The sequence below is a fragment of the Acinetobacter sp. CY17 genome, from assembly GCF_059515825.1.
Genome location: NZ_JCAKMX010000018.1, coordinates 1 through 57671, shown reverse-complemented (window position 1 = coordinate 57671; position 57671 = coordinate 1). Strand labels below are relative to the sequence as shown.

Genomic DNA, 57671 nt, shown 5'->3' with positions numbered 1-57671 from the left:
CTACGATAGGACAATGCTTCTGTAACATGTTGACTTTCAATGTGATCGACCAAGGCTAAATCAGCAATACTACGTGCTACACGTAACACCCGATGATAGCCCCGTGCAGATAAATGAAGGCGCTGCTGAGCGAGGGCTAACATCTGCTCGGCTTGTGGGTTTAAAGCAGCGTAGTGTTCAAGTTGCTTTGGACTTAAGCTGGCATTGAGGCAATTTTGTCGGTGTATTTGCGTGTCATAGGCCTGAATGACACGTGCGCGTACTGTACTTGAATCTTCTGCAGGAGCTGTACTTTGTAACTCACTTGCCGGTAAGGGCGGTACATCAATATGTAAATCGATACGATCCAACAAAGGTCCAGAAATACGATTTTGATAACGCTGAATAGCAATTGCTGAACATTGGCAACGCTGATCTTGATGAAATGCATAACCACATGGACAAGGATTCATGGCAGCAATCAATTGGAAGTTGGCGGGAAAGCTCATTTGTCTAGAGGCGCGTGAGATCACAATTTCTTTGGACTCGAGTGGCTGACGCAACACCTCTAACACTTTTCGATCAAACTCGGGTAATTCATCTAAAAATAATACACCTAAATGAGCCAGAGTAATTTCACCTGGTTTAGGCTGTGAGCCACCACCCACCAATGCAATGGCTGAAGCGGTATGATGTGGGGCACGGAAAGGCCGTTCACCAAACTGATGGTTAAGATTAGCAACCGAATAAATCCGCGCAACTTGCAGGTTCTCTTCTAAACTCAAAGGCGGCAAAATACCCGCTAAACGTGAGGCCAGTAAAGTTTTACCCGTACCCGGTGGGCCTTTAAATAATAATGAATGCCCACCTGCCGCAGCAATTTCTAAAGCGCGCCGTGCTCTGAGTTGCCCTTTAACATCGGCTAAGTCCAGCTTAGGGGTAAGCTGAGTATCTTTTTGCTGATATTGGTAGGCAGCCAAAGGTTGCTGACCCGATAAATGTGCACAAACTTGAGTTAAACGTGTGGCTGCAAAGACCTGAAAATCGTTTAACTTGGCAGCATCATGAGCATTGTCATGGGGTAAGATCAATTGATGTCCCGCTTGCTGACAAGCAATTGCAATGCTTAATGTGCCTGTGGTAGGGCGTAATTGGCCGTCCAAAGCCAATTCGCCAATAAATTCGAGTTGTTCAGTTGCATGTTCAGGGAGTTGTCCTGATGCAATTAGAATCCCCAATGCAATGGCTAAATCGAGGCGTGCACCATCTTTAGGCAAATCTGCAGGTGCTAAGTTAATGGTTAAGCGTTTCGTGGGAAAACTAAAGCCACTGTTAATAATGGCAGAGCGGACCCGATCTTTGCTTTCGCGTACCGCAGCTTCAGCTAAGCCCACCATAGTTAAGGAAGGCAAGCCTTGACTAATATGAACTTCAACTTCAATGAGTGGTGCGTCTAAACCGAGTACACCACGGGTGTAGATTTTTGCAAACGACATCTAGATTGCTCCTTATTGGTGCAGAGGATCTGGACTGTTTTGCTTAAAAAACGCACAAAATGAGTGCTTATTTCTCTTTAAGCTGCTGTTCGAGTGCTTCAACGTGTTGCATAAGTTTGTCTAAACGTAAATTCGCCTGTACTAAGGCTTGGCGTTGACGCTCAATTTCTTCTTGCGACACTAAATCCATCTTGCTGACTGCTTCTTGTAATAAGGCTCTAAGGTTATGTTCTAAGTCTTTTTTAGGTTGTTCAACTTGCTGCAAAATGGCTTGAATCAAAGTTTCGAACATAGATAGGTCCAATGAATAACAAAGTCTATTCAGTGTAGCATTGCTGGCTGTTTGACCCTAGTCGTGATAGAAAAATATCCCTCGCTTCAATAAGCTTAATCGTTATTTTCTGAGTAAATATGTATTTTTTTTAAGATTCTCACTACGTGCGAATGGTCAAAATAATGTATAAATAGAGGCACGTGAAAAGCCTTAACATCCCCCAACCTTAAGGCTTTGGCACGGAAATTGAACATAAAACCTTACTGGTGCAAGAAACCGAAGGAATATAAACATGAAACTCGTAACTGCAATTGTTAAACCATTCAAACTTGATGACGTACGTGAAGCTTTATCTGAAATTGGCGTACAAGGCATCACGGTGACTGAAGTGAAAGGCTTTGGTCGTCAAAAGGGTCATACTGAACTGTATCGTGGCGCTGAATATGTTGTTGATTTTCTACCAAAAGTGAAAATTGAAATCGCAATTAGTGACGATATGGTGGACGCTGTCATCGAATCTATCACGCGTGTTGCTAGCACTGGCAAAATTGGTGATGGCAAAATTTTTGTGACGAACTTAGAGCAAGTTATTCGTATCCGTACCGGTGAAACAGGTGCTGACGCAGTTTAAGGTTGGCATGAAGTTTGCTCAATAGGGCATAACTTACAAAAACACGGTTGGGGGAAACGAATGAAAAAAGCGCTGCTTGCGTTTGGTTTATCCAGCGCATTATTAGGTGGTTCTGCTGTATGGGCTCAAGAAGCGACTGCAGTAGAAACGCCTAGTCAAAATATTACAGTGGTCACAACACAAACTACAGACTCCGCAGCAGCAATTGATGCAGTAGAGGTCGTGCCTGTTGTCCAAGAAGCTGAGCCAGAAGCAACTTTAGATACAGGTGATACCGCCTGGATTTTGATTTCGACTGCACTGGTGCTACTCATGACCATTCCGGGTCTAGCACTATTTTATGCGGGCATGGTACGTAAAAAAAACGTATTAAGTACCATGGCACATAGTTTTGTGGCTGCAGCTGTAGTCAGTATTACATGGGTTGCCGTGGGTTATTCACTGGCCTTTGGTGAAGGCAATGCCTTTATTGGTAATCTAGATAAAGTCATGCTGTCTGGTATTGGCACTGACGCCTTAAGTGGTTCCATTCCCGAAATTCTATTTGTTATTTTCCAAATGACCTTTGCGATTATTACAGTTGCCATTATTAGTGGCTCGATTGCAGAGCGTATGAAATTTGGTGCTTTTGTGGCATTCATCGCGATTTGGTCGATTGTGGTTTATGCACCAATTACCCACTGGGTATGGGGTGGCGGCTGGCTGGGTAACGATGGCGCGCTCGACTTTGCGGGTGGTACAGTGGTACACATCAACTCAGGTGTTGCTGGCTTAATTGCAGCGTATATGTTGGGTAAACGTATGGGACTTGGACGTGAATCAATGGCACCACATAACCTTACTTTAACTGTACTGGGTGCAAGTTTACTGTGGGTAGGTTGGTTTGGCTTTAACGGCGGTTCAGCTTTAGGTGCTAATGGTTCAGCAGGTTATGCTTTAGTGGTGACGCAAGTCGCAGCAGCGGCAGCAACCCTCTCTTGGTTAATTACTGAAAAATTAGTACGTGGTAAAGCATCCGTGTTGGGCGGTGCCTCAGGTGCGGTGGCAGGTTTGGTGGTCATTACCCCTGCAGCAGGTTTTGTCACTGTAGGTGGTGCTTTAGCTATGGGCTTAATTGGTGGCGTGGTATGTTTCTGGGGTATTACCGCATTAAAACGTTTACTTAAAGCCGACGACTCACTTGATGCCTTTGGTTTACATGGTGTAGGTGGTATTGTGGGTGCAATCTTAACTGCATTCTTTGCGAGTGAATTTATTATGGGTGACGCAGTGCCTGCCAATTTAATGAGCCAACTTTGGGTTCAAATTGAAGGTGTACTGGCAACTGTAGCTTATTCAGCAATACTCACGTTTATTATCTTAAAAGTTCTCGATATGACCATTGGTATTCGTGTGGCTTCTGACGATGAACGTATGGGCCTAGATTTAAGTCAACATGGTGAACGTGTCGATTAATTAAATCCTATATATAGTATTAAACAGCCCGAAAGGGCTGTTTTTTTTCCATATCTAGCGTAAAGCGCTACATTTTGCTACACTTCGAATTCATTTTTTGGGTTCAATTTTACCGCTATGCATTGTCCATTTTGCAACGCTGCAGATAGTAAAGTAATTGATTCACGCTTGGCAGCTGAGGGATGTCAAATTCGTCGTCGTCGTGAATGTATTAGTTGCGGTGAGCGTTTTACCACTTTTGAAAGTTATGAAGTGGTGATGCCACGGGTAATTAAATCCGATGGTAAAAATGAACCTTTTGATGAAGCCAAATTACGTCGCTCTTTAATGCACGCACTACAAAAACGTCCTGTTACCCAAGAACAAATAGAAGCAGTATTGAGCGATATTCAGCTTAAAATTCGTCGTTTGGGCGAACGTGATGTCAAATCACGCACCATTGGTGAAATTGTCATGCAAGCTTTATTTGCTATGGATCATGTGGCCTACGTGCGTTTTGCCTCAGTTTATCAAGACTTCCAAGATGTAGAAGCATTTCGTCGTCAGATTGAACAAATGCAGCAACGCGATCAAGAGAGCGAATAAATGCAAAACTCAGATCAAATCTGGATGCAACGTGCGATAGCATTGGCGCGTGCAGGGCAATACACAACCAAACCCAATCCGAATGTTGGTTGTGTCATTGTTAAAGATGGTAATTTAGTGGGTGAGGGCTTTCATCCTAAAGCCGGTCAGCCACATGCAGAAGTGTTTGCCTTAGGTGCCGCAGGTCAGCAAGCCCAAGGTGCGACTGCTTATGTGACCTTAGAACCTTGCGCGCATTATGGACGCACACCGCCGTGTGCCAAAGGCCTAGTCGAGGCGGGTGTCGCAAAAGTGGTGGTGGCTTGTCCTGACCCAAATCCTTTGGTGGCAGGTAAGGGTGTACACATCTTACGTAATGCAGGTATTGAGGTTGAGGTGGGGCTATGTCAAGACCAAGCGCATCAGCTCAATTTAGGCTTTTTAAAGGCCATGGCAACAGGTCTACCTTATGTACGCCTGAAAGTAGCCTCTAGTCTAGATGGGCGTACAGCGATGGCATCAGGTGAATCGAAATGGATTACTGGTGCTGAGGCTCGTTTAGATGTACAGCACTGGCGCGCGATTTCAGGTGCAGTCATTACAGGGATTGAAACTGTACTTGCCGATGACTGCCAGTTGAATGTTCGTGAGCTAAAAGGGTTTGATGTAGCACAAGTGTTTCAACCCAAAAGGATTATTTTAGACCGTCAAGGACGTTTAGCTTTAACAGCGAAAATTTTAGCTCAGCCTGAACAGGTGATGGTGATGGGGCCATATCGCCAAGATTTAGCCGATTTAGGGGTGGAACAACTTGAGATCCAAAGTCTAGAAGATTTACTCAGAACACTCAAAGATAAACAAATATACGATGTATTGGTGGAGGCCGGTGCCACACTTTCGACCGCATTTTTACAAGCCAATTTGGTCGATGAAGTGCTCAGTTATGTTGCCCCAACTTTTTTAGGCAGCAGTGCACGCGCCATGTTTAGCGCTGAATTTAGCCGTATGGCAGAGCAACAACGTTTTAAACTCATCGACCTTGCGCAAGTGGGCAACGATGTGCGTTTAAGACTGATTCCAATGCAAGAGACACTATGAGTTCAGAGTCATCTACGGTTTATCATAAACGTCGTCATGCTGCGCGCACGACTGATGAATACCTTTTCCATCAATTGGTGCCGTATTTAGGCAATAAGCGTCGTTTATTGCATCTTATTTTAGAAGCCCTAGAAACCACCGGCACTTTAAAACGTGATGATGGTCGCTCGCCAATTTTTGCTGATTTCTTTGCAGGTTCAGGTGTGGTATCACGCTTAGCACGGCAAAATGGTTATCGCGTGATTGCCAATGACTGGGAACCGTATAGTCATGCGCTGAACAGCGCCATTTTATCTTGCACCGAAGCACCTGCCTTTAAAGAATTGGGTGGCTATCAAAAAGCCATTGATTATTTAAATCGCTTGCCCGAAGTCAAAGGCTGGGTCACGCATAATCTTTGTCCGCGTAATGATGAGATTTATGACCCAAGTCGCGACCGTTTATTCTTTAAACGTCGTAACGGTATGCGCATTGACGCGATTCGGCAGCAAATTGCCACTTGGCAAGCCCAAGGTGCAATTGATGATGTGGAAATGAGTGCATTACTGGCACCGCTGTTATATTCAGCCAGTTTTGTCAGTAATACCTCTGGAGTATTTAAAAGTTTTCATCATGGTTGGGGCGGTAAAACCCAAACCGCATTAGAGCGAATTGAATCGTTACTGTGGCTTACGCCAAGCCGTTTTTGCGATGTTGGCGCCAGCCAACAACCTGCGGCGGAAGTTTGGTGTGTGGATGCCCAGCATTTGGCTAATCAAATGAGCAGCTTTGAAGTGGATATTGCCTATTTAGATCCCCCTTATAATCAGCATGCTTATAGTAGTAATTACCATGTGCTCAATGCCTTAACCCTTTGGGATCAGGTCGATTTACCAACCCCAGACACCAAAGGCTTTAAAAGCGGCATTGACCGTGCATGGCGTAAAGAGCGTCCGAGTCCGTATAATTCATCGCGACATGCTAAAGAAGCTTATGAGAAATTAGTAGAAACCATTAATGCGCGTTATATTCTGACCAGTTATTCAACCGATGGTAATATCGACGCAGCAGACTTACTGCAAGCCAATTTAAAACGTGGTCGAGTGACGTTATTGACCCAAGATGTGCCACGTTACCGAGTGAGTAAGCAACGTCAGTCCGAGCGGGCAAGGGTATTAGAATTTATTGTGATTACCGATACACACGCGAAATCTGGGCCACCACTACGTCAGTTGCTGACCCAATTGCATCACTATGCAGAATTGGGTGGGGTAGATACCAGTAGTGTGACCACGCAATTGGCGTTATGGTAAATAAAAAATAGAGATTAGAGAGCCGCTTATGTTTACAGGCATTGTTGAAAGTTTAGGGAAAGTAGAGAGCTTACAAAGCGTAGGCGGTGACGTACGGGTACGTATTCAAACTGATTTAGATATGTCTGATGTGCATTTGGGCGATTCGATTGCCACCAATGGCATTTGCTTAACCGTGATTGCATGGGGCGACAATTGGTATGCTGCTGATGTATCACGCGAAAGCTTAAGTCGTACCACACTGGGCACTTGGCAAGTGGGTCAAGCGGTCAATGTTGAAAAAGCCATGCTACCGACCACACGCTTTGGTGGACACATTGTCTCAGGTCATGTGGATGCTGTTGGTGAAATTACACTTGTACGTCAAGATGCACGTTCTTTGTATTTTGAAGTGACGGCACCACGTGAAATTGCCAAGTATTTAGCGGAAAAAGGCTCGATCACTGTAGATGGAGTTAGCCTCACGATTAACCATTTGCGTGGCAATATTTTAAGTTTAAATTTAATTCCGCATACTGCAGAACGTACTAACATTTCTACATGGAAAATGGGCAGTAAAGTCAATTTAGAAGTTGATGTTTTGGCACGTTATATTGAGCGCTTATTGCTCGGTGATCAGGCCGCTGAACAGCCGCAAGCATCAAAAATTAGTATGGATTTTCTTGCAGAAAATGGTTTCTTGAAGTAAAACTATCAGTTCCTATAGACAGTCTAGTTGAAAAATTAGACTGTTTTTTTATGGTACAACCAGATTTTTTACTGAAATAGCAAGCACTTGCAGGAGAATACACACTATGGAATTACAACCATGATGGATGTTTTACTGCACTTAGAACAGTGGCTGCCCATGCTACTTGAGCAATATGGTATCTGGATTTACGCCATTTTGTTTGCAGTGATTTTAGCTGAAACGGGCTCGGTATTTATGTTCTTTTTGCCAGGTGATAGTTTGCTGATCGCGGTAGGTGCATTGTGCTCGACCAGTAGTGATGTACATTTGCAATATATGGGCATCTTGCTGTTTATTGCTGCAGCTTTAGGCTATGTCATTAATTACTATACCGGTCAAATTTTGGGCATTAAGTATTTTAATCAACATTCACGTTTTTTTAAGCCTGAGTATATGCAAAAGACCAATGCCTATTTTTGTAAGCATGGTGCCTTAACCATCTTAATTGCACGTTTTGTACCTTTTGTTCGTTCTTTTGCACCTTTTGCTGCCGGCTCAGCGCGCATGAATGTAGCGAGCTTTATGTTATATAACATTTTAGGCAGTGCCTTATGGATAGGGGTGTTGCTATCTATTGGTTATGGATTAGGTAATATTCTTGGTTTCTTTAAAGACCTGATTATATAAAAAAAGCCCATTTTAAAATGAGCTTTTTATCCAGAATATTTTAATGTTTCGTCACAGTCAGTGCGCTATGACCTAGCCATGCAGAGATTTGTTTGGCTAAATCAACAGAGAAGTCTCCTTCTACGGCTTCACGGCTTAAATAGACAGATAAGGACTGAAAATCAGCACGGCTCATCCATAATTGTTCGGCAGTTATGACCCATTGATCACCGCTTTGTAAAGCCGCGATCTTTGCTGACACTTGATTTAAAATATCCATAGTGACCCCATCACTGTTGTTATTTATTACCCTCAAATGCTCAGATTCTGAGAATCTTTACATTTATTTGATTATCTTGTGACAAAGATATGTCAGTTTGATGACAAAAACAGCAGTGTGAGGTGTTAAAGACTTAAGTCTTATAAGGTGATTTGTTCATCATTTACGGCAATTTTTTCTTGTTGCGCAAAGGCACTATGTTTTAAAGCTAAAGCAATTTCTTCTTTGGCAGCCGCTTGTAAGACACGGCGCAATTCTGCCACTTTAGCTTCAATAACACTTTCAGCTTCGAGTTCCAAACGTAAGCGTACACTTTCAAGTTCGGATAACATACTGGTGTCTGGCACTCTAAAGGCTTTATTAAAATGCGGGTAATGCTGCTCAGGATTTTTCTGATAACGTGCGATATATGTGGTTAGGGCTTGAGCTTGTTGTTGGCGTAAGACGCTGAGTAATTGATTTTGTGCATGTTGCTTACGCTGTTCTTCTGCTGCAAGTTCAGCTTCTTTTTGTTTCGCTAAAGTACGTTTTTGCGCCAATTGGGCTTCAAGGGCTAAGCGTTCACGTAAGCGTTTAGCCGCCAATAATTCAGCTTGATAATCTAAATAGCCTTGTTTAATACGCGCTTCAGATTCAATAATGGCACGTTGATCCTGCTCCAACCATTTATGGCTATCCATTTCAGGCTGTAATAAATCACAAATCCGGGCGAGGTCATCTAAATACACCTGACGTACAGCTAAGGGTGTTGCTAACCAACGCTGTTTAAAATCTTGACCGACGTTTAATGTCACCACGGATCTCCTTAATTACAGTTTGAACGTACGCGGTTCAATCCCAAGACGGCGATATTGTTTAAATTTTTCTCGGCCCAAAGCTTTGGCTTCCGAGTGATTTTCGATAATTTCAATAATGTGGCTAAAAGCCTGATATTGTTCAAGTGCATGCTTGTTAAAATTAAACACAATCCATTCACTTGAATTGGGTAATTCGGCTGAAATACAAATACTGGCGTGAGGCTCATCAATGCCATGCGTTAAAAAACTACTGGCATCAAAGCTCCACAGCGCCTCATCTAACTGCTGTTGCAGTTCAGAGTCTGCAGTATACAGCCAGATTTTCTCTGGCTGCTTTAAAATCTTGCGGCATAAGCGGCAAGTGATTGCCACTTGCCGTTCGTCGCTTTGTTCAAATAGATAAAAGCTGACTTTAGCCATGCTGTACACGGTTCGCTAAAATTTGCATAAGCAGTGGTACTGGACGACCTGTTGCACCTTTATTGGCACCTGAAGCCCATGCTGTACCCGCAATATCTAAGTGCGCCCAACGATAGTCACGGGTAAAGCGTTGTAAGAAACATGCTGCGGTCACAGAACCGGCTTTAGGCCCACCAATGTTGGCAATATCGGCAAATGGAGAATCCAATTGTTCTTGATAGTCATCAATCACCGGCATACGCCAGACACGGTCAAATGATTGTTGGCCTGCTGTTTCAATTTCTTGTGCCAGTTCGTCATCTGGGCTAAACATACCTGTGAGTACCGAACCCAGTGCCACTACACATGCGCCAGTTAAAGTCGCAATATCAATCACAATTGCAGGATTAAAGCGTTTGACATAGGTGAGCGTGTCGCAAAGGACTAAACGACCTTCGGCATCGGTATTTAAGATTTCTACAGTTTGACCGCTCATGGTGGTGACAATATCACCCGGACGTGTTGCACCGCCTGATGGCATATTTTCAGCCGCAGCAATGGTGCCCACCACATGAATAGGCAATTTTGCTTCACATAAGGCACGCATAGTACCCAGTACAGAGGCTGAACCACACATATCGTATTTCATTTCATCCATGCCTGCGCCTGGTTTTAATGAAATACCGCCTGTATCAAAGGTAATGCCTTTACCTACCAATACCACAGGTGCTTCTGAGCGCTCAGCTTGGTATTCAAGGGTAATAATACGACCCGGACGATCCGAACCTTTGCTGACTGCTAAAAACGCACCCATGCCTAAATCAGCAATTTGCTGTTCATCCAGTACCGTAACTTTTAATAGATCAGGGAACTCTGCGGCTAAAGCTTGCGCTTGTTCGGCCAAATATTCAGGGAAGCAAATATTACCCGGACGGTTGCCTAAGTCACGTGCGTAGTTTTGACCACGTTCTACCGCTTCAACTAAACGTAATTGTTCTGTAGTGAGTGTGCTATTGCTTGCAATTAAATGAATTTCATTTAAAACAAATTCGTTTTTCTTGGATTTAAATTCATCAAAGCCGTAGGCTGCTTGAGTGAGGCTTAAGGCAAATAAATAATGCTGTTCTTGAGGCAAAGCTGAAATATCAATGCTAATGCTTTGGAATTTTTTTTGTGTTGCTTTGATAATGGTTTGCGCAATTTTTGCTAATTTATTTGCAGTAATATCTGCCGCTTTACCTAAGCCAACTAAAGTGGCATTGGGCGCATCTTTAATTTGTGCGATTAAGCTTAAAGTTTCGCTTGGGCTGGCTTTAAATTGTGTAGCTTGTGTTAATTGCGCCAAGTCATTGATCGAATAAGTGGTTGCCGCCTGTTGTACTTGTTCAGAATCAACTAAAATCAACAAAGACTGGCTAGACGTATTCTGAGTGAATGACGTATTCATATTAAGTTTCATATACGGTATTCAGGCCTTTTTAAAGTTTTATGATCCATTAAACCACTGAAACTCGTGGATGTGTAGAGTTTCAACAAGCAGGTTTTATATTTTCAACATTCGGGTAAACTAATGCGAGTTTATTCGGGCATTTTTTGGAAGAATTAATTTGATTATTCGGCGTTATCTGGTCAAGCAAGTCGTGTCGACCTCCTTGGTGGTGATTGCTTTACTGACCTTAATTATGATGGGCGGTCGACTGATCAAATACTTTGGTGTGGCAGCGCAAGGGCGTTTGGATGCCAGTATTTTGTTTAGCATTATCGGCTACCGTTTACCTGAGTTTTTAACCTTAATTCTTCCACTGGGCTTTTTTATTGGCTTAATGTTGGTGTTTGGGCGCTTATACGTTGACCATGAGATGGCGGTCTTAAATGGCAGTGGCATGAGCCGTAACCGTTTATCACGTCTACTTATTCCAATGACAGTAGTGTTTTTGGCGGTGCAAGCCGCGTTAATGCTATGGATTGCGCCGTGGGGTATCCGTCAGTTTGAACAACTCACCAGTACGCAAGCGGTACGTACTGGTTTTGACTTAGTTCGTCCTAAAGAGTTTATTTCATCGGGGCAATACACCATTTATGCCGGTGACTTATCTGAAGATCGTAAAAATTTAAAAGATATTTTCTTCTATCAGCGTGCAGCCAAAGAGGGCAAGCCTGATGTGATGATTTTGGCCAAAGAAGCCACCCGAGTTGAGATTGAAAATGACAATGCCAATGTGGTGGATTTGACTGCAGGGCGTCGTTACGAGATTTATCCAGGTACAGCTAAATATAGCCAAGCTGAATTTGAAAACTATCGTTTACGTTTAGAAAGCGATAAAGAAGCCAAATTTGAAAGCACCGAAGTTGAAGCATTAAGAACCGCTGAGCTTTGGCAGAATCGTCAAGATCCCGTGGTCGCGAGTGAGCTTGGTTGGCGTGTCTTTGTCCCCTTTGCCATTGTGATAGCCTTGATTTTGGCAACTGCGCTCTCTGAAGTCAGCCCGCGCCAAGGACGTTATTTAAAACTCTTTCCAGCCTTACTGATTTTTGCCAGCTTAATTGTGGCCTTAATGGCGGTAAAAACCCGAATCAGTAAAGAAGAAATGGGCATGTGGGCCTATCCGTTGGTGCTATTGGTTTATGGCGCAGCGGGTATGCTGTTTTCACGTAAGCAAAGCCTTGCACCTAAAATTCGTAAAAAGTTAGCTAAGTGAGGTCATAAAAATGCTTGCACGTCGTATTGTTGCTAAACATGTGACCCAAACTACAGCTTTAGCGATGTTGGGTGCCACCGCAGTCTTGTCGGGCTTACAAATTCTATTTACCTATTTAGGTGAATTAGGTGAACTCAAAGACGGTTATGGCGCATGGCAGGCGTTGTTGTATGTGCTCTGGGGTGCACCGAGTGCTCTATATGAGATTTTACCTATTTCCGCCTTAATTGGTGCGGTCTTGGGTTTAGGTACCTTAGCATCAAATAGCGAATTGATCGTCATGCGTGCCGCTGGTGTGAGTCTGTGGCGCATTGTCGGTTGGGTGATTCGCTCAGCCTTATTGTTGGTGATTTTATCTTTTGCTTTAAGTGAATGGGTAATTCCATATAGTTCAGAACAAGCCAAAAGTGTCAAAAGTCACCGTGCCGTGGCAGAACTCGGTGAAGTTAAAGGCTATTGGAGCCGTGAAGGGCAGCGCTTTATCTATATTGACTATGCCAACTCGCAAGGTGAATTACGTAACGTGCAAGTCACAGATTTTGATGCCGATTATCGCTTGCGCGGCACCTTAATGGCCGATCAAGGTAGCTTTGTCAAAGATGGCCAGTGGCGCTTACAAAACACCCAAGAAATGAATGTATTAGCGGCAGGCAATGCCAGTTTAAATAAAGCAGCCAATACAGATTTAGCCTTGGCCTTGCAACCAAAATACGTGCATATGGTGACCATTGACCCTGAAGATTTATCGCCAAGTCAATTGGTGAGTTTTATGGGCTATATGCATGAATACAGCCAAGTGCCTAAAACCTATCAATTGGCCTTTTGGCAAAAAGTGGCCGCGCCCTTTGCTTTAATTGCCTTGGTGGTGATTGCTTGCTCATTTATCTTTGGCCCGCTGCGTCAGCAATCGATGGGCTTTCGTTTGGTGATTGCCTTGTTTGTGGGCTTAACCTTCTTCTATTTACAAGATTTCTTGGGCTATGCAAGTTTAGTGTATTCACCATCACCTGCATGGTTTGTATTTATCCCAATTCTATTTATGTTTATGGTCGGCGGTTATTTATTACATCGCGCCCGTTAAACATGGAATAAAACAATTTAAGGCTCAGGTTTTCTCCATGAGCCAAACATAGAGTCTGACCCAAAAATTGGGTAAGATAGAGCTTAATTTGTAGACACAAGAGTATTGGTTATGACGGATGCAACTGCTGGCAAAATCCCGCACGTATTAGTGATTATGGATGGTGTGGGTCACCGCGAAGCAATTGAAGATAATGCGTTTTTAGCGGCTGCACGCCCAAATTTGAAGGCAATGCAGCAAAAGCATCCGCATGGTTTAATCTCAGGTTCTGGTGAAGACGTGGGTTTACCTGATGGTCAAATGGGTAACTCAGAAGTGGGTCATATGAACCTTGGCGCTGGCCGTGTGTTATATCAAGACTTTACCCGTATTACCAAAGACATTCGTACAGGTGACTTCTTTAAGCATGAAGTGCTGATTGATGCAGTTGAACAAGCCAAAGGGAAAAATGGCGCTGTGCACATTATGGGCTTATTGTCTGAAGGTGGTGTACATTCACATGAAGACCATATTGTGGCCATGGCAGAGCTTGCGCTAAAACGCGGTGCAAAAGTTTACTTACATGCGTTCTTAGATGGTCGTGATACACCACCACGTAGTGCTGAGCCATCTTTACAAAAATTGGATGCTTTATTTGCCCAATATCCAGGTCAAGGTCGCATTGCCAGCATGATTGGTCGTTACTTTGCTATGGACCGTGACAATCGTTGGGATCGTGTAGAACAGGCTTACCGTTTATTGACTGAAGGTGAGGCGGTACGTACGGCAGCAACTGCGGTTGAAGGCTTAGCGTTAGCTTATGCCGCTGAAGAAAACGATGAATTTGTTAAAGCGACGCGCATTGGCGATGTTGCAGCGATTCAAGACAACGATAGCGTGGTATTTATGAATTTCCGTGCCGACCGTGCACGTGAAATTACCAAAGCATTTGTAGAAAAAGACTTTGCCGGTTTTGAACGTAAAGTAGTGCCTGCTTTAGCAAAGTTTGTGATGTTAACGCGTTATCAAGCCAGCATTGATGCACCTGTAGCTTATATGCCAGAAGACTTAGTTAACTCGATTGGTGAATATCTATCTAACTTAGGTAAAACTCAATTACGTATTGCTGAAACTGAAAAGTATGCGCATGTGACGTTCTTCTTTAGTGGTGGTCGTGAAGATGAATACCCAGGTGAAAAACGTATTTTAATTCCATCACCAAATGTTGCGACTTATGACTTAAAACCAGAAATGAGCGCAATTGAAGTTACTGATGAATTGGTTGCAGCTATTCAATCGGGTGAGTTTGATCTACTGGTGGTGAACTATGCCAATGGTGATATGGTCGGTCATACTGGTGTCTTTGATGCGGCAGTTAAAGCGGTAGAAGCAGTCGATACATGCTTGGGCCGTGTGTATGATGCTGTGATGGCCAAAGGCGGTCATATGCTCATCACTGCCGATCATGGTAACGTGGAACAAATGCAAGATTACCAAAGCGGTCAGGTACATACCCAACATACCACTGAGTTAGTGCCATTTATCTACGTGGGCCCAACCCAAGCAGAGATCGCTGAAGGTGGTGTATTAGCCGATGTTGCACCGACGCTGCTCAGCTTAATGCAGTTACCGATCCCTGCCGAAATGCAAGGTCGTAACTTGATTACTTTAAAATAAAAGGAGTGGTCATGACCCACTGGAAATATGGAGCGCTTGCTTTAGCGATGTTTACTAGTTTGGGTCATGGCGCAGTAGATTCAGGTGCGCCAGCACCTGAATTTGACTCATCTTACTTAGAAGTACCTGTTGAGTCGATTCAAGAATTTGTACAAATTTATGGCATTGTGAAAGATAATTATGTCGATGCCAAAGCAGATCAGGCTTTATTCCAATTGGCCATTCAGGGCATGGTTTCAGGTTTAGATCGTTATTCACGTTATCTAAGCCCAGAAGACTATAAACAACTGATTCAATATACTGAAGGTGAGATTGCCACGGTAGATTTTGAACTTGAATATAATCAACAACATCAACAATGGGTGATTGCTGGTTTACAAGCCCACGCTGATTCTGCCAAGCAAGGCTTAAGAAATGGCGTGACCGTCTTTAAGATTGATGGGCAAGAAATCAAAAATTTGAATCATGATCAAGTCAATTCTTTGCTTACAGGCGCAATTGCTTCGAGTCTGACGTTACAATTGGCAGCTAATAGCCAAGAAATGCATGTGGTACGTAATAAAAAAATTGATACCGCAATTCAGGCACAAATGCTAAGTAATAAAGTGCTTTTAATTAAGGTAAAGGTTTTTCAGCAAGACACCGCCAATGAAATTAAAGCCATTATTGAACAGTATGATAGTGAGCGTCCTAAAGCAGTGCTAATCGACCTACGTAATAACCCTGGAGGTTTATTATCCGCTGCAGTGGAAACCGCTGATTTATTTTTAAATCAGGGGTTAATTGTAGTCACCAAAAGTCGAGCTGAGGGCGAGCAGCAATTTCAAGCTTTGCCGAGCAATGAGCTAAATGATGTGAAATTAGGTGTATTGATTAATCATGGTTCGGCATCGGCAGCAGAAGTGTTTACTGTAGCCATGAAAGTGCATAAGCGCGCTTGGGTGATGGGCGAGAAAAGTTATGGCAAAGGCGTGGTACAAAAACTTTTTCCTCTGTCTAATGGTGCAGCCTTACAAATGACGGTGGCGCATTACTACACTCCCAATGGACAAATGATTGAAGGGCTGGGGATTCAGCCCAATCAAAGCTATGCCATGCAATTGGGCATGAGTGAACAAAATTATTTAGAACGTATTGCTGAGATGCTTTTGGCGCGCTAACAATTATTCATCTTCGGTATCTAGACCAAATTTCTTTAAGCGATAACGTAAGGAACGAAAGGACATTCCCAGTTTTTTAGCTGCTAAAGTCCGATTCCAATGAGTGATATTGAGCGCATCTAATAAAATCTGCTTTTCTATATTTTCTAAATGTTGTTCCAAACCTTCTTGGGGCAGACCCGGTCTGCTTAGCGCCTGTACATCCAGTGCGACGTTTTGGACTGGAGTCATCGGTTTAGCCAGCGGAATAGTCAAACTACGCGTATTTGAGCCTTGTAGGTGCTCAATGTCGATTTTTTCGCTGTCACATAAGGTCAGCGCACGTTCCATGATGTTGCGTAACTCGCGTACATTGCCAGGAAAGTTTTGCTGTAATAAGAAATTTTGTGCAGCAGGGCTAAGTAATTTGGCTGAAATGTGCCATTCTTGACTAATTTTTTCAATAAAATGCTTGGCCAACAATAAAATATCATCACCACGTTCACGTAAGGGCGGCAAATATAAATCCATGACATGAATACGGAAAAATAGATCTTGTCTAAATTGACCTTGTTGGACTAATTGTTCTAAATTTTGATGAGTAGCACTAATGATACGGAAATCGACGTCTATTTCTTGATCAGAACCAATTGGACGAATCTTCTTTTCTTGTACGGCACGCAGTAATTTAACCTGCATGGTCAGTGGTAATTCTGCCAATTCATCTAAAAATAAGCTGCCCCCATGAGCGGCTTGAATCAGACCTTGTTTATCTTGATTGGCACCAGTAAAGCTGCCTTTTTTATGCCCAAATAATTCGCTTTCCATCAATTCAGTTGGAATCGCACCACAGTTAATGGCCACAAAAGGGCCTTGGCTCCGGTTGCTGAGTTTATGAACTAAATTGGCCACCACTTCTTTGCCTGTACCCGATTCACCATGAATAAACACAGGTGCTTGCGAGCGAGCAATTTTTTGAATTGTTTGACGTAAACTTTGAATCGCAGCCGAATGCCCAATCAGCATTTGTTCTTCAATCAGTTGTTGTTTAGGCAAATCTGCAGCTTGAGGGGGCTGATTGAGCGCTTGATTGAGCAATTGTTGTAATTGAACCTGATTGACAGGCTTACTGACAAAATCAAAGGCACCCGCCTTAAGCGCTGCAATGGCAATATCCATATTGCCATAGGCACTCAGTACCGCCACAGGTAGCTGTGGATAATGCTTAGAAATATAGGAAACTAACTCTAAACCAGAACCATCTGGCATATTTAAATCGGTTAAGCAGGCATCATAGGGCTGCTGTTGTAACATGTGACGTGCTTGGTTAACACCATGTGCAATATGACAGTCAATTCCCATACGATTTAAGCTCATTTGCATCAGCATGCAAAGATCTTCTTCATCATCAACAAATAAAATAAGTGGTTTTACATCCACTGTGATACCCCAATTCAATTAAGTGTGATTGACGCGTAAGCATTCAATACGAAAGCATGCCCCTTGTTGTTGTTCTACATAGTACAGCTTAGCCTGATTGGCCTCACAAAAACTATGGGATAGATATAGTCCTAAGCCAGTTCCATTAATTTCTGTACTAAAAAATGGCTGAAATAGGGAGGCAATATCACTGCTTGCTACGCCTACACCAAAGTCGCGAACTTCAATGCGTACGTGATTATGCTGAGTATAGACTTCCAATTCAATGTTATTGTGGCTTGATTGATTATGATGTAAGGCATTACGCACTAAGTTGATTAAAACTTGACGAAATTGGTCTTCATTGAAATATATGGTGACCGATTTCTCAATATTGTAGCTAATTTTTGTGACTGAGTTAGCAAAATTCTCATTTAAGCAAATGGGGATAAACTCTTCTAAAGCGATCACAACAGCTTTGGTGTCACGGTTACGCACCATACTTAAGGTATCTTCAATAATCCGATTAATACGCTGAGCTTGTTTATGAATTAAAGTGCTGAGCATGGCTTGTTGTGTAGCATCACTCTCACGACTGAGTTCATTGGCTTGTACAATGGCTGCCAAAGGATTGCGAATCTCATGCGCGATACTGGCAGATAATTGACCGAGTGCTGCGAGTTTTAACTGTTGTACACGTTGGTTAATGGTACGAGCATCTTCAAGCACCAATAAAGTTAAAGTTTGATTGGGAATACGCAGTTTTTGAACCCGAATCTGGAGTTGATACAAACTTTGTTTGGCTTCAAATTGAAACTTCTCACCTTCGACCAAGCACTCCAAATGTAGAACATCAAATAATTCTGGTTGTACACTGTATAAGGGGTGCTTTTCAAAGGCATGTATGGGTGAAATACCTAAAAAATCACAGGCCGCAGGGGTGGTGAGTACCACATGGTAGTTTTCATCGACCACCAAATAACCGTGTTCAATTTGGTCCAAAATATAGCTACTGATGTCTTGTAAGCGACGTAATTCTTGTGCCTGACTTAAATTCACATTTTCTAAAACTTCAAAGCGTCGAATGGCAAACTGACCTAAGGCATAAACACAAAAAAATAAGATCGCTAATAAGGCGCTATTACTAATATTATTAATTGAAGTGCTTAAATCAAACAATGAACCAATAAAGTGCTGATAGACCACACAAATTACTGCTACCAACGTGACAGTTAGCGCCTTATGCCGTTCGAGTAGCAACGATGCAGTAAAAATGGTCATGACAAACATCATACTGACTTGCAAATTAGCGCCCTCACTGGCAAAGCTTAAGCTGGTGAGAATAGCAATATCAACAATAAATAAGGCCAACAGCTGATAGCTGGCAGCAATATGCGCATGGCGCAACATGAGCCATTGCCCAGCACTCAATAAAAAGTATAGAAATAAAATAAACAGATGTGAGTTGGCATACGACACTGACATCGCATCGCTATAATGACCCAGCGAGGCAATTAACAGCAAACTAAAGGCAATAAGAAAGCGATAGGACGCATACCAGCGTCCTAAGTGATAGCGATTAAGTTGTTTACCGTTGGCCATTAAGGTTTGATTAGACCATAACGAATCGCGAGATGCGTGAGCTTGACATCACTGTCTAAGCCGAGTTTCTCAAAAATACGGTAGCGATAAGTATTGACCGTTTTAACGCTAACAAACAATTTGTCTGCAATTTCTTGGGCACTAATACAATTGACCACCATCATCGCCACTTGCATTTCACGTTCTGATAACGCATCAAAAGGTGATTGCTGGTTGTCTGATAAATACGAGCTCGCCAATTGCTCAGCAATATCAGCACTAAAGTATTTACCGCCTTGCATAACTTTTTTAATGGCGCGAACCATCTCAGACACAGGTGCACCTTTGGTGATATAACCCTTAGCACCTGCTTTAAGCAGTAAAGATGGGTAAGGCTCTTCTGCTAAACCACTGACAGCCAATACTTTTGTGTCAGGTGCACTTTGCAATAGGCGGCGTGTGGTTTCGACACCACCAATGCCTGGCATATTCACATCTAACAACACCACATTGGGGTGATGTTGACGGACTAAGTTGATCGCCTCTTCACCAGATTCTGCCTGCCCAATCACTTGTACATCAAGATGGTCTTCGAGCATGCGGCAGATGCCGGTGCGAACTAACTCATGATCATCTACTACAAGAACTGTGATCACTGGCTTCTCCCTCTGAATGATTTTTCATCTTTTTTGTTACATAACGCAAAATAAGCTTGCAATGAAACGACAAAATTAGCAATCCTATCCGCATTCAAGACCCAAGTGATAGGCAGAATGTGACAGTCTAATGATTGTACGTTTTGTAGGTTGCTGTAAATGTAAGGCATATTTGAGGTAATACGCAAATGTATCTTACCTCCCTGAGACGAGTAAGTGATTGTGAAAAAATTTAACAAATCGTTAATACATGTGTTGAGCCTGTCTGTGCTGCTTGGCATGAGTTCGACCAGTTTTGCAGAACTGATCTTAAACTCCTCCTCGGGGAGCACACCACCACAAGCCAGCTTAGCGTGGTCATCAGAACAAGCCAGTCAATTATTAAATGATGATGAGCCATCGCCACAAGGTTCAGTAACAGCAACCACCACGTTACGTGCACCTGTTGAAACGGCCAAAGCTACAGTCACCACTACTGTACGGACGGTCGATGGTGTCGTCACGGCAGCGGAAAATAAAAAGACGGTCCAAATTTTAGATACCAACCGTTATAGCAATCAACCTTCAGTCAATGCACGTGCTGCCTTGGTCATGGATGCCAATACCGGTGAAGTGCTATACAGTAAAAATACCAATGCGGCTTTACCGATTGCCTCAGTCACTAAACTAATGACTGCAGTCGTAACAGCAGATGCTCGCTTAAATATGAATGAAACCATTACTCTGCAATCAATTGATTTTGCAGGCGCGGGTGGTAAAAACTCAAGTTCAACCTTACGTGTCGGCGATAAAATGAATCGTGCCGAAGCGTTGTTGTTTGCTTTAATGAAATCAGAGAACCCTGCTGCTGCCGCTTTAGCGCGTACTTATCCGGGGGGTAAGACAGCATTTGTGGCAGCCATGAATACTAAAGCCAAAGAATTAGGAATGCACAATAGCCATTTTGTGGAATCAACTGGTTTACATCCTGCTAACGTGGCATCTGCACGTGATTTAGGTGTGTTGGTCAGCACAGCCTCACAATATGGTTTAATTCGTCAATTTTCCACTACACCAAGCTATGACTTTAATTTAGGTTATCGTGTGCTTAAATCCAATAATACCAACGGTTTAGTACGTAATGGTGGCTATAACATTAATTTATCTAAAACAGGCTTTATTAATGAAGCAGGCCGCTGTGTGGTGATGCACACAACACTTAATAATCGTCCTGTGGCGGTGGTAATTTTAGGTGCTAGCAACACCCAAGCACGTAATAACGATGCTATTCGTCTAATGAACTGGACCAGTAGCTTACCTAAAGCGATCTAAGCTTAGTTTTCGTCTAGGCATAAAAAAAGCCCTGCAAATGCAGGGCTTTTATTTTCAACTATGCATTACATATTTGAAAGAATTGAATCGCGAACTTGATCTAAAGTTGCGTCAATTGACAGCATTACTGCATCAGAACATTGTTTGATGGCTGTGTCAGGGTCTTTGAGACCGTTACCTGTTACGGTACATACAATCACAGAACCTTCAGCAATTTTACCGGCTTTAATGTCACGGATTGCACCGCCAATTGAAGCTGCAGAAGCAGGCTCAACAAAGACACCTTCGTACATTGAAAGTAGGCGCTGAGCTTCTAAAATTTCAGCATCAGTCAGTTCATCAAACCAACCTTTAGAGTCACGTACTACCGCTTTGGCGTGGTTCCAGCTTTGTGGATTACCAATACGGATTGCAGTTGCAACAGTTTCAGGATTTTCAACTGGTGCGCCGCGTAAGAATGGGGCTGCGCCTGAAGCTTGGTAACCGACCATTACAGGTAAACCTTCAGGTTTTGGACCTGTGAACGCATCAGTTGCAGGGTCATACACCACTTGCTCGAATTGTTCTTTCGGTTGGTTTGCAACTGCTTCGGTATAACCCATCCAGTGTGCAGTGATGTTACCTGCGTTACCTACAGGTAAGCAGTGGTAATCAGGTGCGCGGCCCAATTCATCTACGATTTCGTAAGCGATGGTCTTTTGACCTTGTAGACGGTATGGGTTGATTGAGTTAACAATCGTCACAGGAGCTTTATCAGCGATTTCTTTAACAAGACGCATACCATCGTCAAAGTTACCGCGGATTTGCATGGTGATTGCACCATACATCATGGCTTGCGCCATTTTACCCATGGCAATTTTGCCTTCTGGGATTAAAACGAACGCTTTCATACCTGCACGTGCAGCATAAGCCGCTGCAGCAGCAGACGTGTTACCCGTAGAGGCACAGATAATGGCTTTAGAGCCTTCCTCTGCAGCTTTGGTCACGGCCATGGTCATACCACGGTCTTTAAATGAACCAGTCGGGTTTAAGCCTTCATACTTCACATAAATTTCAACATTTTTGCCAATAATGCGCGGAATATTCGCAAGCTTGATCAGTGGCGTGTTCCCTTCACCGAGTGATACGGCTGGGGTAGTTGCAGACACTGGTAAACGGTCGCGATAGCGGTCAACTAAACCAGTATAACGATTGGCATTCGACATGATGATGTTCCAATTGTGTGTAGAGCTTGGCAAGGGGAGAGTTTCCCCCTGACCCGATTAATTATCAAGCGATTCTAAACGAATTCGTACAATTTCGCCATGAATGACTGGAAGTGCTTGAATTTGCTTTAACGCTTCATCCATTTTCGCTTCTTTCACAGGGTCTGTGAGGATCACGATCGGGATGAGATCTTTTAAACGTGATTGTTGCATAATGGCATCAATACTAATGCCATTACGACTTAAAATCGTGGTGACTTCAGCAAGAACGCCTGTTTGATCTTCGGCATTGATGCGGATGTAATATCCAGTCGTCATTTCTTCGCGTGGCAAGATGGTTAAGTCACTTAAACTTTCAAATGCCAATTGTGGAATTGTGCCTGCGCCATCTTCTGTATAAGAAATATCACGCACGATGTCGACCACGTCAGCGACCACAGCCGATGCTGTAGGACCTGCACCTGCGCCTGCGCCATAGTACAGCGTTGGACCTACTGCATTGGCTTGAACCAAGACCGCATTTTTCACGCCATTTACATTGGCAATCAATTGTTCTTCAGGAATCAGCGTTGGATGGACACGCAGCTCAATACCGGTTTCAGCACGACGCGCAATCCCTAAGTGTTTAATACGGAAGCCTAAGTCCTCAGCATATTTAACGTCTTGTGCGGTAATTTTGCTAATGCCTTCGGTAAAGACTTTGTCAAACTGCAGTGGAATACCAAATGCAATTGAGGCCAGTAAAGTGAGCTTATGTGCAGCATCAATACCTTCAACGTCAAAAGTTGGATCCGCCTCGGCATAACCTAAAGCCTGCGCTTCAGCCAATACGTCTTCAAAAGCACGGCCTTTTTCACGCATTTCAGTCAGGATAAAGTTACCTGTACCGTTAATAATGCCCGCCAACCAATCAATTTTGTTGGCAGCCAAACCTTCACGCATCACTTTAATAATTGGAATACCGCCAGCCACTGCTGCTTCATAAGCAATTTGCACGTGGTTGTCATCAGCAAGTTTAAATAGTTCGTTACCGTGTTCAGCAAGCAAGGCTTTGTTGGCTGTGACCACTTGTTTGCCATGCAAGATGGCTTCTTTAATAATTTCGTAAGCAGGGTGAATACCACCCATCACTTCAACCACCACATCAACATCAGGTTGACGTACGATATCAAGTAGATCTGCGCTTTGTTTTACTGATTCATCAAGAGTTAAATCAGGACGAGGACGACGTGTACCTACATGAGTAATTTGAATTTCACGACCGGTGCGACGTCTAATCTCAGCAGCATTTTCTTGTAATAGTTTAAGGGCACCACCACCCACAGTACCTAGACCGAGGATTGCCAGACGAACTGGTTTCACGTCACACTCCATATTTACCAATTTTAAGTGAGCCTAGATCATAGCTAAAAAAAACAGGATACTCTAGCATCCTGTTAACTTTATCTACATGCATAAAAAACAGTAATTTATGTCATAAGAATTAGTTATCTAAACGGCTGACTAATTCCTCTGGCGTTAAGTAGCCACCTAGGTAAACACCTTCGCTATTGTAGATCGCTGGCGTACCATTAACTCCCATTGCTAGCCCCATGTCATATTGGGCTTTGACTGGATTTTGACAGCTTGCAGGAGGCAATTGCTCACCGGCAATGGCACGATCAAATGCCTCTTGACGATTGTCGCTACACCATACGCTTTGCATGGCTGGCATAAATTGCTCACCACGTGGCCAAGCGATATAACGCACTTCAATGCCTTTGGCATTGATTTCATCCATATGCTCATGCAATTTGTGGCAATACGGGCAACTAATGTCGGTAAACACGTAAAGTACATGTTTGGTTTTGCCTTTGGCAGGATAAACAATTAGATCTTCAGTTTTCAAATTGCTTAATAATTTTTTGCTGGCTTCAGCTTGCAAAGACTCACTGACGTTGTGCAAGGTTTTATCGCCTAAGCGAATCACATCGCCTTGGATAATATATTTGCCATCGGCTGTGGCATAGACTGAGCCCATACCTTCTAAGCTGACCCAAACTAAGTTGGGTACTTCAGTGGCCTTAATTTCTAGCACTTTGGCGTTAATGTTGGCAGTTTTAAAATGTTGCTCTAAGGTTTTGATTAAACGTTGCTCAGCATTACGTTCAATCAGATTTGATGCTTCACCAGTCGCTGGGGTACTTGCAGTTAGAGTTGTTTGCTTAGCTTCGTTATTAGAATTAGAGCAAGCGCTTAAGCCAAAACTTAAGCTTAAAGTACAGGCTAAAAATAATTTGGCGCGGGTAAAAGACATCATTAACCCTTTTAGATGACAAATAAAGAGCGCACAGCATAACAAAAAATGTGCGTCACGCTAAATTTTTTGCGCTTAACCGCGTGGATGATGAGTCGCATGTAGGTGTTGCAATCGAACTTGTGCCACATGGGTATAAATCTGTGTGGTGGATAAATCACTGTGTCCAAGTAGCATTTGTACCACACGTAAGTCCGCACCATGATTGAGTAAATGGGTGGCAAAGGCATGTCTGAGCGTATGCGGTGACAGTTCTGCTTGAATACCCGCAGCGAGTGCATAACGTTTAATGGCATACCAAAAATTTTGCCGACTCATAATCCCGCCTTGTTGAGTTAAAAAGACAAAGTCAGTAGCGGTGCGATAAAGTTTAGGCCGGGCCTCGCTTAAGTATTTTTCTACCCATTGGCATGCCTGTTGCCCTAGTGGCACCAAGCGCTCTTTGTTGCCTTTACCGAGCACGCGCAAATAACCTTGATTTAGGTTGATTAAATCCAAACGTAAATTGAGTAACTCAGAGACGCGTAAACCTGAAGCATAAAGGACCTCTAACATGGCACGATCACGTAAACCCAAAGCAGTATTGATGTTAGGTGCTTGAATCAAGGCATCGACATCTTGTTCAGAGAGATCTTTGGGTAAGTTACGCCCAATTTTAGGGGTTTTATGGTTGGCAACAGGATTATCGCTACGTAATTTTTGTTCGCGTAAAAATTTAAAAAAAGAACGCAGTGCTGATAAGGTACGTGCAATTGAACGTGGGCTTTTACCTTGTTGAGTTAAAGCGAGTAAAACCGTTTGAATATCGTCACTGTTCCACTCAGGCAGGGTTTTGGTATGTAAATCAGCAATCTTAATCAAATCAGATAAATAAGCGTTACGCGTATGTGGACTGACCGTCTGTGCAATTAAATTGTCACGAAAACCCTGTAAAAAGGAAAGTTTTGTGGGAATTTGTAGCGCAGCTGGAATACGCGGTTTCTTATTTAGCATATTGTTTTAACCCGAGTTTTGATTTGAGAAATATCATTGATCAAATCCAAGTTGCAAGCAAACCTTATTTGTTAATTATTCTCATTTGTTTGTATAATGTGCAAAAGTATTTAGGATTCAATCGTGCGTTTGTCTGAGTTGAAAGTGAAGCAAACTGCCGTCATACGCAAAGTGCATCGTACTTTGGATGGCAGCAGCCAAAGCGATATCGTCGCGAGTCGTTTAGAAACCTTGGGTTTTATTCCGGGTACAAAAGTTCAAGTCATTACCAAAGGTGTTTTTGGTGGTGATCCAATTTTAATTCAAATTGGTTTTACCCGCTTCGCACTGCGTAAAGTTGAAGCCGCAAAGATTGAGATTGAAGGAGCTGCCGCATGAGTGATGCGCTACGTATTGCCCTTGTTGGTAACCCAAACTGCGGTAAAACCTCGCTGTTTAACCATTTAACAGGTACACGACAAAAAGTCGGTAACTATGCTGGTGTCACGGTTGAACGTAAAGTGGGTAATTTTACCTTGCCTTCTGGTCAAGCAGTTCGTGTTTTGGACTTACCTGGTACCTATAGCTTAGATGCCACGAGTCCTGATGAAGAAGTTACGCGTAATGTCGTAATGGGCAGTTTAAGTGAAGAGCGCGATCAAGATGCCTTTTTATGTGTGGTGGATGCCACTAACTTAAAACTGCATCTAGGTTTAGTGTTAGAGATGATCGAACTGGGTCGTCCAATGCTGATTGTACTGAACATGATGGATGAAGCACGCCGCCGTGGCATGCAAATTAACACCCAAAAACTGTCACAACGTTTAGGCGTGCCAGTGGTGGAAAGTGTAGCAGTGCGCGAATCTGGTATTGAAAACTTAAAGCACGCGCTCGATCAAGCCAAATATGCTGAGCCAAATACTGAACTGACCGGTTTAAAAGGTGATCATCATCAAAGAGTCGAACAGCTGATCACCGATGTCATTGTCTATGCTGAGCAAGATGATCAACGTTCTGATTTTCTGGATAAAATTTTCTTACATCCAGTACTTGGCTTAGTCAGCCTTGCGGTGATGATGTTTGTGATTTTCCAAGCGGTATTTGCTTGGGCAGCGCCATTTATGGATGGTATTGACGCTTTATTTGGTTGGCTAGGTGAAGTCATTGGTGCGAATATTGCGCATCCAATGCTGAATAGTTTAGTGGTCGATGGGATTATTGCCGGCGCAGGTGGGGTCGTGATTTTCCTCCCACAAATTTTAATTCTGTTCTTCTTTATTTTGGTCTTAGAAGAATCAGGTTACTTACCGCGTGCGGCGTTCTTACTGGATAAATTGATGTATAAAGCCGGTCTGTCAGGGCGTGCCTTTATTCCATTATTATCTAGCTTTGCCTGTGCAATTCCGGGCATTATGGCATCACGTACCATTAGCGATCCGCGTGACCGGTTAACCACGATTTTTGTGGCACCGCTGATGACCTGTTCAGCACGTTTACCAGTGTATGCACTGTTGATTGCTGCCTTTATCCCTGCACAAACGGTATGGGGCATCTTTAACTTACAAGGTTTGGTGCTGTTTGCTTTGTATATGGCGGGAATTGTCAGCGCATTGATGGTTTCGTTTGTGTTGAAGTTTTTCCAAAAAGACAAATCACAACATATGCTGTTAATGGAATTACCAAGCTATCGTTTACCAGATTTAAAGAACATTTGGATTGGTCTATTAGATCGTGCCAAGATCTTCTTAAAACGTGTCGGCGGTATCATCTTCGCTTTATCTATTTTGCTTTGGTTCTTATGTACGTTCCCACAAGCACCAGATGGCGCGACCTTACCTGATATCGACTATTCCTTTGCGGGTATGCTCGGTCATTTGATGCAACCGATTTTTGCGCCACTTGGTTTTAACTGGCAGATTTGTATTGCCTTAATTCCTGCTATGGCCGCACGTGAAGTGGTGGTTGCTGCACTGGGTACAGTATATGCCTTATCGGCTGTTGATGAAGATGCCATGTCAGAAGGCTTAGCTTCTTTAATCAGTAGTGGTGGTGACTTAGGTTGGTCATTGGCAACTGGTTTGTCTTTACTGGTTTGGTTTATCTATGCGCCACATTGTTTAGCAACTTTAGCCACAGTCAAACGTGAAACAGGTTCATGGAAAACGGTTGGCTTTATGACAGTGTATCTATTTGGTTTAGCTTATTTGATGTCGTTCTTAACCTATCAAATTGCTTCAAAAATCTTTGCTTAAACAATAGGAGCTTAAAAGATGGTGGAAGGTTTAATTATTGCTGTATTGGTACTGTGGAGTACATTGGTGGTATTTAAAAAGGTGTTTCCAAAGACATCTTTTAAGTTCTTTTTAAGCCTCGCCAATGTGGCAGAAAAACAAGGTTTGCCGCGTTTAGCCAAATGGTTAAAACCGGCTATGCCAGCAGGTTGTGGTGGGAGCTGTGGCTGTTCTACCAATGATGAGGCAGAAACCAAAAAGCCTGCTGTACAAGCAGTCAAATGGAAGTAACGACCAAGATGAAAAAGCCGCTCAATTGAGCGGCTTTTTTACGCCCAGACACAAAAAAAGCTGAAACAGCAAAAGCCAAAGTGCTAACATTTTGCCAGTTTAAAAACCAAGATAAGAGATGGGACAAATGTTAATACAACGTGGTGGACTAAAAGTTGTTGCAGGGCTAGGTATTTCGGGTGTTGCAGCGGTGAATTTCTTGCATGAAAAAGGCTACCGCGTTGCCGTAACCGACTCTCGCGCCAATCCGCCAGGCAGTGACCAAATTCCAGAAGAGGTACAAACCAGCTTTGGCAAGTTTGATGCAGAACTTTTATTGTCAGCAGAAGAAATTATTATTAGTCCGGGGCTTGATCCAAAACTACATGAAATTCAAGCAGCTATGGCCAAAGGTATTCCAGTTGTCAGTGAGATTCAAATCTTACGCCGTGCCACAGATAAACCCATTGTTGCGATTACTGGTTCTAATGCCAAAAGTACCGTGACTACATTGTTTGGTTTAATGGCACAAGATGCAGGCAAAAAAGTCGCAGTGGGCGGTAACTTAGGTCGTCCAGCTTTAGATTTAACCAAAGATGATCCTGAGCTGTATGTTCTAGAGCTCTCGAGTTTTCAATTAGAAACCACTTCTAATTTAAATGCTGAAGTTGCCGTTGTGCTTAATATGAGTGAAGATCATCTTGATCGTCATGGCGATATGATGGGCTATCACACTGCAAAACACCGCATTTTCCAAGGTGTGAAAAAAGTGGTGTTTAACCGTGATGATTCATTAACGCGTCCATTAGTACCAGATAGCACAACAATGCAAAGCTTTGGCTTAAATGCACCTGATTTGAATCAATATGGTGTGTTACGTGAAGACAACGGCAGCATGTGGCTCGCGCGTGGTCGTGAACGTTTAATTCAAAGTTCTGAGCTGTATATTCAAGGCACACATAATATTGCCAATGCTTTAGCTTGTTTAGCATTAGGCGAAGCGATGGGTTTACCGCTTGAATCTATGCTAGAGACTTTAAAAACCTTTAAAGGTTTAGAGCATCGCTGTGAGTTTGTGCAAGAAATCAATGGCGTGCGTTATTACAACGATTCTAAAGGGACCAATATTGGCGCAACTTTGGCGGCCCTTGATGGTCTAGGTGCAGCGATTGAGCCACAAGGCGGCAAAGTGGCAATTATCTTAGGTGGTCAAGGTAAAGGGCAGGATTTCACTGCACTACGTGATGCTTTAAGCAAATATGCCAAAGTTGCGGTATTGATGGGTCAAGATCGTCAGTTGATTGAAATAGCCATTCAAGGCACGACCGAACTTGTCAACGTGGATACTTTAGAACAAGCAGTACAAGTCTGTCAGCAACATACCAAGCCAAATGATGTGGTGTTACTTTCACCTGCCTGTGCAAGTTTGGATATGTTTAAGAGCTATGGCCAACGTGGTCAGGCATTTGTTGCGTGCGTTGCTGCACTGCCACAAGCACAATAAAAAAGGAAATCGCTATGGTGGGCTTTGCTCAGACAACCATTGCCAAAATACAACAATGTTATGATCAGATTGCACCAAAAGTGCCTGAGCAAATTACGGTACGTAATACTTTAATTTTCTGTGTCTTAGCTTTGCTGTGTATTGGTTCGATTATGGTCGCATCGGCATCTATGCCCTATGCCGACCGTTTACATGAAAATCCATTTCATTATGTGATGCGCCACGGAATTTCTATTGTGGTGGCTGCAGTCGCAGCCCTGTTGGCTTACCGTGTGCCGCTTGAAATGTGGTTTAAAAATGCCTTTAGCATTTGGATTGCCACCATTTTGCTACTGGGCGCAGTTTTGGTGGTCGGAACCGAAGTGAATGGTTCAACCCGTTGGATTCGGGTAGCAGGTTTTACTTTGCAAGCCACTGAAGTCGCCAAAGTTGCCATGGCGATCTTTACCGCAGACTATGTGGTACGCCGTTCAGAAGAAGTGAGAAGTAAAATATCAGGCCTGTTTCGTTTAGGCGTGGTGATGCTGCTCACCGTGGGCTTTATTATTTTAGAGCCAGACTTGGGCGCAACTGTGGTAATTGCCTTAATGATGCTTGGTGTTTTCTTCTTAGCAGGTGCGCCAATTATTCAATTCGCGGTGGCTTTTGTAGTGATTTTATTGGCCTTTGTGGCATTAATCCTATTTGAGCCATATCGTTTTGAACGTCTGATGTCATTTACCAATCCGTGGGATGATCAGTTAGGTGTAGGCTATCAGCTGTCAAATGCCTTAATGGCCTTTGGTCGTGGTGAGTTTTTTGGTGTAGGTTTAGGGCATAGTATGCAAAAAATGTCTTATCTACCAGAAGCGCACACTGACTTTATGCTAGCGATTTTTGCCGAAGAATTTGGCTTCTTTGGCTTTGCGGTTTTAATGTGCTTAAGTTTTACTATGTTGGCGTGCTGTATCAAGATTGCTCATCGTGCCTTACGTAACCAGTACTTACGTGCTGGCTATCTGGTGTATGGCGTGGCGATTATTTTCTTGCTACAGATTTTAGTAAACGCTGGTATGAACATGGGTTTACTACCGACCAAAGGTTTAACCTTGCCATTTATTAGTTATGGTGGTTCATCTTTAATTATGTGTGCGGTGATGATCAGCTTAGTTCTTAAAGTTGAAAGCCAAACACAGGGCATTAACCCAAGTCGAGAAGAGTCGAGCTTCTAATCAAACGGACCCTTTTGCTGAGCATGTTGTAAGACATTGCTCGGCATCTCGGTGCCGCAGTTTAAACATTTTACAAAAGCAGCTTTGGCTTTAGACAGTGGAATAAGCGGAATAAAAAATAAAGAAAAATAGTTGCGCTGTTGTCTAAGTTCATAGGATGTATGTGTGCGACAGACAGGACAAACAAACATATTTTTTTCAACAACTTTGGTTTTAGGCCCAACACCAAAAATAAAAAACATCGTCTTCCCCTCATGGTTTTTAACTAGCTTAACCTAGAAGATGGCTTTATAGGTAATGACCTTGTAACTCAATTTGATGCGGAATACGGCTCACATCCCATTGTGCAATGGCTTGCGCTAACATGACTTGTGGATGATCCACATCAACGTGGGGCTGTTTAAGTGCCTGAATGGCTTGTTGTAACAGTTGAGGTGCTTGATTGATCTCTAGTGCTTGAGCCAAATTTTGTTTAGACAGCTTTTGACCTTGATCATTCATCGCAAGCGGCAAATGCATATAATCTAAACGCGGATAACCGAGTAATCCACCAAGATAAATCTGACGTTCGGTGTTATCGAGTAAATCTGCACCGCGCACCACATGGGTCACACCTTGCAAATAATCATCCACCACCACGGCCAATTGATAATTAATAATGCCATCACGGCGCTTTAATACAAAATCACCTAAATCGGTTTTGAGCTTCGAGCAATGTTGACCTTGTAAGCGGTCTTCAAAGCAGATGGTGACATCTGCAACTTTTAAACGAATTGCTTGATGGGCAAAGGGGAGCTGTAAATTGCGGCAGGTATCTTGATAAATATGATTAGAACCGAGCATCTTACGGGTGCATTGGCAGGCATAGACTAAGTCTTTGGCGTGTAGATCAGCCAAAACACTTTCGTAAATATCCAAACGGTCTTTTTGAAAGATGATCTGATCATCAGGCTCAAAGCCAAAGGCATCAATGCAACGCAAAATATGCGCTTCACTGCCGAGATAAATCCGCGGAATGTCGGTGTCTTCAATGCGCACTAACCAACGACCATTTTGGCTACGTGCATCGCAATAGGTGGCCACAGCGGTGAGCAGTGAACCAAAATGCAAAGGGCCGGTTGGCGAGGGCGCAAACCGGCCGACATAAGCCATCCTGTTATCCCCCTCCTTGACTAAAGAAGGGGTGAGGGGAGGATTATTGAATAACATGCTTAACCGTTATTTTGCTTTTCTTTAATCTCAGCTAAAGTTTTGCAATCAATACACAAAGTTGCAGTTGGACGTGCTTCTAAACGACGTAAACCGATTTCAATACCACAAGTTTCACAGAAACCGTAATCATCGTTTTTAATCGCTTCAATCGATTGCTCAATTTTACGAATCAATTTACGTTCACGGTCACGCGTACGTAATTCAATCGCAAATTCTTCTTCTTGCGTTGCACGGTCGTTAACGTCAGGGAGGGCAGTGTTTTCGTCTTGCATGGTGTTTAAGGTACGATCCACTTCAGACATTAACTCAGCTTTCCAAGCCAATAAAATTTGACGGAAATGCTCAAGCTGTCCTTCCGACATGTATTCTTCATTTTTCTTAGGCTGATAAGGCTCGATACCAAATAGGCTAGCAGTAGAACCACCTTCAGTTGCCTTTGGCTTGGTCTTACGTACACGTTTTACAACGTCGGTTTGTTCGTCTAAGACTTGATTTTGGTTGTCATTCGCCATATAGGGCATTCCTCATCATATGTATGTAATTCGATACACACAAAAAAATATGGTGATATGCGATGTTGTTATCCACCCCAAATCGCGTTGTGCTGTTCGGGGGTCGTCATCATATAGACTTTTTCTGTATTTTAATAGTCTTTGATGCTTGGATTCGAAGTATCACGTGTCCATCGGAAGCCATAACTTAAAACAAAAAAATGAAAATGAAAAGTTAATAACCTGAAATTTCAACATTAATATTCTGTTGTAAATGTGTAAGTCGATGTACCTCTGTGTGAAAGCTACCATCACTTCTTAACTGTAAGACTCTGTAACCAGGCGCTTCGTTCCCAAGCGCAAAATCCTCACTTTTTGGTTTAAATTGCACACAAGTTGAAGGGGTTGAAAAAAAAGCAATGTGTTGCCATGTTTGGCATGATTCTTGATGCACATGTCCAAATAACACCAGCTTAACGTTGTTATGTCGGCCTAATAGGTCGGTTAAGGCTTCAGTGTTTTTTAGTTTGTGCTGATCAATCCAGTGTGATTGCATCGCAAAAGGATGATGATGACATGCAATGACAATATATTGCTCAGGGCGCGCAGCCAAAATCTGTTCAAGTTGCTGTAATTGCTGAGAGTCTACCCAACCATCGACTTGATTGGGTACTGCACTATTGAGTAGCACCAAGCTCCAAGCACCAAGTTCAATCACATGTGCACTATTTTGTTGCTGATAAAATGGGAAGCAGGCCACATCATCATGGTTGCCGGGTACATGAAAATAAGGAATATTTAAACGTTGTACATGCTGCACATAACGTTGATAGGTTTTAGTACAAGCTTCTTGAGCCAAATCACCCGTATGTAGTAAGGCGTTTGCTTCAGGATAATGCTGTTGAATATCTGCCAATACACTTAAAAGATTTTGTTCAGGATTGATGCTGACAAAATCTGTCGCAGCATCCGCCATTAAATGGGTGTCAGAAATATGTACTAATGTTAACTCAGTCATTACAGATGCTGTATTCATATCTGCCCCTCTTAGACATTCATTAGGGTTTTAATATGTTGTTGCAACCATTGCAATGCCATAATGACTGGCGCATTTTTTAAGCGACCAGTGGTGAGTAAGGGCGTGACATCTGAGTAATTAAAAACGTGTAATTGAATGTTTTCGCCTTCATCAGGCATACCAAAAATCGAGCCATTTTCAGGTAATTCTGCCTGCGCTACATATAAATGGAACAATTCGGAGCATGCACCAGCGGAAGGATAAAAGCTAAATAGATGTTGTAGGTCAAATAGACTGCAACCCGCTTCTTCTAAAGCTTCACGGTATAAACAGTCTTCTGGTTGTTCTTGAGCATCTAATACGCCAGCAATAATTTCCAATTGCCAAGGGGAATGGGCATCATCGAGTGCACCGACACGGAATTGTTCGATCAAGGCAAATTGTGCGCGTGCATCATTATAAATCAGTACGCCTGCTGCTTCAGGGCGATGAATGAGTTCGCGCTGTAAGGTTTTACTATAGTGATCTTGTCCAAACAGACGATGACGTAGACTGACTTTTTCAACCTGAATAAAGCCGCGAAAAACGTGTTCACGATTTTCAATTTTGACTTCGTTTTTAAGATAGGTGGCCTGTTTAATAATATTCATAGTTACAGTCAGGATGAAGTAAAGTCTTACTTCATCCTAACTGAGATTAAACAACAGGCAAAATGCTTTTTATAACTTGTGGTATATTTTTTGTCCATGTTCTATAAAGCGATCTTGCATCTGTTTTAAACCCGCAGCAATTTGTTGATTTTCTGCATAATCCCTCACATTTTGACTAATTTTCATGGAGCAAAATTTAGGACCACACATAGAGCAAAAGTGTGCAGATTTATGTGCATCTTTGGGTAAGGTTTCATCATGCATACTGCGCGCAGTATCAGGGTCTAAACTTAAGTTAAATTGATCTTCCCAGCGGAATTCAAAACGTGCTTTAGATAGGGCATTGTCACGCGCTTGCGCCCCTGGATGACCCTTGGCAAGATCGGCAGCATGTGCAGCAATTTTGTAGGTAATGATCCCATCTTTAACGTCTTTTTTATTGGGCAGACCTAAATGTTCTTTGGGGGTGACATAGCACAGCATCGCCGTGCCATACCAACCAATCATGGCCGCACCAATGGCTGAGGTAATATGGTCATAGCCTGGGGCAATATCTGTGGTAAGCGGGCCTAAAGTATAAAAAGGAGCTTCACCACAGACTTCAAGTTGTAAGTCCATATTTTCTTTAATCATATGCATAGGCACATGCCCCGGACCTTCAATCATGACTTGTACATCATGTTGCCAAGCACGATGCGTGAGTTCACCTAGCGTTTTTAGTTCTGCAAATTGGGCTTCATCGTTGGCATCTTGAATAGAACCTGGACGTAAGCCATCGCCCAAACTAAATGAAACATCATAGGCTTTCATGATCTCGCAGATTTCATCAAAATGGGTGTATAAAAAGTTTTCTTGATGATGTGCTAAACACCACTGTGCCATGATCGAACCACCACGTGAGACTATACCCGTTAAGCGATTGGCGGTTAACGGCACATAACGCAATAACACCCCTGCATGAATAGTAAAGTAATCTACGCCTTGTTCGGCTTGTTCAATTAGGGTGTCTTTAAAAATCTCCCATGTTAAATCTTCTGCCACACCATTAACCTTTTCTAAGGCTTGATAGATGGGTACAGTACCCACTGGCACAGGGGAATTGCGAATGATCCACTCGCGGGTTTCATGGATATTTTTACCCGTTGATAAATCCATGATGGTATCCGCGCCCCAACGGGTTGCCCATGTCATTTTAGCCACTTCATCGTGAATATTAGACCCCAGTGCTGAATTACCGATATTGGCGTTAATTTTGACTAAAAAATTACGCCCAATAATCATGGGTTCACATTCAGGGTGGTTAATATTGGCAGGAATAATGGCGCGTCCTGCGGCCACTTCTTGACGTACAAACTCAGGGGTAATTTCGGTTAAGTTTTTAGCACCAAAATTTTGTCCTGCATGTTGACGCAGATCTGTGCCTGCATGTTGGCGCTGATTTTCGCGAATGGCGATATATTCCATTTCTGGGGTAATGATGCCTTGTTTGGCATAGTGCATTTGGGTCACGTTATGACCAGACTTAGCACGGCGCGGCTTTTGTAGATGACGAAAGCGAATCTCAGCAGTGCTAATGTCACGTAAGCGTGCTTGACCAAAACGAGAGCTTAATTGCTCTAACACCTCGGTATCATGCCTTTGCTTAAGCCATGCCTCGCGTATATTGGGTAAGCCTTGGTTTAAGTCAATTTTAATGGTGGAGTCGGTATATGCTCCAGAAGTGTCATAAACCAAAAGTGGGGGATTATCTTCGCCACCTAAATTGGTTGGTGTGCTGCTGAGCTGAATTTCGCGCATCGGCACTTGAATATCAGGGCGTGAACCTTGGATATAGATTTTTTTAGAGGCAGGTAAGATACGGTGAAGGTCTTGAGCGTCTTGCTCATGTTGCGCAATGAGCGCGTCTTGAAGATTCGTTAATGGGTTCATGTCCATGATCCTTTGCAATATCAACGAATCAAGCACGACCAAAAACGTGGCAGATATATCCCAAAGATGGGGCATATCAAAAAGGCATAAGTTTTTAGTGGCTTGATTCCTACGCAGGTATTAACCTGATCAGGTTCAACGGTACTTTGGATTAAATGTAAAATTACATTGACCAAATCTCAGCGAGTCAGTTACTCGCGCTCCGTCAAGCGACTTGCAGTGTAACAGGACTAAAAAAACAACACTAATAGTGTTAATGTCTAAATACACACCGCATCTAAGAAACAATTTTTACCGCGCTGTAAATTTACTGGCACTAAATCCAGTTCATCTGTAAGTGCTGCAACAGCGGCTTGATGTTCTTGTTCCAAACTGCTGTGGCTCAGTTCAAAATCACGCTCAATAAAGTTTAAAAATTTCGTGGCTTGTGTGGCAAGAGTCGCATTTGATTGTCGGCTAATATATTGAATTGCCGCGAGACTCTGTGGGTCGATACTGTCAATCCCTTTATAACTATTGGAGACTTGATCACTTTGGGTGCCAGTAAATAACAACTGACTATAAGCGCGATATAAATACTGAGCGTCGTTTTTATAGCGACTATTTGGATAGCTGGCAAGATAGCTTTCCCAAAATAAAGCCCGCTCGGCCACAACCAAAGGCTCAACTTCTAGACTGTGTTGATTAAATAAAGGCTGACTATTTTGATTGGCTAAGGCTTGAATAAAGCTCTGTTCAGCTTCAGGTAAATACGGTGCAAAGATACGTGCTAAATACTGTGGACTGCGACGATAACCGACATAGCCATCGCTCAAAGTAATTAATTCAACGTAGGCTTGACCTTGATGCTTGACTAAATACTGGTCACGGACGCTCATTTGATCAAAATACTGTTGATGGAGTGTGGGATGTGTACCCGCACCATTTACATACTGCTCAAAAGCGTGTTGCTGGGCAGGTGTACGCTCAACCAGTAAAAAATTCTCGTACATATGTTGTGAAATGTCGAGTAAATCTAACTGTTGTTGAGTGGTCATAAGCGGCAGACAAACTTTGAGATTTTGATTAATTTCCTGTAACGCGAGCACTGTACGTTGATGATCTACCTGCTGCATATCTTGGGTTAGATTATCACATAGTGTATTGAGATCTTTTTCTGGTTTGGTGCTGTGAGCTAACGGTGCTGAGTCTGGAATTACGGGTTTTTCTGAAGGTTGGCAAGCGCTAAAGCTAAGTGCACACAACACTGGTAAGAATAACCTTGTGAAATAAGGTAAGGACAATGTTGTAAGCATAAGACCGCGACTGTTATCCAATGAATAGGCGTATTTTGCAATATATGTATATTCAGAGATGCTAGCAATATGTAGTATTCTGAGGCGATTTGGTTAATTATTAACACAAATCATAAGCTGCTGGCTCATTTTATGGAAAAGTTGTGTTTTTAAAAGCTAAGTTATGTAAAAAATACGCTAAAAATGTACCTAAATTCCCAATTGGGTTTGATGCTCAATCCCTAAATTTTTACGCTGTCTTTGTATGCTTGAGTAGGTCATATTCATGAAAAAACAACTTTTATTTCTTGCCAGCTTAATACTTGTTGCACCTAGCAGCTATGCTTTGGATTTAGTTGAAGCGTATCAGTTGGCACAAAAAAATGACCCCACTTGGCAAGCCAATCAATTGCAGTATCAAGTCGATCAACTTAATTTGGGTTTGGCGAAAGGTAATTTATTCCCAACAATTACCGTGAATGCCAATATCACCCGCAAAAGCCAAGATAATCAAAATAATAACCTAATTAATGTTCCTGGTTTTGAGAGTGAGAATTTAATGCCGAGTTCCTCAACAACTCGGCAAGCGCTAGTCACGGCTAAACAACCGCTGTTTCGTTGGGATGCGTGGCAAGGTTTAAAGCAAGTGAAAACTTCAATTTCCTTAAGTGAACTAACACTACGTCTACAACAGCAGCAGCATATTTTAAATACTGCTCAAGCTTACTTTAATGTGCTTAGACAGCAAGCGTTAACCGCAGCCCACGTGCAGGAAGAAAAAGCATTATTAGAACAGTTAAATATGATGCAAGCTAAACTACGTGAAGGTTTAGTAGCACGCAGTGAAGTCAGTGAAGCAGATGCGCAATATCAAAATGCACGTGCCAATCGTATTGCGGGACAGGTGCAAGTCTTATTGGCTCAAGAGCAGCTTGAACAGATAATTGGACCTTATCGTGAAAATTTAGCGGTATTAAGTCAAGATTTCCACTTTGAAAAGCCCTATCCAGCAGATTTAAGTGCTTGGCAAGAATTGGCTCAAAGCCAAAATTTACAGTTGCAGCAAGCACGTTTACAACAGCAATATGCTCAAGATGGTAAACGTGTTGAACAAGCAGCGCGGTTGCCACAAGTGACAGCAGTTGCGAGTTATGGCTATAACCAACAAAGTCCAAGTAGTGTGCTTGCTAGTGATGGCCAGTTTGATCAGGTTGGGGTTGAAGTAAATTGGAATGCTTTTACTGGTGGACGCACTAAAATTAATATTGAAAAAGCAGACGTCAACCTAAGAAAAGCCATGGCTGAAGTAGAAGCAGCCAGTCGCCAAGCCAATAGTGATGTGCGTAAGGCCTATATGCAAGTTGAAACGGATCAAGCGAAATTACAAGCACGTTTAGCTGCTATGCAATCAGCACAAAATGTGGCTAAAGCCTCACAGGCGCAGTACCGTGAAGGTTTAAAAAATATGGTAGATGTACTCTTAGCACAGCGTAATGCTTTTGCAGCCCAGCAAGATTATTTGAATAGCCAGTATGATTATTTAATCAATGTGTTAAACCTAAAGGCAGCCATTGGACAACTCAATGAAGATGATCTAAAACAATTAAATATGTGGTTGGTGCAAAAGTAACTTGTCATAGAATGGTCATATAAGCACGCTTTAATACTATGCTGCCAATCTGATGTCGTAAACATGCTGTGGAGTGATGACTTTGAGCCCAACTAATCCTGTGTTAAATCACCATATTTCTTCGCAATTTAATGAAGAATTGCAAGCCGTAAACACCAAGTTTATGACCATGGGTGGTTTAGTGGAGCAACAAGTCACCAATGCGATTCATGCATTACTTGACACTAATGCGCCTATGGCGATGGAAGTACAATTTAAAGACAACGCCGTGAATAAACTCGAAAGTGAAATTGATGAAGCTTTAACTTTAATTTTGGCACGTCGTCATCCTGCTGCGAGTGATTTACGTATGGTGATTGCCATGAGTAAAGCCAATACCGATTTAGAGCGTATTGGTGATGAGGCGGCTAAAATTGCCCGTATTGCACAAAACTTGTGTGAAGAGGGTGGTTCACCACGTGGCTATATGGAAACTCGTCATATTGGTAACCAAGTGCGGGTGATGATTCATGAAGCGCTTGATGCTTTTGCACGCTTAGATATCGACCAGGCATTACGTGTTTTATTAGCAGATGCAGATATTGATCGTGAATATCAATCTGCAACACGTACCTTAATGACTTATATGATTGAAGATCCACGTCATATTTCACGCGTGATTAATGTCATGTGGGTATTACGTTCTTTAGAAAGAATTGGCGATCATGCCCGTAATATTTCTGAACAAGTGATTTATATGGTTAAAGGTCTGGATGTACGTCATACCAGCTTGCAAGAAATTGAAGAAAAAGTACATAAACGCTAAGTTGCAGGTAGAGAAAAAAACAAGCTGATTTTTAATGGCTATAGCATTTTGTTAAAGTTATAGATAAAAAAATCCCAGATTTTTGGGGGAAAATCTGGGAGTAAAATTTAAAACTTTTGAGAAAAAGCTAAGCATTTTCTGAATAAGGTTCAGTATATAAATAACTCATTTACTTGTATTGTGGCTTATTGTGTAGGATTGTTGTGTTTTATATGCATATGTATCTGATGTGTAATATAAATCATATATTGCGCACTAAATATACATAAACCACCATTTTTAAATAATGGTTTGTGATGCTAATCACATTGTGATCTAGAGCTAAAAGAGCGTGATATTGTTGGGTTGTGTGTTTTTTAAACATCAAATAGAGTTCTTTATCATCTCAAACTATTTAAATGTTTATAAGTGATAAACATCTTCAAACTGAAGCCAGCAGCGATTTTTAAATGGCAGGCAGTGGCTTTAATTTTTAGAAAGCATTTTTTCCAAGTAATTAACTGAATCTATTTAAAATAGCATGCTTAGATTTTTTATAGGCAAAGTGTAGATAAATGTTAAAGTAAAAAAGAGCCTCTGATAAGGCTCTTTTTTATTAGAGCTTATGCACAATTAAGCTATTGTGATACAAAAAATAAGAGAGTTTCTTACTTTTCTTCAGGCTTTAGGCCTTCAGCTTTTTCCAATGATTCATCATTGTTAAAGAACTTCTCACGTTGTTCTTCAAGGAACTTTTTGGCATCTGCTTCAAATACATTTAAACGTTTTTCGTTAATCAATGTGGTTTGATGCTTTAACCATTCACCCCAAGCTTGTTTAGAAACAGTTTCAAAGAGCTCTTGACCCTTGGCACCTGGGAATGGTGCAAAAGCTAAGCCTTCCATTTCTTGTTGATATTTACGGCAAAATACTTGTCGAGACATATCAATACTCCAATTATAGATTGAGCAATTAAGCGTAAAGTTTTTCTAAACGTACATATGCACGTTCAATAGCAGCTTTCACTTGATTTGGTGCAGTACCACCAATATGGTTACGTGCATTTACTGATGCTTCTAAAGTTAAGGCTTTTTCAAAGACATCTGCTTGAATTAAGTCAGAGAACTGTTGTAACTGCTCAAGGCTAAGTTCAGATAAATCTTTACCTTCTTGGACACCAAGGGCTACAGCTTTACCGACAATTTCGTGTGCATCGCGGAAAGCTACGCCGTTTTTCACTAGGTAATCGGCAAGGTCAGTTGCAGTTGAGAAACCACGTAGCGCAGCTTCACGCATAACTTCTACGTTTGGCACAAGTGCTGGAATCATGTCAGCAAAGGCCATGAGTGAACCACGAACGGTATCGATGGCATCAAACAATGGCTCTTTGTCTTCTTGGTTGTCTTTGTTATAAGCCAATGGTTGACCTTTCATGAGGGTAAGTAAGCTCATTAAGTCGCCATAGACACGGCCAGTTTTACCGCGGATTAACTCAGGCACATCTGGGTTTTTCTTTTGTGGCATGATTGAAGAACCAGTACAGAAACGGTCTGGAATATTCACAAACTTAAACTGTGCTGATGTCCAAAGAATCATTTCTTCTGACATACGTGATAAATGCATCATAATTAACGATGCTGCAGCGTTAAATTCAATACCAAAGTCACGATCTGACACCGCATCAAGTGAGTTTTCAGCTACAGCTTCAAAACCTAGAAGTTCAGCTGTATAAGCACGGTCGATTGGGTAAGTGGTACCTGCAAGCGCAGCTGAACCCAGTGGCATACGGTTAGCACGTTTACGGCAGTCAATTAAACGCTCAGAGTCACGTACTAACATTTCAAACCAAGCCATTAAATGGTGACCAAAAGTCACAGGCTGTGCTGTTTGTAAATGCGTGAAGCCCGGCATAATGGTGTCGGTGTGTTGAGCTGCTAAACCTAAAATACCTTTTTGTAGTTTTTGCAACAATTGCAGAATGGCATCAATTTCATCACGTACATATAAACGAATGTCTGTTGCCACTTGGTCGTTACGGCTACGACCTGTATGAAGCTTTTTACCTGCAATACCAATGCGCTGCGTTAGACGCGATTCAATGTTCATATGCACATCTTCTAAATCGATGCGCCATTCGAACTGACCTGCTTCAATTTCAGCCTTAATTTGGTTTAAGCCGTTAACGATGTCATTGCGTTCTTGTTCAGTCAAAACGCCAACTTTAGCAAGCATGGTCGCATGGGCGATTGAACCTGCAATATCTTGTTTATAAAAACGTTGGTCAAACTGTACAGATGCGGTAAATTCTGCAACGAATGCGTCAGTCGCTTCTGAGAAGCGGCCGCCCCACATGCCTGAAGTTTGGGCTTGTGTATTTGAGGAATTAGAAGATGTGGTCATGTCGGCTCAATAAAAAAAGCAGTGATTTAACAACGAGTATAACAAATTCAAAAAGGCTTGCTCACACAGAAGACTTTCAAACTGTTGCGTCTGCGTCAGATACAACGCAATTTGCTTATTTTTTTACGAAAACCAAACGTTGGCAACATTTAATTGAGCTATTTATTGCCAGCAATATTTTGGCCATGTTATTAAGCCTTGCCGAATCACGTGGTTGGGCCAATTTAAGTGGCATGCGTTTATTAGAATATGCGTTATATATCAATTGGGTGTTAATCAGTTTTGTCGCATGTTTTGAAAAAATGCAGCCCAAGCTGGCTGGTTTATCTTTAAGTCAAAACTTAATCACGGGCTTTGGGTTATTACAGGGTATCGTATTTTTCACCAGCTTAAGTTTAAATTTTTTAATGTATTGGGGCAGTCATTGGAGTTTTAGAGATTTTCACTGGGGGATTTTGTTTGAGGGCCTAAGCTTACATTTAAGTTATGGGGTATTACTGGGATTATTTTGCTTTCGTTATGTATTTTTGCGCGAACAATGGTTACGTCAGCAGCAAAGTGAACTTAAAGCGCGTATTCAAGCCTTACAAGCACGCATTCAGCCACACTTCTTATTTAATAGCTTAAATAATGTTTTAAGTTTAATTAGCATTGATCCTGACAAAGCTGAACAAATGTTAATAGATTTATCACGTTTATTTCGCGCCAGTTTACAAGAATTAAAATTAGTCCCCCTCAAAGATGAAATTGAATTATGTCAGCGTTATTTAGCCATTGAGCAAGTGCGTTTAGCTGAGCGTTTAAATGTCGAATGGAAATTTGTGCATTTAGAACGAGCTCGTGAGGTTAAAATTCCTTTATTAACCTTGCAACCTTTATTAGAAAATAGCATTAGCCATGGGGTAGAAAAGATTTTAGCCCCAAGCCAAATTACGATTTTAATCGAAATACGTGAAAAACAAGTTAATATTATTATTACCAATCCATACGTGGCATCTGAGTTAGGGCAAACGCGTGGTCATGGTATTGCTTTAGACAATGTAAAACAGCGCCTTGAGGCATATTTTGGGGAAAAGGTAACATTTCAGAACTATGCAGGTGCTGGAATATTTACTACAGTGGTGCAATACATTTATAAAAAATAATAAACGCCACATTTTAAATCGAGTTTTTGGATAAAAGGAGGATACATGGACATCCTAATTTGTGACGATGAAGCTTTGGCAACACAGCGTCTGTCACGATTGGTTGAACAGCTTGGGCATGAGGTGGTGGCGGTGGCGAGCCATGGTAAGCAAGCAATTGAGTTGACAGAGCTTTATCAACCAGATGTCGTATTATTAGATATACAAATGCCTGAAATGGATGGTTTAAGTTGTGCTGAGTATTTGCGTGAACTTGATCCTATGCCAGCAATTGTGTTTTGTACCGCGTATGATGAACATGCTTTAGATGCATTTCAGATGGCAGATGGCTACTTATTAAAACCGATTATGCAACAGGAATTGCAGCGGGTTTTGGAGCGGCTAACTAAAATTAACCAAGCTCAATTGAGCCTTTTAAAACAACAAGAATATATGGACGAAATTAAAGTAAAACGCCAGCAGATTGCGGCAAAAACCCACCGCGGAGTGGAACTGGTACCCTTAGAAAATATTTACTATTTTTTAGCGGATCAAAAATATGTCACGGTACGCCATAAAAATGGCAGTGTACTCATAGACGAAACCTTAAAAGATTTAGAACAAGAATTTGCTGATCAATTTATTCGCATTCATCGTAATGCGTTGGTCTCTATTGCCTATTTAGAAGGCTTAGAAATTTTAGGTGCAGGGCAATATCAAGTGCGTTGTCGTGATTTAGAGGAACGTTTGGCAGTCAGTCGTCGGCATTTACCTCATCTACGGGAACGTATTCAAAAGTTGTAAAAGCAATAAATCTGCTTGCATTTTTAAGGGATCAGGTTAAGTTTAAACATATTGCAATAAAGATTTAATAGCCTATGAAAACCCTGAAAATTGCCACTCGACAAAGTCCACTTGCACTTTGGCAAGCAGAGCATATTCGTGCACGTTTAGAGCGCTTACATGCGGATTTAACCGTGGAGTTAGTGACGTTTGTCACTCAGGGCGACAAAATTTTAGATACCCCATTGGCAAAAATTGGCGGTAAAGGTTTATTTGTCAAAGAATTAGAAGCTGCATTACTTGATGGACGTGCAGATTTAGCGGTGCACTCAATGAAAGATGTACCTATGGCGCTGCCTGAAGGTTTAGCGCTAGCCGTGACTTGCGAGCGCGAAGATCCACTGGATGCTTTTGTCTCTAATACTTATGCAAGTTTTGCTGATTTACCGCAAGGTGCTAAAGTGGGCACTTCAAGTTTACGTCGTAAGTGTCAAATTTTACAGGCGCGTCCTGATTTAGAAATTTTGGATCTACGCGGCAATGTCGGCACACGTTTATCTAAACTTGACGCAGGTCAATATGATGCCATCATTTTAGCCAGTGCTGGCTTAAAACGTCTTGAAATGCCTGAGCGTATCCGTCATAGCTTAGATGCCCAAGTTAGCTTGCCTGCAGTGGGGCAAGGTGCCTTAGGTTTGGAATGCCGTAGCAATGACCAAGCGGTATTGGATTTAATTATGCCACTTATGCATGCTGAAACTGATGTGTGTGTACGTGCCGAACGCGCCTTTAACGCTTATTTAGAAGGTGGTTGCCAAGTGCCTATTGCAGCTTATGCCACCCTAGAAAATGGCGAAATTCAGCTTGAAGGCCGGGTTGGCAGTGTAGATGGTCAAACTCTATTAAAGGCACACGTGCAAGGTCAGCCAGAGCAAGCCGAAGCACTTGGTGTGGCACTGGCTAAAGACTTATTGGCGCAAGGTGCAGGCGAGTTGCTACAAGCCCTCTATCAAAAATAATATGCTGTTTATTAATACCCGTCCGCATGATCGTGCCGCAGCTTTGTCTCTGGCACTGTCAAAACAGCAGATTGATGTTTTTGAGTTGCCATTACTTGAATTACAAGCCTTCCCATACACACCTGCGTTGGCTAGCTTATATCAGCAATTGCCCAGCAGCCAAGTGATTGTGGTGGTTAGCCCTACCGCAGTTGAGATTGGCATGCAATATCTAGCCAAAAGTGGTTTATCTGTGGTGGATTTAGCCCAAGTGGAATGGGTGGCGGTGGGGCTAAAGACAGCTCAAGCTTTGGCAAAATATGGGATTCAAGCCCATATTCCTGAACTAGAAACCTCGGAAGGGATGTTACAGCTGCCAAGTCTGCAACATTTAGCGCGAGGCAGTCGTATTGCTTTTTGGCGTGGCGAAGGTGGGCGACAATTTATGATGCAACAATTACAAGAGGCAGGAATGCAAATTGTGAATATGTTGTTGTATCAACGTGATTGTCCTGTACACAGTAAAACACTCATTCAAACGCTATTAGCGCAGCTTCGAAAGCAACCTGAATATACGGTGTTAATCAGTAGTGAGGCCAGTTGGCATAATTGGTTAGCACTCTTAAAAGCACATCCAGCTGTGATTGCTCGGGCGCAATATGTGGTGTTGGGGACACGTTTGGCGAGCTTACTTGGTCAATATCGTGCTGTGCACCGTAATGAGTTTAAAATTATTGAAGTATCACAGCTTCAACCGGACAGTATTATGGCCAAGCTAAATAAAGATGAAGGAAAAGCATGAAGAAGGTCTTGATCTTATTGGGTATTGTGCTGTTGGGCTGGTTGGTTAAACTCAGTTATGATGTGATGCAGTTGACGCAAGCACAACTGCATATGCAGCAAAGTTTACATCAGGCTCAACAGCGTAATGCCAGTTTAAATGATCGTTTAGTGGCCTTACAGCGTGATACAGAGCAGACTCCGGCGCCACTTGCCCCGACTGATCAAGGGAGCACAATTCATCCACTGGTCCTGATTCAACAGCAACTGGATTTGGTTGAGTTTGCCTTAAAACAGCAACAGTATACCTATGCTTTAGAAAAACTCAGTCATTTACAAGCTGATTTAACACAATCGAGTGTTTCTGATAGCTTAAAAGCAGCCTTGGCTGCAGCTATTTTAAAAGATCGGCAAGATATTCAAAATTTTGTAAATACGCGTCAGCAACAACAGCAACATATAAATCAGCTGCTGCAACAACTCGACAGCGTACTCAGTACTGAAATTCGTCAGCAGAATTTAACGGTTCCTCATGAACCTAAAGCTGCATTTTGGCAAAAATGGTTGCAAGTAGAGTCAGTCGATCAACCCTCGCATCTTCTGATGCAGCGCCAATTTGTGTTAAAAGAGGCACAGTTGCACATTTTACTGGCACGTCAGATGTTATTGCAGGGACAATATTTAGCCTACCAGCAAGAAATGACCATTGTGAGTAAAAACTTACAGCAGTTGCCTGATCAAAAAGCCCAGCAAATTTTACAAAAAATTGAACGAGCCAAAGCTTTAACTCGCTTGGTTCCTCCTGTATTGACCACCCGAGCTTTACTGAGATAAGTCATGCGCCAAATTTTACTTGCCTATGCCATGATTACTTTACTGGCTTTTGCAATCTTAAGTGTGTTGAGTTATGGGCATGGTGCAGGCTATGTCTATTTATATTGGCGTAACTGGCAAGTTCAAAGCAACTTTTGGGTCCTGTTTATTGTTTTAGCGTTCCTGAGTCTTTTGGCACAAAGTTTATGGTATTTGGTCAAAGGTTATTTAAGTCGTGAACAGCGCAAAAGAGAAAACTTACTCAATTTTAAAAACTTACACCCTTATGAACAGTTGGCGGTTATTTGGTTATTGGATGCTGGACGTGACCAACAAGCTTTTATTCAACAAGCCTTTCAACAGTCAGCGTTATTACAAGGGGTTATGCAGGCCAAGTTAGCCAATATGCAAGGTCAAAGCCAAAAAGCACTCTTGGCCTTAAATCATACCCACGCCATGGCATTTGAATTGTCTGAACTGCAAAGAATCGAAATTTATTTGGCGCAAGGTGATGCTGAACAAGCGCTCACCCACCTTGAGTTTTTAAATCAACACGCGTTATCGCCATGGCTTGAAGACGTCGCACAAGCGTATCAAAAACGTCTGATAGCCTTGTGGGGGCGTTTTGCCCTGCAATTTCCTTGGGTATATTTACGCGCAACGCAATATGGACATTTGGCCACAGAAACCAAAGTCCAATGGTTGGAACAAGTTTTGCAGCAATTTGAGCAAGCAAGTCAAGAGGATCTTGAATACCTTAAACAGCGGTACATTGCGGTCAGCACAGATTTAGAGGCTAAAGACGCAGCTGTAAAATTATGCTGGTTGCGAATTTTGACACGTTTAGCGGATATGCAACATGAGCAGCAAGTATTAGCACAGCATTTACTAGCACAGCAATTTCATGAAGAAGTTTTCTATTTATGGTTACAGCAGCAGTTACGCCAACCACAACCAGATTATGCCGAGATTGAGCAACATATTATGCTGTGGGAACAGCAATATCTGAGTGTGCCGGTGTTAAATTTTGCCAAATATTATGTTTATCAAGCAACCTATAGAGAAGCTGAAGCAGAGCAACTTCTGCATTTATACCCTGAGCATGTATTAATGAGTTATTTAAGAGTACAACAGGCATTAAAACAACAGCCCAATTTATTGCAGCAACTCAATATAATCTTTGAAAATAACACACATCAGATTGCAATAAAAAACTAACCATGGATTAAAAAATGTTAAAACTAGATGATTATCCAGTGCTATTTGAACAGCGTGTGGACTGGGGTGACATGGATGCATTAGGACATGTCAATAATGTGGTTTATTACCGCTACATGGAAAATGCACGAATTTATTTTATCGATCAACTCAAATTAAGACGTCATGATATTAATACAGTGATTGCGCTTAGCCAGTGCAAATATTTAAGCCCAACGGTTTATCCAGATGTATTAAAAATAGGGGTGAGAGTAGAAGAAATAAGAAATAGTGCCTTACGCATGAGTTATTTGTTATACAGCACGGAGCAACAGCGTGTAGTGGCAATAGGTGAAGCAGTACAAGTAATGTTGAATAAAAAAACAGGTGAGAAAACTTTAATTCCTCATGAATTAAGGCAAAGTATATTAAAACTGCATCCAGAGTTAAAATAAATACAGTAAAAGCCTATTATGTAGATGTATTGTTATTTATTATATCCACGTGTTGAATCTTTCTTTTAATAAAAATAAGATGCCAACAACTCGAGTAAATGAATAAATAATTGTGGAGTAGGAAAATGCCAGATATTAGCAATTTATCAGTGGAAGAATTAAAGCGTTTACAAGCAGAAGCAGAGTTATTAATTGCCTCAAAGAAAGATCAGGCAATTGAAGACGCTTATAATCAAATTACGGCGATTGCTGATAATGTCGGTTTAAGCATTGAACAGATTTTAGAATTTGGTGCGCAAAAACGTAAGAAAAGCACACGTAAAGCAGTAGAACCACGTTATCGTAATAAAAATAATCCGTCAGATACATGGACGGGTCGTGGTAAACAACCACGTTGGTTAGTCGCTGAGCTTGAAAAAGGGGCTAAATTAGAAGACTTTTTAATCTGAGTTTTCATCAGTTGTTCATAAAAGTCGTTTAGATTATTAAAACCAAGCCAATGTGCTTGGTTTTTTTATGGCTTAGAATTGGCGTACCTAGAAAATTATGCATAATGTGGCATGCTGATGAAAAAATATCCCAAGGTAAAATACAAAATGCGATTGGTTGTTCAGGGATGATGAAAAAGCCCAAAATGCTGCATTGGTGGTTATTTGCCGCCTTGACGTTTTTAATCTGTGTGTTGCTGCAAGTGCCAGCAGCTTGGCTTGTGGCAAAGTTTTATCCAAAACAGCACAGCCTACACAATATCAGTGGCAACATCTGGTCCGGTCAAGCGGATTGGAGTAAAGGGCAGCTCCGTGGTTTGCTGAAATGGCAAGTGCGTCCTTTAGATCTTTTACGCTTACGTGCAGCAGCCAATCTTGATTTGCATAGCGGACAAAGCCAGTTAGAAGGCGTGATGGCCTATAGCTTGGGGAAAAAAATCATCATCCAAGATTTGAATGGTCAAGTTGCGCCAGATACTTTAAAAAATTTAGCTGCATGGCAGTGGCCATCCAATCACTTGCAACTTGAAGACGTATCTCTGCACTACAAGCCCGAGCAAGGTTTTATACAAGCGCAAGGTCAAGTCAATTGGGCTGGTGGCGAACTTTTATATCGTTATGCTGAGCGCCAAGAACGCATGAATGTACCCATGTTAAAAGCCAATTTAGCTGCACATGAGGGCAAATTGGTCCTCGATGGGCGTGACAATCGTGAACAAAAAATGCTGAATTTGAGCCTAGATCAACAGATGATGCTGGATGTGCAATTGACACAGCGCTTACTCTTAAATGTCCCTTCTTATCAGGGTAAAGCAGGTTTAGATACGTATGTACTGAGTACCCGCCAACCTCTATTTAGAGGGTTGAACTAATGCGTCATTGGCGTGATCAATTGGATCTTAAAAAACTCGATCAAGTTGCACCGGTTATTTTTGCGCTGTTGTTAATTTATTTATGTTGGAAATTAGCGACCTTATTTTGGTTGGTGCTAGCCCCTATGCAAGCTATGCAATTTGAACGGGTAAATTTAGGCTCACAACAAGCAAGTGTACCCAATATTAGTCATTTTGCCTTGTTTAAAGCCAATCAAGCACCGGCTGCAATCACTAATTCAAATATGAGTTTGCATGGCGTGGTGATTGGTTCACCGAGTCAATTTTCTTCAGCGGTCATTAAAGCCAATAATGTGGCAGAGCGTTATCGTGTAGGGGAGTTTATTGCGGATAGCAACTACCAACTCGCCGAAGTGTATTGGGATAAAGTGATTTTACGTAGCCCAACAGGTGCCACAGAAATACTGAAAATGGCTACGATGGAAAATCTAAATCAGGATTTGTCTTTCAAGGCGCAGCAGAATCCAGCACCAGCACCTTCTACCGCTGCCTTGACACCAAGCAATACAGAACAAGCTATGGGTCAAGCGGTGCAGCAATTGCAACAAAATCGTGAGCAATATTTACAAACTATGGGCGCAACCAGCGATGGTGGAGAGGGCTATCAAGTTAGTGCTCGTACGCCACTGGTCTTAAGACGCAAATTAGGTTTACAACCGGGTGATCGCGTTTTGTCTTTAAATGGACAGCGTTTAAGCGCCGGACAAAATGAGGCGCAGCTCTTAGAACAAGCGCGTCAGTCTGGACAGGTCAAACTCGAAGTACAACGTGGTGATCAAGTGATTACTATTCAACAAGATTTAAACTGATGCACAATCAGCGCAAGGAAATTCGGTAGATGATGGCTTTATTTAATCATGAGCGTGCTTGGGGCTTGGTCGTAGCAGCACCGCTCCTTGTTATGGCGAGCACTGCAGTATCAGCACAAACATGGAAAATTAACTTACGTGATGCGGATTTAACCGCCTTTATTAATGAAGTTGCAGATATAACAGGTAAAAACTTTGCTGTAGATCCGCGAGTACGCGGCAATGTCACCGTGATTTCCAATGAACCACTGAATAAAGCCGAAGTCTATGACCTGTTTTTAGGCGTGCTCAATGTCAATGGGGTGGTGGCGATTCCATCGGGCAATACCATTAAGTTGGTGCCAGACAGTAATGTCAAAAGTTCAGGCATCCCATTTGATGCGCGTCATCGTGCCGGTGGCGACCAAATTGTCACCCGAGTGCTGTGGCTCGATAATACCAATCCGAATGATTTAATTCCGGCTTTACGGCCTTTAATGCCGCAATTTGCGCATCTGGCTGCAGTGCCGGGCACCAATGCTTTAATTATTTCAGATCGTGCCAGCAATATTTATCAGCTTGAAAGTATTGTGCGTAATTTAGATGGCACAGGACAAAATGATTTTGAAGCCATTCGGTTGCATTCCAGTCAAGCTGAAGAAATGATGAGTTTGTTAGAGGGCATGAGCTCAACCGGTGCTGCCAAAGATATCAAAGGTTCACGCGTGCGTTTAATGGCAGATACGCGTACTAACCGTATTTTAGTCAAAGGGGATACTGCAACACGTAAACGTATTCGCCAAATGATTGAAACCTTAGATGTACCTGCAGCAGATCGTTTAGGTGGTCTAAAAGTCTTCCGTTTAAAATATGCCAGTGCCGATAAACTGGCAAATATTTTACAAGGCTTGGTCACAGGTCAAGCGGTGAATAACAGTAACAATAGCAATACTACAAATAGCAATAGCAATAGCAATAGCAGTAACTCAAGCAGCAATAACGGCTCAAGCAGTATTAATACCCCAAGTATTAATTTAGGTAGCTCAAGTAGTAACAACAATAACAATCTGACCAGTTTTAGCGCTGAGGGTGTGAGTATTATTGCGGATCCAAGCCAGAATGCTCTGGTGGTTAAAGCCGAACCACAATTAATGCGTGAAATTGAGTCGGCAATTCAGCAACTTGATATTCGTCGTCAGCAAGTGTTAATTGAAGCCGCGATTATTGAAGTTGAAGGCAACGATGCTGATCAACTTGGTGTGCAATGGGCACTCGGTGATATTAGCAGCGGTGTGGGTTTAATTAACTTTGATAATGTGGGTTCAAGTTTAGGTAACTTAGCTGCCGGTTATTTAACGGGGGGTGCAGCAGGACTAGGTGCCGCTGCAGCAGGCAGTGCGGGGACGTCCTTAGTATTAGGTGATTATCGTGAAGGCAGTAATGGTTCACGGCGTTTATATGGTGCGTTAATTCAAGCCTTAAAAGAAAAGACCAAATCTAATTTACTGTCGACCCCGTCTATTGTCACCATGGACAATGAAGAAGCCTATATTGTAGTGGGTCAAAACGTACCTTTTGTTACAGGTTCGGCAGCAACGACCACCAGTGGTGTCAATCCTTATACCACGGTAGAACGTAAAGACGTGGGTGTGACCCTAAAAGTGATTCCACATATTGGTGAAGGTGGCACAGTTCGTTTAGAAGTCGAACAAGAAGTCTCTGCGGTACAAGACAAAGGTCAGGCGCAAGATTTAGTCACCAGTAAACGTGCCATTAAAACCGCAATCTTAGCTGAACATGGACAAACCATTGTCTTGGGCGGTTTAATTTCTGATAACTCAGTACATACTCGTCAATCTGTACCAGGTTTGGGTTCATTACCGGGGATTGGGCGCTTATTCCGTTCTGACGCGTCACTCAATGAAAAACGCAACTTATTGGTGTTTATCCACCCGACCATTGTGGGCGATAGTGCCGATGTACGTCGTATTTCGCAGCGTCGTTATGATCATCTGTATAGTCTGCAATTGGCGATGGATGGCGATGGCAACTTTGCCAAACTGCCTGAGAATATTGATGATGTTTATTTACAGCGTTTGCCTGTATCTAAAGCAGCAAAAGATAGTCCTTATCAAAATGTACCCTCAGCACCTACGAGTAGTGCCAGTACAGCAGTGACGACACCTGTTGCGATTGAGCCCATGGTAGAGCGTACAAAAAATACCGTAACCACCACCACAATTCGCCCTGTGACTAATGAGGCACAGTAAACAGCATGTTATGATGGTGAAAAAATCACACGAGAGACTTATTTCATGACTTGGAAATTACAAGCGATTTCAGCTGAACTTGCTGGCCAAGAAATTAGCATCGACCGTGATATGTTGGTCGGACGTCATCAGGCTGCGGACATCGTATTACAGTCGAGTGAAATTTCACGTAAGCACGCAGCATTTCTACGCGTAGAAGATGCACTTTGGCTACAAGACTTAGCCTCTTCAAACGGCACTTTTGTTAATGACAATCGTATTAGCGAACAAGTGTTGTTAAAAGATGGTGATATCGTACAGTTTGCCAGTATTAAATTCTCTGTGCTTGCCCCAGCGCAAGAGCTCACTGTCGATCCTGCTTTAGAGAAATCGGTTGAAGAAGCAGTCAAAGAAGTATCACCTGCCAAGCAAATGAATGAGCAAGGTATGCCAAGCTTAAAAGAGCGTGATGCCTCGGTGCAATTAAGCCGTGATGGGATGCCAACCAACGTGGGTGTGCCAAAGCCTGCACCGATTCCTGAAGGTGTTGACTTAACTGCGGCCACACCTGAGCCAAAGCCTGTGCCAGTTGAACAACCAGAATCACGCGTAGAAGCGGCACAAGAACAGCAAAAAAATACCACAGTTGGCTTAATGACGGTGATTGCGATCATCATCATCGCAGTGTTAGCCTTTGTGATGTTTAAATAATATTTGCACGCATAACAATAACAAGGCATGCCATCGCATGCCTTTATTTTTGAGGGAAACAATATGTCAGTTGCTAAACTTGATCAACGTCAAGTGATTTTATTTGATTTAGACGGCACCTTAGTCGATTCAGCCTTTGATTTATATCGCGCCATGAATATGAGCTTAAACGTGCTGCAATTGCCTAATGTAACCGAAGAACAAGTACGCGTCTGGATTGGTAAAGGCACAGCGCTGTTTTGCCAAAGCACTTTGCAATATTTAGTGGGCGAAGTTCATCCTGCACAGCATAAACAACTGTTAGATACCTTTTTAGACATCTATAACGCTGATCCTTGTGTCGATACCAAGCCCTTTGACGGCATTATGGAATTTTTGGCATGGGGTAAAGCCCAAGGCAAAACTTTGGTTTGTGTCACCAATAAACCTGAAGCACCTGCGCGTATGATTGTCGAACAGTTAGGGATGAATGATTATTTTGCTGATGTAATTGGTGGTGACCGCTTTACTGAGCGTAAACCACATCCACGTCAGTTATTGCACTGTGTTGAGCATTATGGCGTAACCAAAGCCCAAGTTTTAATGATTGGCGATTCTGTCAATGATGTAGAAGCAGCACGCCGTGCAGGAGTTGATTGTATTGTGGTCAGCTATGGCTATAATCATGGTGAAAATATTTTAGATTGTCAGCCGCAACAAGTGGTTGATAACTTAACCGAATTGTTGGTTTAAATATTTTAGCGGTAGATAAAAAATCAGTTAAGGATGCTCTAATGAATGAATGTATGGTTTTTCGATGGCGATGCTCTGTATTTGCAAATTTTTCATCTAGCCCATAAATCGATATAGAGACCTTACATGACTACACAAGCACAATTTAGCCAACTTGCAGTGCAAGGCTATAACTTAATTCCTGTCTACCGCCAACGCCTTGCCGATACCGAAACTCCGCTTTCGGTATTTGCCCGCTTAAAACAGCATCAACAAGCTTATTTATTCGAATCTGTAGAAGGCGGTGAGAACTGGGCGCGTTATTCGATTATTGGTTTAGGTGAATCAACAGTTTTTTCCTGCAATAACGGTCAACTCAGCGTACAACACGCCGATGGCAGCGTTCAAAAGCAAGCCTGTTCAGATCCTTTTCAATATATCCGCGACTTCCAAGCACAGTTTAAAGTGCCTACCCAAGCCGATTTACCCCAGCTGCCAAGCTTTACAGGAGGTTTAGTTGGCTACTTTGGCTATGACGCAGTGCGTTATATCGAACCTAAGCTAAACAATATGCCTGAAGCCGATCCTGTCGGTTTGCCTGATATTTGGATGATGCTGTCTAAAACTGTGATTGTATTTGATAACTTAAAAGACACCTTATTTTTAATTGTACATGCCGATAGCAGCGATGCTGAAGCTTATGACAAAGCGCAGACGCAACTTGATGCCTTAGAGGCATTACTAGCGCAGCCTGTGGTATTACAAGCTAAAGCACATACGCCACCAAAATTTGAGTCTTTAACGGGTAAACAAGAATTTTTAGCGTCTATTGCCAAGGTTAAAGAGTACATTAAAGCGGGTGATGTGATGCAAGTGGTACCCGGGCATCGTATGGTGTCGGACTTTGATGGCGAACCTTTACAGGTGTATCGCGCTTTACGCCACTTAAATCCATCACCGTATTTATTTTTGGTGCAAGGACAGACCTTAGAAAATAATCAGCCTTTCCATATTGTCGGTTCATCACCTGAAATTTTATCGCGTTTAGAAAATGGCATTGCCACAGTACGACCTTTAGCGGGTACACGACCACGCGGCAAGACTAAAGAAGAAGATTTAGCCTTAGAAAAAGATTTGCTTTCAGATGAAAAAGAAATTGCTGAGCATTTAATGCTGATTGATTTGGGACGTAATGACGTTGGACGCATTGCCAAAATCGGTAAAGTGCAAGTCACTGATCAAATGGTGATCGAACGTTATTCGCATGTCATGCATATTGTCTCGAATGTGCAAGCTGAAGTGCGTGATGATGTGGATGCTTTGGATGTTTTTAAAGCAACTTTCCCCGCAGGAACACTTTCTGGTGCACCAAAAATTCGTGCCATGCAAATTATTGATGAAGTTGAGCCGGTAAAACGTGGAATTTTTGGTGGCGCTGTCGGTTATTTAGGCTGGCATGGCGAAATGGACATGTCGATTGCGATTCGAACCTGTGTAATTCGTGAAAATAAGGTCTATGTTCAGGCGGGTGCAGGCGTTGTTTATGACTCAAATCCTGAATCTGAATGGCAAGAAACGCAAATAAAAGCTCGCGCAGTGATCAAATCGGTTGAATTATCGTCAAATGCGTTAATTTTATAGGTTTTTTTTGATTTTTTTAAAAAAAAGGCTTGCATACATTTTAAATTTTGCTAAACTGCTCATCGTTCCGAAGCGAAACGCACGAAACACTAAGAAAGAGCCGGCATAGCTCAGTTGGTAGAGCAACTGACTTGTAATCAGTAGGTCCACAGTTCGAATCCGTGTGCCGGCACCATCTTAGAGAGTTGAGTAGTTAAAGTAAAGAACGAACACTGATGTAAGTGTAAAAATGGTGAGATTCCCGAGCGGTCAAAGGGGGCGGACTGTAACTCCGCTACGAAAGTTTCGAAGGTTCGAATCCTTCTCTCACCACCAATTTTAAGACTTCACAAGTGGATGTACCAACATAGTGCGGGAGTAGCTCAGTTGGTAGAGCGGCAGCCTTCCAAGCTGCATGTCGCGAGTTCGACCCTCGTCTCCCGCTCCATTATGATGAAGTACAAAATTTTGCTCTTATAGCTCAGTGGTAGAGCACTCCCTTGGTAAGGGAGAGGTCTCGAGTTCAAATCTCGATAAGAGCTCCAGATACAGTTTAGCAACTCAAGTTGCACAAGATTTCCAAAAAGCAGGCTATTTAGTCTGCTTTTCAAGTATTTGAAGTTTGGTTTTTTAAAACGCTATGTCGGAGCTGGGTTTTACTCAGGATTGTGTTCGACGTAAACGAGGATCATAAACATGGCTAAAGCTAAGTTTGAACGTAATAAGCCACACGTTAACGTGGGCACAATTGGTCACGTTGACCATGGTAAAACAACTTTAACAGCTGCGATTGCAACTGTATGTGCTAAACAATTTGGTGGCGAAGCGAAAGACTACGCTGCAATTGACTCAGCACCAGAAGAAAAAGCACGTGGTATTACAATTAATACTTCACACGTAGAATACGATTCTCCAATCCGTCACTACGCTCACGTAGACTGCCCGGGCCACGCCGATTATGTTAAAAACATGATTACTGGTGCTGCTCAAATGGACGGTGCGATCCTTGTATGTGCTGCGACTGATGGTCCAATGCCACAAACTCGTGAACACATCCTTCTTTCTCGTCAGGTAGGTGTACCTTACATCGTTGTATTCTTAAACAAATGCGACCTTGTAGACGACGAAGAGCTTCTTGAATTAGTAGAAATGGAAGTTCGTGAACTTCTTTCTACTTACGACTTCCCAGGTGATGATACTCCAATCATCCGTGGTTCAGCTTTAGCTGCACTTAACGGTGACCAAGGTCAATACGGCGAATCAGCTGTTGTAGCTCTTGTTGAAGCGCTTGACTCTTACATCCCAGAACCAGAACGTGCAATCGATAAAGCATTCTTAATGCCAATCGAAGACGTATTCTCTATTTCTGGTCGTGGTACAGTAGTCACTGGCCGTGTTGAATCAGGTATCGTGAAAGTAGGCGAAGAAGTTGAAATCGTTGGTATCAAAGACACAGTTAAAACAACTGTAACTGGCGTAGAAATGTTCCGTAAACTTCTTGACGAAGGTCGTGCGGGCGAGAACTGTGGTGTTCTTCTACGTGGTACTAAGCGTGAAGACGTTCAACGTGGTCAAGTATTAACTAAACCAGGTGCGATCAAGCCACACACTAAATTCGACGCAGAAGTATACGTACTTTCTAAAGAAGAAGGTGGTCGTCATACTCCATTCCTTAACGGTTACCGTCCACAGTTCTACTTCCGTACAACTGACGTAACTGGCGCAATCTCTCTTCAAGACGGCGTTGAAATGGTTATGCCTGGTGACAACGTAGAAATGTCAGTAGAATTAATCCACCCAATCGCAATGGACCCAGGTCTACGTTTTGCGATCCGTGAAGG

Annotated in this window: 56 protein-coding genes, 4 tRNA genes and 1 riboswitch (1 of these 61 running past the window's edge); of the genes, 38 read left to right on the top strand and 22 right to left on the bottom strand. The window is 42.4% G+C overall.

Annotated features, from left to right (window positions below):
• Nucleotides 1–1475: the 5' portion of a YifB family Mg chelatase-like AAA ATPase gene (locus tag AC5YCI_RS12415; protein ID WP_496130131.1), read on the bottom strand. 13 nt of this gene lie to the left of the window's left edge; the window shows 1475 of its 1488 coding nt (coding positions 1–1475); the start codon lies at nucleotides 1473–1475; the stop codon falls past the left edge of the window.
• A gap of 67 nt (nucleotides 1476–1542) precedes the next feature.
• Complete coding sequence (locus tag AC5YCI_RS12410; protein ID WP_496130130.1) at nucleotides 1543–1767, bottom strand: accessory factor UbiK family protein; 225 nt, start codon at nucleotides 1765–1767, stop codon at nucleotides 1543–1545.
• Between the two features lie 274 nt (nucleotides 1768–2041).
• Between AC5YCI_RS12410 and glnK the strand changes: the two genes are divergently transcribed.
• From glnK to AC5YCI_RS12375, 7 genes are all read left to right on the top strand, one after another.
• A complete protein-coding gene (gene glnK / locus AC5YCI_RS12405) occupies nucleotides 2042–2380 on the top strand; it encodes a P-II family nitrogen regulator (protein WP_122900455.1) in 339 nt (112 codons plus the stop codon).
• A gap of 60 nt (nucleotides 2381–2440) precedes the next feature.
• Nucleotides 2441–3835, top strand: coding sequence for an ammonium transporter (locus AC5YCI_RS12400; RefSeq protein WP_496130129.1), 1395 nt, complete (start codon nucleotides 2441–2443; stop codon nucleotides 3833–3835).
• A 117-nt stretch (nucleotides 3836–3952) separates the two neighbouring features.
• On the top strand, nucleotides 3953–4420 hold the full coding sequence (gene nrdR, locus AC5YCI_RS12395; RefSeq protein WP_496130128.1) for a transcriptional regulator NrdR: 468 nt from the start codon (nucleotides 3953–3955) through the stop codon (nucleotides 4418–4420).
• Nucleotides 4421–5497, top strand: coding sequence for a bifunctional diaminohydroxyphosphoribosylaminopyrimidine deaminase/5-amino-6-(5-phosphoribosylamino)uracil reductase RibD (gene ribD, locus AC5YCI_RS12390; protein ID WP_496130127.1), 1077 nt, complete (start codon nucleotides 4421–4423; stop codon nucleotides 5495–5497).
• Nucleotides 5494–6789 (top strand): DNA adenine methylase, encoded by a 1296-nt coding sequence (locus AC5YCI_RS12385; RefSeq protein WP_496130126.1) that lies wholly within the window; start codon nucleotides 5494–5496, stop codon nucleotides 6787–6789. The genes ribD and AC5YCI_RS12385 overlap by 4 nt, the downstream gene beginning before the upstream one ends.
• 28 nt (nucleotides 6790–6817) lie before the next feature.
• Nucleotides 6818–7477, top strand: coding sequence for a riboflavin synthase (locus tag AC5YCI_RS12380; RefSeq protein ID WP_496130125.1), 660 nt, complete (start codon nucleotides 6818–6820; stop codon nucleotides 7475–7477).
• A gap of 120 nt (nucleotides 7478–7597) precedes the next feature.
• Complete coding sequence (locus AC5YCI_RS12375) at nucleotides 7598–8146, top strand: VTT domain-containing protein (protein ID WP_496130124.1); 549 nt, start codon at nucleotides 7598–7600, stop codon at nucleotides 8144–8146.
• Between the two features lie 40 nt (nucleotides 8147–8186).
• Here the strand turns inward: AC5YCI_RS12375 and AC5YCI_RS12370 are convergent, their stop codons facing one another.
• From AC5YCI_RS12370 to AC5YCI_RS12355, 4 genes are all read right to left on the bottom strand, one after another.
• Nucleotides 8187–8405 carry a hypothetical protein gene (locus AC5YCI_RS12370; protein WP_496130123.1) on the bottom strand — a complete coding sequence of 73 codons (219 nt, stop codon included), beginning with the start codon at nucleotides 8403–8405 and terminating at the stop codon, nucleotides 8187–8189.
• Between the two features lie 140 nt (nucleotides 8406–8545).
• Nucleotides 8546–9199: a cell division protein BlhA gene (locus tag AC5YCI_RS12365; RefSeq protein ID WP_496175589.1), complete on the bottom strand. Its 654-nt coding sequence runs from the start codon at nucleotides 9197–9199 to the stop codon at nucleotides 8546–8548.
• Nucleotides 9200–9214: 15 nt separating this feature from the next.
• On the bottom strand, nucleotides 9215–9622 hold the full coding sequence (locus AC5YCI_RS12360) for a DNA polymerase III subunit chi (protein WP_496130121.1): 408 nt from the start codon (nucleotides 9620–9622) through the stop codon (nucleotides 9215–9217).
• A complete protein-coding gene (locus AC5YCI_RS12355) occupies nucleotides 9615–11060 on the bottom strand; it encodes a leucyl aminopeptidase (protein ID WP_496130120.1) in 1446 nt (481 codons plus the stop codon). Before AC5YCI_RS12355 ends, AC5YCI_RS12360 begins: the two co-directional genes overlap by 8 nt.
• 148 nt (nucleotides 11061–11208) lie before the next feature.
• Between AC5YCI_RS12355 and lptF the strand changes: the two genes are divergently transcribed.
• The 4 genes from lptF (at nucleotide 11209) to AC5YCI_RS12335 (ending at nucleotide 16197) form a co-directional block, all read left to right on the top strand.
• A complete protein-coding gene (gene lptF, locus AC5YCI_RS12350; RefSeq protein WP_496130119.1) occupies nucleotides 11209–12300 on the top strand; it encodes an LPS export ABC transporter permease LptF in 1092 nt (363 codons plus the stop codon).
• Nucleotides 12301–12310: 10 nt separating this feature from the next.
• Nucleotides 12311–13381 (top strand): LPS export ABC transporter permease LptG, encoded by a 1071-nt coding sequence (gene lptG, locus AC5YCI_RS12345; RefSeq protein WP_496130118.1) that lies wholly within the window; start codon nucleotides 12311–12313, stop codon nucleotides 13379–13381.
• Nucleotides 13382–13492: 111 nt separating this feature from the next.
• Nucleotides 13493–15037 carry a 2,3-bisphosphoglycerate-independent phosphoglycerate mutase gene (gene gpmI, locus AC5YCI_RS12340; protein WP_496130117.1) on the top strand — a complete coding sequence of 515 codons (1545 nt, stop codon included), beginning with the start codon at nucleotides 13493–13495 and terminating at the stop codon, nucleotides 15035–15037.
• A gap of 5 nt (nucleotides 15038–15042) precedes the next feature.
• On the top strand, nucleotides 15043–16197 hold the full coding sequence (locus tag AC5YCI_RS12335) for a S41 family peptidase (RefSeq protein WP_496130116.1): 1155 nt from the start codon (nucleotides 15043–15045) through the stop codon (nucleotides 16195–16197).
• A 3-nt stretch (nucleotides 16198–16200) separates the two neighbouring features.
• On the opposite strand, the gene AC5YCI_RS12330 is transcribed toward AC5YCI_RS12335, so the two are convergent.
• From AC5YCI_RS12330 to gacA, 3 genes are all read right to left on the bottom strand, one after another.
• Nucleotides 16201–17565: a sigma-54-dependent transcriptional regulator gene (locus AC5YCI_RS12330; RefSeq protein WP_496130160.1), complete on the bottom strand. Its 1365-nt coding sequence runs from the start codon at nucleotides 17563–17565 to the stop codon at nucleotides 16201–16203.
• Between the two features lie 69 nt (nucleotides 17566–17634).
• Complete coding sequence (locus AC5YCI_RS12325) at nucleotides 17635–19197, bottom strand: two-component system sensor histidine kinase NtrB (RefSeq protein WP_496130115.1); 1563 nt, start codon at nucleotides 19195–19197, stop codon at nucleotides 17635–17637.
• On the bottom strand, nucleotides 19197–19832 hold the full coding sequence (gene gacA / locus AC5YCI_RS12320) for a response regulator transcription factor GacA (protein WP_496130114.1): 636 nt from the start codon (nucleotides 19830–19832) through the stop codon (nucleotides 19197–19199). The genes AC5YCI_RS12325 and gacA overlap by 1 nt, the downstream gene beginning before the upstream one ends.
• A 222-nt stretch (nucleotides 19833–20054) precedes the next feature.
• Between gacA and AC5YCI_RS12315 the strand changes: the two genes are divergently transcribed.
• Nucleotides 20055–21143 carry a serine hydrolase family protein gene (locus AC5YCI_RS12315; RefSeq protein WP_496130113.1) on the top strand — a complete coding sequence of 363 codons (1089 nt, stop codon included), beginning with the start codon at nucleotides 20055–20057 and terminating at the stop codon, nucleotides 21141–21143.
• A gap of 65 nt (nucleotides 21144–21208) precedes the next feature.
• Here the strand turns inward: AC5YCI_RS12315 and thrC are convergent, their stop codons facing one another.
• From thrC to xerD, 4 genes are all read right to left on the bottom strand, one after another.
• Complete coding sequence (gene thrC / locus AC5YCI_RS12310; RefSeq protein ID WP_496130112.1) at nucleotides 21209–22348, bottom strand: threonine synthase; 1140 nt, start codon at nucleotides 22346–22348, stop codon at nucleotides 21209–21211.
• 57 nt (nucleotides 22349–22405) lie between these two features.
• The gene (locus AC5YCI_RS12305; RefSeq protein WP_496130111.1) at nucleotides 22406–23710 is read right to left on the bottom strand and encodes a homoserine dehydrogenase; all 1305 of its coding nucleotides are present in this window, start codon (nucleotides 23708–23710) and stop codon (nucleotides 22406–22408) included.
• Nucleotides 23711–23831: 121 nt separating this feature from the next.
• Complete coding sequence (locus AC5YCI_RS12300) at nucleotides 23832–24644, bottom strand: DsbC family protein (RefSeq protein ID WP_496130110.1); 813 nt, start codon at nucleotides 24642–24644, stop codon at nucleotides 23832–23834.
• 75 nt (nucleotides 24645–24719) lie between these two features.
• Entirely contained in the window at nucleotides 24720–25637 is a 918-nt protein-coding gene (gene xerD / locus AC5YCI_RS12295) for a site-specific tyrosine recombinase XerD (RefSeq protein WP_496130109.1), read from the bottom strand.
• A 123-nt stretch (nucleotides 25638–25760) separates the two neighbouring features.
• On the opposite strand from xerD, the gene AC5YCI_RS12290 reads away from it, so the two are divergent.
• The 5 genes from AC5YCI_RS12290 (at nucleotide 25761) to ftsW (ending at nucleotide 30832) form a co-directional block, all read left to right on the top strand.
• Nucleotides 25761–26015: a FeoA family protein gene (locus AC5YCI_RS12290; RefSeq protein ID WP_496175588.1), complete on the top strand. Its 255-nt coding sequence runs from the start codon at nucleotides 25761–25763 to the stop codon at nucleotides 26013–26015.
• Nucleotides 26012–27868 carry a ferrous iron transporter B gene (gene feoB, locus AC5YCI_RS12285; protein WP_496130107.1) on the top strand — a complete coding sequence of 619 codons (1857 nt, stop codon included), beginning with the start codon at nucleotides 26012–26014 and terminating at the stop codon, nucleotides 27866–27868. Before AC5YCI_RS12290 ends, feoB begins: the two co-directional genes overlap by 4 nt.
• 18 nt (nucleotides 27869–27886) lie before the next feature.
• Complete coding sequence (locus AC5YCI_RS12280; protein WP_496130106.1) at nucleotides 27887–28138, top strand: DUF6587 family protein; 252 nt, start codon at nucleotides 27887–27889, stop codon at nucleotides 28136–28138.
• A 127-nt stretch (nucleotides 28139–28265) separates the two neighbouring features.
• Nucleotides 28266–29621: a UDP-N-acetylmuramoyl-L-alanine--D-glutamate ligase gene (gene murD / locus AC5YCI_RS12275; RefSeq protein WP_496175587.1), complete on the top strand. Its 1356-nt coding sequence runs from the start codon at nucleotides 28266–28268 to the stop codon at nucleotides 29619–29621.
• A gap of 14 nt (nucleotides 29622–29635) precedes the next feature.
• Nucleotides 29636–30832: a putative lipid II flippase FtsW gene (ftsW, locus tag AC5YCI_RS12270; protein WP_496130104.1), complete on the top strand. Its 1197-nt coding sequence runs from the start codon at nucleotides 29636–29638 to the stop codon at nucleotides 30830–30832.
• On the opposite strand, the gene AC5YCI_RS12265 is transcribed toward ftsW, so the two are convergent.
• The 7 genes from AC5YCI_RS12265 to AC5YCI_RS12235 form a co-directional block, all read right to left on the bottom strand.
• Nucleotides 30829–31074 carry a zinc ribbon domain-containing protein gene (locus AC5YCI_RS12265; RefSeq protein ID WP_496130103.1) on the bottom strand — a complete coding sequence of 82 codons (246 nt, stop codon included), beginning with the start codon at nucleotides 31072–31074 and terminating at the stop codon, nucleotides 30829–30831. The two genes, ftsW and AC5YCI_RS12265, sit on opposite strands and share 4 nt — an antisense overlap.
• Before the next feature lie 46 nt (nucleotides 31075–31120).
• Nucleotides 31121–31984 (bottom strand): tRNA glutamyl-Q(34) synthetase GluQRS, encoded by an 864-nt coding sequence (gene gluQRS, locus AC5YCI_RS12260; protein WP_496130102.1) that lies wholly within the window; start codon nucleotides 31982–31984, stop codon nucleotides 31121–31123.
• Between the two features lie 59 nt (nucleotides 31985–32043).
• Nucleotides 32044–32556, bottom strand: coding sequence for an RNA polymerase-binding protein DksA (gene dksA / locus AC5YCI_RS12255; RefSeq protein WP_122900402.1), 513 nt, complete (start codon nucleotides 32554–32556; stop codon nucleotides 32044–32046).
• A 214-nt stretch (nucleotides 32557–32770) separates the two neighbouring features.
• The gene (cpdA, locus tag AC5YCI_RS12250) at nucleotides 32771–33571 is read right to left on the bottom strand and encodes a 3',5'-cyclic-AMP phosphodiesterase (RefSeq protein WP_496130101.1); all 801 of its coding nucleotides are present in this window, start codon (nucleotides 33569–33571) and stop codon (nucleotides 32771–32773) included.
• Nucleotides 33572–33582: 11 nt separating this feature from the next.
• Nucleotides 33583–34203, bottom strand: a complete 621-nt coding sequence (locus AC5YCI_RS12245) for an NUDIX domain-containing protein (RefSeq protein ID WP_496130100.1) — start codon at nucleotides 34201–34203, stop codon at nucleotides 33583–33585.
• Between the two features lie 69 nt (nucleotides 34204–34272).
• A complete protein-coding gene (gene thiC / locus AC5YCI_RS12240) occupies nucleotides 34273–36132 on the bottom strand; it encodes a phosphomethylpyrimidine synthase ThiC (RefSeq protein ID WP_496130099.1) in 1860 nt (619 codons plus the stop codon).
• A gap of 89 nt (nucleotides 36133–36221) precedes the next feature.
• Nucleotides 36222–36347, bottom strand: a riboswitch (TPP riboswitch).
• Nucleotides 36348–36392: 45 nt separating this feature from the next.
• Nucleotides 36393–37379, bottom strand: a complete 987-nt coding sequence (locus AC5YCI_RS12235) for a hypothetical protein (protein ID WP_496130098.1) — start codon at nucleotides 37377–37379, stop codon at nucleotides 36393–36395.
• 313 nt (nucleotides 37380–37692) lie between these two features.
• On the opposite strand from AC5YCI_RS12235, the gene abuO reads away from it, so the two are divergent.
• On the top strand, nucleotides 37693–39036 hold the full coding sequence (gene abuO / locus AC5YCI_RS12230; RefSeq protein WP_496130097.1) for a multidrug efflux outer membrane protein AbuO: 1344 nt from the start codon (nucleotides 37693–37695) through the stop codon (nucleotides 39034–39036).
• Between the two features lie 82 nt (nucleotides 39037–39118).
• Nucleotides 39119–39841 (top strand): phosphate signaling complex protein PhoU, encoded by a 723-nt coding sequence (gene phoU, locus AC5YCI_RS12225; RefSeq protein ID WP_496130096.1) that lies wholly within the window; start codon nucleotides 39119–39121, stop codon nucleotides 39839–39841.
• 647 nt (nucleotides 39842–40488) lie between these two features.
• Here the strand turns inward: phoU and AC5YCI_RS12220 are convergent.
• Together AC5YCI_RS12220 and argH are read right to left on the bottom strand one after the other, a co-directional pair.
• Nucleotides 40489–40764, bottom strand: a complete 276-nt coding sequence (locus tag AC5YCI_RS12220; RefSeq protein WP_496130095.1) for an oxidative damage protection protein — start codon at nucleotides 40762–40764, stop codon at nucleotides 40489–40491.
• Between the two features lie 28 nt (nucleotides 40765–40792).
• Nucleotides 40793–42220, bottom strand: coding sequence for an argininosuccinate lyase (gene argH, locus AC5YCI_RS12215; RefSeq protein ID WP_496130094.1), 1428 nt, complete (start codon nucleotides 42218–42220; stop codon nucleotides 40793–40795).
• Between argH and AC5YCI_RS12210 the strand changes: the two genes are divergently transcribed.
• The 19 genes from AC5YCI_RS12210 to tuf all read left to right on the top strand — a co-directional run.
• Nucleotides 42211–43365: a sensor histidine kinase gene (locus tag AC5YCI_RS12210; RefSeq protein ID WP_496130093.1), complete on the top strand. Its 1155-nt coding sequence runs from the start codon at nucleotides 42211–42213 to the stop codon at nucleotides 43363–43365. The genes argH and AC5YCI_RS12210 overlap by 10 nt on opposite strands.
• 45 nt (nucleotides 43366–43410) lie before the next feature.
• Complete coding sequence (locus tag AC5YCI_RS12205; protein ID WP_496130092.1) at nucleotides 43411–44148, top strand: LytR/AlgR family response regulator transcription factor; 738 nt, start codon at nucleotides 43411–43413, stop codon at nucleotides 44146–44148.
• 74 nt (nucleotides 44149–44222) lie between these two features.
• Nucleotides 44223–45146 (top strand): hydroxymethylbilane synthase, encoded by a 924-nt coding sequence (hemC, locus tag AC5YCI_RS12200; RefSeq protein WP_496130091.1) that lies wholly within the window; start codon nucleotides 44223–44225, stop codon nucleotides 45144–45146.
• 1 nt (nucleotide 45147) lies between these two features.
• Nucleotides 45148–45927 (top strand): uroporphyrinogen-III synthase, encoded by a 780-nt coding sequence (locus tag AC5YCI_RS12195; protein ID WP_496175586.1) that lies wholly within the window; start codon nucleotides 45148–45150, stop codon nucleotides 45925–45927.
• The gene (locus tag AC5YCI_RS12190; protein WP_496130089.1) at nucleotides 45924–46739 is read left to right on the top strand and encodes a hypothetical protein; all 816 of its coding nucleotides are present in this window, start codon (nucleotides 45924–45926) and stop codon (nucleotides 46737–46739) included. The genes AC5YCI_RS12195 and AC5YCI_RS12190 overlap by 4 nt, the downstream gene beginning before the upstream one ends.
• Nucleotides 46740–46742: 3 nt before the next feature.
• Nucleotides 46743–47936: a heme biosynthesis protein HemY gene (locus AC5YCI_RS12185; RefSeq protein ID WP_496130088.1), complete on the top strand. Its 1194-nt coding sequence runs from the start codon at nucleotides 46743–46745 to the stop codon at nucleotides 47934–47936.
• 14 nt (nucleotides 47937–47950) lie between these two features.
• Entirely contained in the window at nucleotides 47951–48370 is a 420-nt protein-coding gene (locus tag AC5YCI_RS12180; protein WP_496130087.1) for an acyl-CoA thioesterase, read from the top strand.
• A gap of 125 nt (nucleotides 48371–48495) precedes the next feature.
• Nucleotides 48496–48819: an H-NS histone family protein gene (locus AC5YCI_RS12175; RefSeq protein ID WP_496130086.1), complete on the top strand. Its 324-nt coding sequence runs from the start codon at nucleotides 48496–48498 to the stop codon at nucleotides 48817–48819.
• A gap of 167 nt (nucleotides 48820–48986) precedes the next feature.
• Entirely contained in the window at nucleotides 48987–49730 is a 744-nt protein-coding gene (gspN, locus tag AC5YCI_RS12170) for a type II secretion system protein N (RefSeq protein ID WP_496130159.1), read from the top strand.
• Nucleotides 49730–50560 (top strand): type II secretion system protein N, encoded by an 831-nt coding sequence (locus AC5YCI_RS12165; RefSeq protein WP_496130085.1) that lies wholly within the window; start codon nucleotides 49730–49732, stop codon nucleotides 50558–50560. Before gspN ends, AC5YCI_RS12165 begins: the two co-directional genes overlap by 1 nt.
• A gap of 32 nt (nucleotides 50561–50592) precedes the next feature.
• Nucleotides 50593–52809 carry a type II secretion system secretin GspD gene (gene gspD, locus AC5YCI_RS12160; protein WP_496175592.1) on the top strand — a complete coding sequence of 739 codons (2217 nt, stop codon included), beginning with the start codon at nucleotides 50593–50595 and terminating at the stop codon, nucleotides 52807–52809.
• Between the two features lie 45 nt (nucleotides 52810–52854).
• On the top strand, nucleotides 52855–53499 hold the full coding sequence (locus AC5YCI_RS12155) for an FHA domain-containing protein (RefSeq protein WP_496130084.1): 645 nt from the start codon (nucleotides 52855–52857) through the stop codon (nucleotides 53497–53499).
• Nucleotides 53500–53562: 63 nt separating this feature from the next.
• The gene (locus tag AC5YCI_RS12150; RefSeq protein WP_496130083.1) at nucleotides 53563–54231 is read left to right on the top strand and encodes a phosphoglycolate phosphatase; all 669 of its coding nucleotides are present in this window, start codon (nucleotides 53563–53565) and stop codon (nucleotides 54229–54231) included.
• 126 nt (nucleotides 54232–54357) lie between these two features.
• Nucleotides 54358–55851 carry an anthranilate synthase component I gene (gene trpE, locus AC5YCI_RS12145; protein ID WP_496175585.1) on the top strand — a complete coding sequence of 498 codons (1494 nt, stop codon included), beginning with the start codon at nucleotides 54358–54360 and terminating at the stop codon, nucleotides 55849–55851.
• 99 nt (nucleotides 55852–55950) lie between these two features.
• Nucleotides 55951–56026 (top strand) — tRNA-Thr (locus AC5YCI_RS12140).
• Nucleotides 56027–56082: 56 nt separating this feature from the next.
• Nucleotides 56083–56166: transfer RNA gene (locus tag AC5YCI_RS12135), tRNA-Tyr, on the top strand.
• Between the two features lie 36 nt (nucleotides 56167–56202).
• A tRNA-Gly gene (locus tag AC5YCI_RS12130) sits at nucleotides 56203–56278 on the top strand.
• Nucleotides 56279–56300: 22 nt separating this feature from the next.
• Nucleotides 56301–56375, top strand: a tRNA-Thr gene (locus AC5YCI_RS12125).
• Between the two features lie 151 nt (nucleotides 56376–56526).
• Nucleotides 56527–57671, top strand: a 1145-nt coding sequence (gene tuf / locus AC5YCI_RS12120; protein WP_496130081.1) for an elongation factor Tu, incomplete at its 3' end; no start/stop codon positions are given.

Bases quoted from the DNA above. Each gene is read 5' to 3' on its own strand.
- AC5YCI_RS12410 (WP_496130130.1), bottom strand. From the start codon at position 1,767: ATGTTCGAAACTTTGATTCAAGCCATTTTGCAGCAAGTTGAACAACCT.
- glnK (WP_122900455.1), top strand. From the start codon at position 2,042: ATGAAACTCGTAACTGCAATTGTTAAACCATTCAAACTTGATGACGTA.
- AC5YCI_RS12400 (WP_496130129.1), top strand. From the start codon at position 2,441: ATGAAAAAAGCGCTGCTTGCGTTTGGTTTATCCAGCGCATTATTAGGT.
- nrdR (WP_496130128.1), top strand. From the start codon at position 3,953: ATGCATTGTCCATTTTGCAACGCTGCAGATAGTAAAGTAATTGATTCA.
- ribD (WP_496130127.1), top strand. From the start codon at position 4,421: ATGCAAAACTCAGATCAAATCTGGATGCAACGTGCGATAGCATTGGCG.
- AC5YCI_RS12385 (WP_496130126.1), top strand. From the start codon at position 5,494: ATGAGTTCAGAGTCATCTACGGTTTATCATAAACGTCGTCATGCTGCG.
- AC5YCI_RS12380 (WP_496130125.1), top strand. From the start codon at position 6,818: ATGTTTACAGGCATTGTTGAAAGTTTAGGGAAAGTAGAGAGCTTACAA.
- AC5YCI_RS12375 (WP_496130124.1), top strand. From the start codon at position 7,598: ATGATGGATGTTTTACTGCACTTAGAACAGTGGCTGCCCATGCTACTT.
- AC5YCI_RS12370 (WP_496130123.1), bottom strand. From the start codon at position 8,405: ATGGATATTTTAAATCAAGTGTCAGCAAAGATCGCGGCTTTACAAAGC.
- AC5YCI_RS12360 (WP_496130121.1), bottom strand. From the start codon at position 9,622: ATGGCTAAAGTCAGCTTTTATCTATTTGAACAAAGCGACGAACGGCAA.
- AC5YCI_RS12355 (WP_496130120.1), bottom strand. From the start codon at position 11,060: ATGAAACTTAATATGAATACGTCATTCACTCAGAATACGTCTAGCCAG.
- lptG (WP_496130118.1), top strand. From the start codon at position 12,311: ATGCTTGCACGTCGTATTGTTGCTAAACATGTGACCCAAACTACAGCT.
- gpmI (WP_496130117.1), top strand. From the start codon at position 13,493: ATGACGGATGCAACTGCTGGCAAAATCCCGCACGTATTAGTGATTATG.
- AC5YCI_RS12330 (WP_496130160.1), bottom strand. From the start codon at position 17,565: ATGCTGATGCAAATGAGCTTAAATCGTATGGGAATTGACTGTCATATT.
- AC5YCI_RS12325 (WP_496130115.1), bottom strand. From the start codon at position 19,197: ATGGCCAACGGTAAACAACTTAATCGCTATCACTTAGGACGCTGGTAT.
- thrC (WP_496130112.1), bottom strand. From the start codon at position 22,348: ATGTCGAATGCCAATCGTTATACTGGTTTAGTTGACCGCTATCGCGAC.
- AC5YCI_RS12300 (WP_496130110.1), bottom strand. From the start codon at position 24,644: ATGTCTTTTACCCGCGCCAAATTATTTTTAGCCTGTACTTTAAGCTTA.
- xerD (WP_496130109.1), bottom strand. From the start codon at position 25,637: ATGCTAAATAAGAAACCGCGTATTCCAGCTGCGCTACAAATTCCCACA.
- feoB (WP_496130107.1), top strand. From the start codon at position 26,012: ATGAGTGATGCGCTACGTATTGCCCTTGTTGGTAACCCAAACTGCGGT.
- AC5YCI_RS12280 (WP_496130106.1), top strand. From the start codon at position 27,887: ATGGTGGAAGGTTTAATTATTGCTGTATTGGTACTGTGGAGTACATTG.
- murD (WP_496175587.1), top strand. From the start codon at position 28,266: ATGTTAATACAACGTGGTGGACTAAAAGTTGTTGCAGGGCTAGGTATT.
- ftsW (WP_496130104.1), top strand. From the start codon at position 29,636: ATGGTGGGCTTTGCTCAGACAACCATTGCCAAAATACAACAATGTTAT.
- AC5YCI_RS12265 (WP_496130103.1), bottom strand. From the start codon at position 31,074: ATGTTTTTTATTTTTGGTGTTGGGCCTAAAACCAAAGTTGTTGAAAAA.
- gluQRS (WP_496130102.1), bottom strand. From the start codon at position 31,984: ATGGCTTATGTCGGCCGGTTTGCGCCCTCGCCAACCGGCCCTTTGCAT.
- dksA (WP_122900402.1), bottom strand. From the start codon at position 32,556: ATGGCGAATGACAACCAAAATCAAGTCTTAGACGAACAAACCGACGTT.
- cpdA (WP_496130101.1), bottom strand. From the start codon at position 33,571: ATGAATACAGCATCTGTAATGACTGAGTTAACATTAGTACATATTTCT.
- AC5YCI_RS12245 (WP_496130100.1), bottom strand. From the start codon at position 34,203: ATGAATATTATTAAACAGGCCACCTATCTTAAAAACGAAGTCAAAATT.
- thiC (WP_496130099.1), bottom strand. From the start codon at position 36,132: ATGAACCCATTAACGAATCTTCAAGACGCGCTCATTGCGCAACATGAG.
- abuO (WP_496130097.1), top strand. From the start codon at position 37,693: ATGAAAAAACAACTTTTATTTCTTGCCAGCTTAATACTTGTTGCACCT.
- AC5YCI_RS12220 (WP_496130095.1), bottom strand. From the start codon at position 40,764: ATGTCTCGACAAGTATTTTGCCGTAAATATCAACAAGAAATGGAAGGC.
- AC5YCI_RS12210 (WP_496130093.1), top strand. From the start codon at position 42,211: ATGTGGTCATGTCGGCTCAATAAAAAAAGCAGTGATTTAACAACGAGT.
- argH (WP_496130094.1), bottom strand. From the start codon at position 42,220: ATGACCACATCTTCTAATTCCTCAAATACACAAGCCCAAACTTCAGGC.
- AC5YCI_RS12205 (WP_496130092.1), top strand. From the start codon at position 43,411: ATGGACATCCTAATTTGTGACGATGAAGCTTTGGCAACACAGCGTCTG.
- hemC (WP_496130091.1), top strand. From the start codon at position 44,223: ATGAAAACCCTGAAAATTGCCACTCGACAAAGTCCACTTGCACTTTGG.
- AC5YCI_RS12195 (WP_496175586.1), top strand. From the start codon at position 45,148: ATGCTGTTTATTAATACCCGTCCGCATGATCGTGCCGCAGCTTTGTCT.
- AC5YCI_RS12190 (WP_496130089.1), top strand. From the start codon at position 45,924: ATGAAGAAGGTCTTGATCTTATTGGGTATTGTGCTGTTGGGCTGGTTG.
- AC5YCI_RS12185 (WP_496130088.1), top strand. From the start codon at position 46,743: ATGCGCCAAATTTTACTTGCCTATGCCATGATTACTTTACTGGCTTTT.
- AC5YCI_RS12180 (WP_496130087.1), top strand. From the start codon at position 47,951: ATGTTAAAACTAGATGATTATCCAGTGCTATTTGAACAGCGTGTGGAC.
- AC5YCI_RS12175 (WP_496130086.1), top strand. From the start codon at position 48,496: ATGCCAGATATTAGCAATTTATCAGTGGAAGAATTAAAGCGTTTACAA.
- gspN (WP_496130159.1), top strand. From the start codon at position 48,987: ATGATGAAAAAGCCCAAAATGCTGCATTGGTGGTTATTTGCCGCCTTG.
- AC5YCI_RS12165 (WP_496130085.1), top strand. From the start codon at position 49,730: ATGCGTCATTGGCGTGATCAATTGGATCTTAAAAAACTCGATCAAGTT.
- gspD (WP_496175592.1), top strand. From the start codon at position 50,593: ATGGCTTTATTTAATCATGAGCGTGCTTGGGGCTTGGTCGTAGCAGCA.
- AC5YCI_RS12155 (WP_496130084.1), top strand. From the start codon at position 52,855: ATGACTTGGAAATTACAAGCGATTTCAGCTGAACTTGCTGGCCAAGAA.
- AC5YCI_RS12150 (WP_496130083.1), top strand. From the start codon at position 53,563: ATGTCAGTTGCTAAACTTGATCAACGTCAAGTGATTTTATTTGATTTA.
- trpE (WP_496175585.1), top strand. From the start codon at position 54,358: ATGACTACACAAGCACAATTTAGCCAACTTGCAGTGCAAGGCTATAAC.